A 51,899-nucleotide genomic window follows, 5' to 3' on the forward strand; every position below is an offset into this window, starting at 1 on the left:
GCCTCCAAACAGGACAACCTTTCGACGAACATCAGGCCTTTCCACCTCCGCTCACTGCTGCGGCTTGACTTTTAAGAACCTGAGATGTCTTTCCTGAACAACGCCACGGTCGCAGAGGAAGCGGCCAGGCAGTGTCCGCTACCGCGCGCAATCTGCGAAAGTGCTCAGGTGACCGACGTCGTGCTGCCGCCCCGAATCCGACGCGGAGACCGAGTACGGCTCGTCTCCCCGGCGAGCTGGCCGACCGCCGAGCTGCTCGCGGAATCCGTGCGTACGCTGGAAAACTGGGGCCTGACCGTCGAAGTCGGCAAGCACGCCCTCGACCGGCACGGCTACCTCGCCGGGCGCGACGAGGACCGGCTCGCCGATCTCAACGACGCCTATCGCGATCCCGGCGTGCGCGCGGTCATCGCGACCCGCGGCGGGGCCGGGGCGTACCGGATCGCCGACGGGATCGATTTCGCGGCCGTACGCGCGGATCCCAAGCCGCTCATGGGGTTCAGCGACATCACCAACCTGCACCTCGCGTTGTGGCGGCACTGCCGGATCGCCGGGATCCACGGCTTCCTCGACGGCGCGCGCTCCGCCGAATCGACCCGGCGGCTGCTGTTCGAACCCGAGCCCACGACCCTGCACCGGGACCCGGACTCGCTCACCGCCGCGGTCTCGTTTCCCGGGACCGCCACCGGGAACCTCGTCGGCGGGCATCTCGGCACCGTCATCGGGTTCATCGGGGCCGGACTGCCCAGCCTTGACGGCGCGATCCTCTTCCTCGAAGCCCCGCGCGCGATCGGGCTGGGGCAGGTCGACCGCCAGCTGACGCACCTCATGCGGTCCGGTTCGCTGCGCGGCCTGCGCGGCATCGCGCTCGGCCGGTTCCCCGGGTTCGAGGACTACACCGACCGCGGCTGGACCGTGCTCGACGTGCTGCGCGACCGGCTCGGCGCGCTGGACGTCCCGGTGGCCGGCGGCATCGACGTCGGCCACGGCGACGCACCGCTCTCAGTCCCGCTCGGACCGATCGCGACGCTCGACGCGGATACGCTCACCGTCGGTGCGGCGGTCAGCTAGGCGCCCCAGCTCAGGTGCCGGAAGTGCAGCCCGTTCTTCGACTCCTGCCATTCCCCGACGGTGTCCGGCTCCCGGCCGATCTCCGGCGCGTAGACGTCGCCCTCGAAGGACTCCGCCAGTTCGGTCACCTCGATCCGGTCGGCGAACGGCAGCGACTCCTGGTAAATCCGCGCGCCGCCCATCACCCACACGTCGCCGTCGGCGGCCGCAAACGCTTGCTCCAGGCCGGGGAACGTCTCCGCGCCGTCCTGCGGCGTGCTCGACACCACCAGGTTGCGCCGTCCCGGCAGCGGCCGGAAGCGCTCCGGCAGCGACTCCCACGTGCGCCGGCCCATGAGCACCGTCGCGCCCGCAGTCACCGTGCGGAAGTGCTTCATGTCCTCCGGGATGTGCCACGGCAACGCGTTGTCGCGACCGATCACACGGTTCGCCGATTGCGCCCAGATGAGTCCGATCATCACACTGCCACCGGAGCCTTGATGCCGGGGTGCGGGTCGTAGCCCTCCAGCGCGATGTCCTCGTAGCGGTACTCGAACAGGCTCTCCGCCGGCTTCAGGCTCAGCGACGGAAACGGCCGCGCGTCCCGGGAAAGCTGCTTGCGCACCTGGTCGACGTGGTTGTCGTAGATGTGGCAGTCGCCGCCGGTCCAGACGAAATCGCCGACCCGCAGGCCGACCTGGTCGGCGATCATGTGCGTCAGCAGGGCGTAGCTGGCGATGTTGAACGGCACGCCGAGGAACAGGTCCGCGCTGCGCTGGTACAGCTGGCAGGACAGCTCGCCGTCGGCCACGTAGAACTGGAAGAACGCGTGACACGGCGGCAGCGCCATCCGCGGGATGTCCGCCACGTTCCAGGCCGACACGATGATCCGCCGCGAATCCGGGTTCTCGCGCAGAGTGCGAAGGACCTCGCTGATCTGGTCGATGTGGCCGCCGTCGGGCGTCGGCCAGGAGCGCCACTGCACGCCGTAGACCGGGCCGAGGTCGCCGTCCGGGGCCGCCCATTCGTCCCAGATCGTGACGCCCTGGTCACGCAGCCAGTTGACGTTCGAGTCGCCGCGCAGGAACCACAGCAGTTCGTAGGCGATCGACCGGAAGTGCACCTTTTTCGTGGTGATCAGCGGGAATCCGTCGGCCAGCCGGTAGCGCAGCTGGTGCCCGAAAATCGACCGCGTGCCCGTACCGGTGCGGTCCCCCTTCCCGGCTCCGGTGTCGAGCACGTGCTGAAGCAGGTCTTCGTACTGCGTGTCCGGCATACCCGGATCGTAATCGAGATCGGGGCAGGGCCGTGTCAGCGGGATATCAGCGGCCGCGGTGACGCTGGTCGTACCACCACGAACAAAGGGGAATCCGACGATGACACGCCCGCCCGGCCTGCCGCTCGACCGCGACGCAGGCCCGTTCGCCCCGCCGTCCGCCATCACCCGGCTGCGGGAGGACCGGCCGGTGAGCCCGCTGAAATTCCCGGACGGGCACGACGGCTGGCTGGTCACCGGCTACGACGCGGCCCGCCAGGCGCTGGCCGACCCGCGGTTCAGCTCGCGCCAGGACCTCGGCGCCGTGCACGTGCCCTACGAAACGCCGAGCATGCCGGAGGCACAGGAGGAGTTCGACCCGTCGCCGCAGGTGCCCGGCCTGTTCATCACGATGGACCCGCCGGACCACACCCGGCTGCGCAAGAAGCTCACCGGCGCGTTCACCGTCAACCGGATGAAACGGCTCGAAGAACACATTGTCGAAATCACGCAGCGGCAGCTCGATCACTTGGCCGACTGCGCGCCGCCGGTCGATCTGGTCAAGGAATTCGCGCTTCCGGTCCCGTCGCTGGTGATCTGCGAAATGCTCGGCGTCCCCTTCGCGGACCGGGAGATGTTCCAGAAGAACTCCGCGCAAATGATGCTCCGGGACCAGAGCATCGAAGACAAGACGGCCGCCTGGACGGAGCTGTCGTCGTTTCTCGGCGAACTGGCGGTGCGCAAGCGCGCGGAACCCGGCTCGGACATCCTGTCCGACCTGGCCCGCGACGACGATCTCAGCGTCGAGGAACTCGTCGGGATCGGGTTCCTGCTGCTGCTCGCCGGGCACGAGACGACGGCGAACATGCTCGCGCTCGGCACCTTCGCCCTGCTGGAAAACCCGGAGCAACTGGCCGCGCTGCGCGCCGACCCGGATCTGATCCCCGGCGCGGTCGAGGAATTGCTGCGCTATCTCGCGGTGGTCGACGTCCTGTTCCGCTACGCGTCCGAAGACCTCGAACTCGGCGGCGAAAAGATTCCCAAGGGATCGACTGTTCTCATTTCGATGCTGGCCGCCAATCGCGACCCCTCGCATTTCCGCGAAGGCGACGAACTCGACGTCGAGCGGAAAGCGCGCACACATCTGTCCTTCGGCCACGGCGTGCACCAATGCCTCGGCCAGCAGCTCGCCCGGATCGAAATGCGCGCCGGATTCGCCGGACTGCTGCGCCGCTTCCCGACGCTCGCGCTCGCGGTCCCGCCGGAGGAGGTGCCGCTGCGGACCGCCATGAACATCTACGGCGTCCACGAGCTGCCCGTGACCTGGTGAGACCAACGCGTCAACGGATCAGTTGACGCATGCATCGTCAACCTATACGTTGACGGACATGACCGACTCCGTGCAGGCGATGGCGACCCGGTACTTCCGGCAGCGCGAAAACCCCTTCCTCAGCGAACTGCTGCGCGCGGCGAGGTCCGGGCGCCCACCCGGCGAAGACCTCGGCGCCGAGGACGCGGCGGGGGCGTTGCACCTGGTCCCGGACGTCCGCGCCGACCTGGACCGGGCCGAGGTCACGCTGATCGAATCGGTTCTCGACCGCGGCTGGACCTGGGAACAGCTGGGGGCGGAGTACGGCAACCGGTCCAAACAGGCGATGCAGCAGCACTATCGGCGGCGCGGCGGGACCCGCTCCTGGCCGGCCGGGGAACGCCCGCCGCGCACCGAATCGCCGCACCGGCTGACCGACGAGGACCTGGACCCGGCCGACGTGGCGAACGTGCGCGAGGCGATCAGCGTCCTGCTCGCCACCGCGCACGACGTCGCCGAGACCCACACCGTCGACGGGGTGTGGACCGCGGGCGAACCCGTACTGGAGGAGATCTCGACGATCGGGCTGGATCCGCTGCCCCGCCTGGAAGTCGCGTGCCGCACCGCGGCCGGGGCCATCTCGGACATGGTCGTCGCGGGATGGGAACGCCGCGATCCGGGACGGGAGGCGCGGCGGCGGCAGTCGTGGACGGTGCGGCTCGACGACGAGATGCGGGACCTGGCGTCCTGGCTCGACCGGGAGCCGGAAGGACGGCTCCTCCCCCGCGTCGACCGTCCGCTGACCGTCGGGACGACCACCGCCGTACGGGCGGACGAGGTCGAGATCGCCGCCGAGGACGTCGAGCAGGTGCAGGAGTCGATCAGCCTGGCGCTCGACCGGCTCGAAGCCCACCGCGCCGTGTTCGACCAGGTCATCGACGAGCTGCGACGGCGGCAGGCCGAATTGTCCTGAGCCGTCAGCGAGCCCGGGACCGCAGCCACTTGTCCCACGGCCGTTCCTTGTCCTTCGCGAACGGCACGTCCGACATCAGCCCGCGCGGGATGAGCACCAGCGCTTCGCCCGCGAAGCTGACGCCGATCGCGAGCTGATGCGGTCGCGCCTGTTCGTGCATGCCGAATTTCACTGCCAGCACAGTGAATCCGATCGACACGGCCACGCCGAGCACGAACAGCGCGAGGCTCGACTTCCGGTAGCGCTGCCACAGCTCGCCCTTCTTCGCATAAAGCCGGATCGTCGCCCCGCGCGCCGCGCCGAAGGCGAGACCGACCGCGCAGCTGCCGACGATCCACCACACGTCAGTGCTGGTCAGCCCCGTGAAGCCGACCGCCCCCGCGATGCCGATGGCGATCAGCACCACCGGCGGCGCGACCGTGTCGCGCCAGTTCAACGGCTCCCCGAACATCCGGAACACCAGCATCACCACGACGCCGACGACCAAGCTCACGAGCACCCACCCGCTCATCGCGGACCCCCTACCCCAGACCGACCGGCAACCTTTTTAGCACTGTCATGCTAAATCCATCGTGGCATCATCGTGCTATAAACGCAACCATGCCGAAGATCGTGGTGCCGGAGGACCGGCGGACGGCCGTGAGCGAGGCCGTGGTCCGGGTGGTCCGCCGCACCGGCGTCGAGGGCGCGACGCTCGGCAACGTGGCCAAGGAAGCGGGCCTCGCGATCGGGTCGATCCGGCATTACTTCGCCGACCACGAGGCGATGATGCTTTTCACCATGGACCAGCTCGGCCGCCGGATCGGCGAGCGCGTCGCGGTCCGCGCGGACCGGCTGCTCAAGGCCGACGCCGACCGCCGGACCCTGGTCGAAGACCTGCTCGCCGAGTTCCTCCCGCTCGACGACGACCGCCGGGACGAAGCGGTCGCGTGGCTGGCCTTCACCGTCGCCGCCCGCACCCGTCCGGCGTTCCGCGCGAGCGCCGACGCCCAGCACCAGTACGTGCGCGACCTCATCACCCGGATCCTGCGCGAGGCCGTCGCCCTCGGGCGGCTCCCCGGGGAACTGGACCTGACCGTCGAATCGGTCCGGCTTTCCGCGCTGCTCGACGGGCTGACCATGCAGGCCGTCCTGTACCCGGAATCGACGCCTCCGGAACTGCTCCGCAGCGCGCTGCGGCGAAGCCTGCCGTAACCCCGGGTCCGTTGTGGACCAAGCCCTCCCCAGCGCGGTTCATCGAGTGTGAACGCGTGGTGAATATTGCGAATTACCTGTCACCGCGATGAGCGAAACCGCGACGGTGCTAGTCGTTTCCCCGCACAACCGGCTGTGAACACTCACACCGCGTGCCGGGGCCGTTGCTCTGCGGGAACGGACGAGAACACAGTGATGCTCGGCCGGGTCACCCGGCAAGCTCCCTCTTCCCCGTCTGGCACAAGGAGATTCGATGGATTACCGACCCACCCGGCGGACAGTCCGGATTACGGTGGCGACCGGGGCAGCCGCGCTTGCCGTGGCGCTGCTGCCGGGCACCGCGCTGGCCCAGTCGACCAACGACGCGAATCAGCCGAACGGCCTCATCAAGACCGCCACGCACACCCAGGTGCGCGAAGTCCAGCCGCTCGGCGGGCACCTGAACCGCGCCGCGCTGCCCGCGTCGAAGCAGCTCTCGTACAACCAGCAGGTACAGGAAAACGACCAGTGGTGCTGGGCCGCGGACGGCTCCAGCATCGAGCAGTCGCAGGGCGGCACCGCCTCGCAGGCCGATTTCTGCGCGGCGGGCAAGGGAACCCAGTCCGGGTACTGCCCGAACGAGGGCGGGCAGATCTCGGAGATCGTGCAGGGCTTCATCGGCACCGGATTCTCCGCGGAGAGCGCGAACGGGCCGATCAGCTACGACTCGGTCCAGAACCAGGTCAACTCCGGAATCCTGAACCTGACCGGGATCTACTGGACCTCGGGCGGCGGGCACGCCGAAGTGATCTACGGATACGACAGCGCCAACAACTCGATCATGGTCGGCGACCCGTGGCCCAGCTACGAGCGCTACCAGACCTGGGATTACACCCAGTACCAGAGCAACGCCCAGTTCAACTGGAACGACACCATCGTCAACATCAAGAAGGGCTGACGAGCCGTCATGGGTGAGATCTGCCGGAAGTTCGCCGCCGGCGCGGCGATCGCGGTCGCGGCGCTCCTGTCCGCCGGTCCCGCCGAGGCCGCCGGGGCCTCGTGGGTCGCGCCGCCGTCGGAGCAGGACGTCGCGGCCGCGGTCAAAGCCGCGGAAACGGCACGTGCGATCAGTTTCGCCACGTCGAACTTCCGGCAGGTCGGGCACAGCGATCCAGGCCGGATCACGCTGGCGCACAAGGGAATCCCGGTCTACACGCTCAATCCCGACTTCGTCGCGGCGAAGCCGGGGGCCCCGGCAGGGGTGCTGCGCTCGATCGCGGTGACGGCCACCTCCGCGACCGGGGCGAAAGCCACCCTCCGCGCCGCGCCCGATCACGCCGCGCCGGGCGGCTGGTCGGTCGGGAACGTGTTGTCCGGCAACGACGAGGAGACGCTCAGCGCCCGGCTGCGCCCGGGTTCGGTGCTGCTGAACGAACCGCAGATCAACGGGTGGTACGACCTCGGCCGCGACGGCGTCGTGCTCCTGCAGGCCAGCCTTCCCCAGTCGCCGGTCGGCCAGTTCACGCCGATCGCCGACTACGAGCAGCAGGTGCATTCCCGCTACGCCGACAAGCTGCCCGGCTCGCAGTACCAGCGGGGCGGCGGGATCGGGTTCAAGCAGACCCTCCAGCGCGACACCGGACCGGCCGGTTCGCTGACCGTCGGGCTGATCGTGTTCGGCTCCGCGGTGGCGGCCGCCGGCGCGTTCCTGTTGTGGCGCTGGACGAAACGGCGGATCAGTCCCAAATGAGATCGACCCCGGCGATGCCTACGCCGAGTTCCTCGAAGTAGGCGCTGACCGTGTTCCCCGGCCCGCAGAACAGCGGCTCGCGGACCAGCAGTTCCAGGTCTTCCCTCGGCCGGATGGTCCGCAGGCAGCGCGCGGGCAGCGCGGCCGGGTCGAAGCGCAGCCGCAGCAGGTACGCCGACATGCGGGAGCGCACGACCCGGTGGAAGCTCCCCGGCCGGACCGAGGCGGCGGGACGCAGCGTGAACCCGAACGTATGCGTCTCCCCCTCGGCGAGGCCCCGGTCGAAGAGCACCTCGAACACCATCCCCGCCGACCGCACGCTGCGCCGCACCCGCCCGACCCGGCAGCCGTCGACCGCGATGATCTCCGTCGCCGTGACGTCGCTGCCGTCCTCGTCCTGGTGCGTCACCAGGAAACTGTCCGGACCGGATCTTCGCGCCCGCACCACCATGGTCGACGAGATCTCCTCGGTCCGGCCTTGCGCGCCGAGCGTCAGCACGTCGACCACCGTCGCGACGTCGAGGTCCGCGTTCTCCTCGCTGCCGGGCATCCCGCTCAGCTCGTCGCGCAGCGCGAACGTTTCCGCCCAGCTCTGCTGGAGTTCCGGCAGCGACGGCCTGCGGTCGGCGTCCGCGGTCCGGTGCGGCCCGATCAGCACGACCAGGCTGTCCGGCGGCAGGTTCAGCACCGACTCCAGAGCGCGCACGACGTCGAGCGAACGCGGGGCGGACGGGCTGCGCAGTCCCCGCTGCCAGTAACTCAGCGTGGACTCGGCGACCGAGACCCCGTGCGCGGCGAGATGCGCGCGAAGCCGCGAAAGGGACAGCCCGCGCCGGTCGACGGCCTCGGACAACGCGCGGTGAAACGGGCCGGACCGGACTGTTCGCGACGACCACCGGACCGCCAAGCTCTGCTGCTGCATCTGGCTTCCCCTGCTCGTGCCGAATAGCTGTTCAGCATGAGCAGTTCGTGACCGGGCAACAACCGTCCATGGTCGAGAATCGGACATTTCCCCCGGCTTGGGGAGGCTCAGCCGTCTTCGAGGGTCCGCCAGATGCCCGCCAGAAGGCGCAGCTGTTCGTCGTCCAGCCGGTCGAAGAACAGCGCCCGCAAGTCTTCGTGGTGCCGACGGCGGGCTTTGCGGATCAGCGCGCGGCCCCGCGCGGTCAAAACCGCGTCGAAGCTGCGGGCGTCTACCGCCGATTGGCGGCGTTCGATCAGGCCGCGGCTGACGAGGCGGTCGGCCAGCCGGGTGAAGCCGCCGGTGGACATCAGGCGGCGCTGAGCGAGGTCGGTCATCCGCATGCCCGCGTCGCCGGCTTCGGCCAACAGGGCTAGCACGCTGTACTCCGCCATGCTCACGTTCAGCGGCGCGAGCCCGTCCGCCAGCGCGCGCCACAGCCGCTCGTGCGTGAACAGGAATCCGCTCCACGCCTCCTGTTCCAGGTCCCGCAGACCGTCGCTCGCCATGGCGACACGGTAGCCGGGGCCCGGCAAACGGGTGAGCACGGCCATCGGCGGAAATAGTTGTCTGCGCAGACAGGTTAATTCCGGCAGGCTCGGCCGCGACCGGCGGCCGGGCGCCGGAAAGGAGCACCGACCATGGCTGAACCGCAGACCACTGGCTCCGAGACCACTGGCTCCGAGACCACTGCCGCCCGGACCACGGGGCCGCGGCCGTTCGAAATCGGCATCCTGACCTTCGGAGAACTCACCAAGGACCCGGTTTCCGGGGCGCTCCCCTCGCCGCGGCAGCGGGCGCGCGAAACGATCGAGCAGGCGCAGCTCGCTGACCAGGTCGGATTGGACGTCTTCGGCGTCGGCGAGCACCACCGCACCGACTTCGTCGGGTCCGCGCCCTCGATCCTGCTCGCTGCGGCGGCCGAGCGCACCGAGTGGATCAGGCTGACCAGCGCGGTGACCGTGCTGAGTTCCGAGGACCCGGTGCGGGTGTGGGAGCAGTTCGCGACGATCGACCTGTTGTCCAAGGGACGCGCCGAGATCATCGCGGGCCGCGGGTCGTACACCGAGTCTTTTCCGCTTTTCGGTTACGACCTCGCCGACTACGCCGATCTCTTCCGGGAAAAGCTCGACCTCCTGCTGGCGATCCGCGACCAGAATCCGTTGACCTGGAAGGGAAAGTTCCGCGCGCCGCTGGTCGATGCCGACATCGCGCCGCGCGCGGACGGCCTGCCGATCTGGGTGGGCGTCGGCGGATCCGCGGCTTCGGCGGTCAGCACCGGACGGCGCGGACTGCCGATGGCGTTGCTGTTGGGGCCGTTAACGCAGCACGAGCAGACCGCCGCGATCTACCGGCAAGCGGCGCGGGAAGCCGGGCATGCTCCAGCGGCGATCAGCATCAACGTGCACGGATTTGTCGGGCGCACGAGCCAAGAGGCGCGCGAGACGATGTATCCCTACTTCGCGCAGGGCATGCTGGAGAACAATCATCAGCGCGGCGAAGGCATGTTGCTCTCCCGGTCCGCCTTTGAAGTTCAGGCTTCGCCCGGCTCGGGGCTGCTGGTGGGAAGTTCCGCGGAGCTGATCGAGAAACTGCTTGCCTACCACGAGTTCTACGGGCTGAACCGGGTCCTGGTCCAGCTCGGTTTCGGCGGGATGCCGCAGAAGGAACACCTCGAAGCGATCGAGCGGCTCGGCACCGAGGTCGCGCCGGTCGTGCGACGGGAGGTCGCGGCGTGAGCGGGCTGCGGGTGGCGGTCGTCGACGGGAGCCCGAGCCGGCCGTCCAAAACGGTGGGCCTGGTGGACGTCATCCTGGAAACCCTCGGTGAACTGGTCCCCATTACGCCGACCCGGATCGATGTCTACCGGCTGGGGCTTGCCGGATCGGTCGAGCGCGAGGACGTGCCGCCGGACGTCGAGGCCGCGTTGCGGACCGCCGAAAAAGCCGATCTGCTGATCGCGGCGACCCCGGTGTTCCGCGGCTCGTATCCCGGGATGTTCAAGCAGTTCTTCGATCTTGTCGGCCAGTACGCACTCGTCGACAAACCCGTGTTGCTGGCCGCGACCGGCGGCGGCGACCACCACGCGCTGGTGCTGGAGCACGCGCTGCGGCCGTTGTTCGGGTTCTTCCAGGCCCTGACCCTGCCGGTCGCGATCTTCGCTTCCAGCGGGGACTTCGACGGAACCGTGCTGCTGAATCCTCGCGTGCACGGGAGGATTCAGGTCGCGCTCTCGTCCGCGGTCCGGTGCCTTCCGGTGCCGAAGTAGACCGTGGCGAACTCCGTCAACCGTTGTGCCGCGGCGGAAAGATAGGTGTCCGCACGCCGCACCACCGTCAATGTCCGGTAGCAATCCGGGACATCCAGGCGCAGCCCGACGGCCGTCTCGCCCTTGGCGGCCTGTCGGGCGACCTCCGGTACCAACCCGATCCCCAGGCCGCTCGCGATCAGCTGGCCGGTCGCGCCGGGTTCGTCGCTCTCGCACGAGTAGTGGGGTTCCAGACCGGCTTCGGCGAAGAGGCGGTCGGCCAGGGTGCGCGGCCAGTAGCCGGGCCGGGTGGTCACCATGGGCTCGTTCGCGAGGTCCGCCATCCGCACGCGTTCGCGCCCCGCGAGCCGGTGCGTGCCGGGCACGGCCAGCAGCACCTCCTCGCGCAGCAGCTCCCGCGCCTGCAGGCCGGGCTGCAGCAGCGGTTGCGAAGCGAAGCACAGATCGACCTCGCCCGCGCACAGCTGCTGCGCCATGGTTTCCGCCGACGATTGGTACAGCCGCAGCTCGATGCCGGGGTACTCGGCGCGGAAGGCGCTCATCAGACCGGTGAGCGTGAGCAGGGTTTCCGACGCGACGGCGACCCGGCCGTGGTCAAGGCCGGCCAGATCGACGAGTTCCTGGCGGGCGTCGTCGAGTTCGCGCAGGGCCCGGTCGACGCGGCGCAGGAACGTGGTCCCGAAGTGGTTGAGCCGCAGCCCCCGTCCGGCGCGCTCGAACAGCGGCACGCCGAGATCCGCCTCCAGCCGCGCGATCGCCCGGCTCAGCGACGGTTGCGCGATGTGCAGTTCGGCCGCCGCCTGGCTGAGGTGGCCGCGGTAGGCGACCGCCTGGAAGTAGCGCAGCTGCAGCAGGTCCATCTCATAGCTCCGAGGTCATGAGTATATGCCGAATTTGGTCTTGGACGGCATGAGAAGTTCAGCTTAGCGTCTGTTCGGGGGAAGACTTACGCGCACAAGGGGGAACAGTGGCCGAAGCGGTCCTAACACGCGGGCGGACGTCGCTGGTGGTGCTGCGGGCCTTCGTGACGCTCCACGCCGTCGCGATCCTGGGCCAGCCGGTGTTCGCCGGACGGTATCTGATCGGCGACTACGACATGCTGGCGATGCACGAACTCGGCGCGAACATCGTGTCGACCGTCGCGCTGGCGCAGCTCGTGCCCGCCGCGTTGTACTGGTGGCGGGGCGGCGTCCAGTGGCCGTTCTGGGCGAGCCTGCTGCTGGCCGGCGGCGAGACCGCGCAGTACTTCGCGGGCCAGGCCGGCGCCCTTGACCTGCACATTCCGCTCGGTGTCGCGCTCGTCGCGATCGCGCTCGGGACGTTGTTCGGCATCTGGCGGACCGGGACGCGGCGATGAGCGGGATGTCACGACGCCGGTTTCTGGGCTTGGCGGGCGGTGCTGGAGTAGTGCTCACGGCCGGGTTCGTCACCCCCCGGTTGTTCCGGCCGGCCGCCGCCACTGGCGAACTGCTGATCAGCGAAGTCCCGCTGCCGCAACCATTTCAAATTCCGCTTCCGCTCCCACCGGTGCTGAAGCCGGTATCCCGCGACGGCGGCGTCGACCGGTACGAGGTCGTCCAGCGCGCGAGCACCGCGGAGATCCTGCCCGGAGTGCGCACGCCGATTTGGGGATACCAAGGCACTTTCCCCGGACCGACGATCGAATCCCGCAGCGGCCGGACCACGATTGTCCGGCACCGCAACGAGCTTCCGGTGCCGACCGTCGTGCACCTGCACGGCGGACGCACGCCGCCGGAGTCCGACGGATACGCGACCGACCTCGTCCTGCCCGCTGACGGCCGGTACCTGGCCAGCGCCGGACACGGTCACTCGGGCATGGCCGATCCGGACGCCGTCGTCACCACCGGCACCCGCGAGTACACGTATCCGTTGCGGCAGAAGGCCGCGATGCTCTGGTATCACGACCACCGGATGGATTTCACCGGCCCGGCGGTGTATCGCGGGCTCGCCGGACTGCACATCGTCCGCGACGCCGAGGAAGACGCTCTGCCACTGCCGCGCGGGGAGCGGGAGATCCCGCTGATGATCACCGACCGCGCGTTCGCCGAAGACGGTTCGATGCGATACCCGTCGCTCGATCCTTCGCTGCGAACCGTGCCGGGTGTCGAAGACGCTTATGCCGCAGGGGTTCTCGGTGACGTGTTGCTGGTGAACGGCGCACCGTGGCCGGTCGCGGAAGTGTCGGCGACCCGGTATCGGCTGCGATTCCTCAACGGTTCCAACGCCCGTCGCTACGACCTCGCGCTCAACCCGCCACCGCCGAGCGGGCCCGCGTTCACGCAGATCGGCTCGGATCAGGGCTTGCTCGACGCCCCGCGCGGCCACGAACATCTGCCGATCGCGCCTGCCGAACGGTACGACATGGTGGTCGATTTCGGTGCCTATCCGGTTGGCACCGAAGTGACGCTGGTCAATCGCCTCGGCACCGGAACCACCGCACAGGTAATGCGCTTCCGGGTCGCCCGCCGAGCGAAAGACGACAGCCGCATCCCGGCCAAACTGTCCGAAGTGGAGCGTCTCGACCGAGCGCAGGCGACAGTGACGCGCGAGTTCGCGTTCCGAAGTGGACAGTTCAACGGAAGGCACGGCTGGACCATCGGCGGTGAAGCCTTCACCCCGACCCGGATCGCGGCCCAGCCGAAGCTCGGCGACGTCGAGATCTGGCGGTTCATCGCGGATCTGCACCATCCGATCCACCTGCACCTGGTGCACTTCCAGGTGCTTTCCCGCGGCGGCAAGGAGCCCGCCCCGCACGATGCCGGGCGAAAGGACACTGTGGACCTTCAGCCTGGCGAGGCGGTCGAGGTGATCGCCCGGTTCGACGGGTATCGCGGGCGGTACATGTTCCATTGCCACAACGCCGAGCACGAGGACATGGGGATGATGGCCACGTTCAAGACCGTTTAGGGAGGTGGCGCGGTCACCGCGAGCGTCGATCGTTGGGTGGTCCCGTCACCGTGACCCCGCGCGGCGGCCTTCCTACGCTGACCGCGACGGTTTCCTCTTCGATTCTGGAGGTGCGGCAATGGCGAACTCCACAAGACGGCTGGCCGGGGTGGCACTGGGCCTGTCCGCGGTACTGGCCCTGAGCGGCCAAACAGCCGCGACGGCCTCGCCGAGACCAGCGGCGAACTCGGTGACGTGCAATTCCGGTCCGCTGCAGGTGAAGTTTTCCGAATTCCCCGGCTCCCCGCCGAACGTGTTCTGGTCGCTCGGTGTCTTTTGTTCCGCTCCGGCGCAAATCTCCCTGTCCTCCCGGTTGACGACCGGGTTCGGCACGCTGGCCTTCGGCACCAATCCCAGCGCGTTCACCCAGTTGCTGTTCACCACCTCGCCCGGCAACAAGTCGGTGTCGGTCCCGAAGGGCATCCCGGTGGAGGCGCTGGCCTCAGCCATCATCGCCAACCGCACCGGCGGCGTCGTGACCATCGCCAGTTCCGCGGGCGGGAACTGCGCCCGGAACAATTCCGTGCAGGTGACCTGCGATTACGCCAGCGGTTTCTTCCGACCCTGACCGGGCGGGGACGTCGAGTGCCGACGGCCGCGGCACTCGGCGTTCACTGGCGCGCGGACAGCGCGGCGAGAGCCAGGTGCAGCAAATGCAGCTCGTGATAGCCGCTCACCGACAGCCCGGTGCGCTGCTCGATGTGCCGGAGCCTGCGGTCGAGAGTGTTGGGGTGAATGTGCAACGTGGCAGCCACTCGCCGCCGGTCAGCGTTGCCGAGCACCCAGCCGCGCAAGGTATTCACGAGCACCGGCGAATCGGCCAGCGGCGCGACCATGGCGGACAACCGCGTCGCGAGGTCCGGATCGGCCGACACCAGCCGATCCGCCAGCACCTGCGACAAGTCGTAAAAACCGGCCGGATAGCCGCGACTGCGTACCAACCGCCAAACTGTCACCGCTTCCCGGAAAGCGCCGAGAAGTTCCTGCGTGCGCCCTTTGGCCAGCACCACCTGGACGCCCGGGCCCAGCGCGCCGAGAGCCGGGACCAACGAGTGCTCCGGCACCCGGATTCCCAGCCCGTCGAACCCCGGCAAGGGATGCAGCAAGACGACGAAATGCTTGCGCGCCATCACTAACGCGCCGCCTTCGAGCAGTGTCCGCTCAAGCCGGGCCAGCTTGCCCGCGGTGTCGCCGCGCGAATCCGCCGGGGACACCAAGGCAATCAGATGCGCCGGAGCACGCGAGCCCACCCCGGCGGCCGAGCCGCTCAGCAGGCTGCGGATCACTTGTTCGCGGTACCGCCCGGTTTCCGCCCGTTGCTGGTGCCAGTCGAAAAACGCGCCCAGCTCGGCGTCCTCGACCAGCGGGCCCAGCTGAGCCGACCACATCACCAGCGGCATCAGCGTGGCCCGATCGGTCACGGACGCTTCGGCCAGCGCGATCCGCATCGCGGCGGTGTAGCTCGTGGTGACGCCCAGCCGCAGCGAATCCGCGGAAAACCCTCCGTCGGCCACGACCTGGCCGAACTTTTCGTACGGGGAAAGGGTTTCCGGGTCGACATTCTGGTCGGCCCGCACACAATCGAAGGCGAGATCCGCGCCGAACCGGATGAGTTCGATCGAGCGCGGGATGAGCGCGAGCGCTCCTGGCCCGTGCACCGCCATCGTGGCGTCCAGCTCGTTGCGCACCCCGGTCAGCACCCGGGGCAGCAGCCGTTCCAGGACAGCCCTGGTTTCTCCGCTACGCATGGCGACGATTTCCTGAAGACGAGGTGCGCCCAGCATAGCGCTCGCGCACGCGGTAGCGGACCTACTTCGTCCACAAGCATCGCGCCAGCCAAACAGCAGGTTCCGCACAAAACCTGACTGACCAGGCCGCCCAGCACGCTGATCGACCTGGTGCCGTCTTCCGTCGGCAGATACCTCGTGGTCAGCGACAGCGCGTCCCAGCTGCTGTCCGGCGGGACGGACCGCACGGTGGCCAGCGGCCAGATCAGGAACGCTGTCTCGCGCACGGCCAGCAGCACCGCGAACCCGATCGCGAGCCCTGCCCCAGCCGGTCTCCGCCCAGTCCGCTCCGGCACCAGACCCTCCTCCGCCACCGAGGCGGTCAAGCTAAGCCAGCTTGACGGTCAGGCAGACGCCAGCCGGTACCCGGCACCGGCGACCGTCTCGATCACCGGCGGCAGCCCCAGCTTCCGCCGCAACGTCATCACCGTGACCCGCACCGTGTTCGTGAACGGATCAGCGTGCTCGTCCCACGCCTTCTCCAGCAACTGCTCCGCACTCACCACCGTCCCGCCCGCGCGCATCAGCACCTCCAGCACCGCGAACTCCTTGGGAGACAACGGCAAGAACCGGCCATCACGTGATGCCTGATGCCGCGGCAGGTCCAGCACCAGACCGGCCGCCTCCAGCACCGGCGGCAACGCCGGACGCGCCCGGCGAGCCAGCGCGTGCACCCGGGCGACCAGCTCCGCGAACACGAACGGTTTGGTCAGGTAATCATCCGCACCGAGGTTCAGGCCGTCGATGCGATCGGTGACGTCGGCGGCCGAGGTGAGCATCAAGACCCTGGTCTCGCCGCCGGCGTCGACGATCGCCGCGCAGACCTCGTCGCCGTGCACCGTCGGCAGGTCCCGGTCCAGGACGACGACGTCGTAGGAATGCACGGCGACGCGTTCGAGCGCTTCGCCGCCGTCGTAGCAGACGTCCACCGCGATGGAATAGCGGCGCAGCCCCTCGGCGATCGAATCGGCCAGGAGCGGCTCGTCCTCGACAATCAGTACCCGCATTCGATCATCATGCCCTGAACCGTGATAAAGGCGAGATAAGGATCAGGCGGGCAGCCGCACGTCGACCGTCAGCCCGCCGTTCGGATTGGCCCGCGCCGACACCTCCCCGTCGTGTGCGCGAGCGACAGAACGCACAATCGACAACCCCAGCCCGGAATGGTCCGCCGCACCGGTGCGATCCGGCTTCCCCCGCCGGAACGGCTCGAACAGGCCCGCGACCGCCTCTTCATCCACATTGGACCCGGAATTGCGCACACTCAACGCGGGCGTCGCGCCGATCGTGATCGACACCCAGCCATCCGGGATGTTGTAGCTGATCGCGTTGCTCACCAGGTTCAGCACCAGGCGTTCGAGCAGCACCGCATCGCCGATCACCGTCCGCGCGCGCAGCCGGGTTTCCACCGTGATGCCAGCGTCTTTCGCCTGCGCGGCGGTGAGTTTCACGACCGAACGGACCACTTTGTCCAGTCGTACCGGGGCCCGGGCGCTGAGTCCGCGATCGCTGCGCGCGAGCACCAGCAATCCCTCGATCAGCCGTTCGCTGCGTTCGTTGGTCCGCAACAGATGCGCGCCCAGTTTGGTCAGCACCGGCCCGGCGTCGGGGTTTTCCAACGCGACCTCGATCAGCGTGCGTTGCACCGCGAGTGGCGTACGCAATTCGTGCGAAGCGTTGGCCACAAACCGTTTCTGGCTGTCGAACGAACCGGCGAGACGGTCCAGCATGCTGTCGAAGGTGTCGGCGAGTTCCTTCAGTTCGTCGCGCGGGCCGTCGAGATTGATCCGCTGATCGAGTTTTCCGGCTTCGAGCCGTCGCGCGGTCGAGGTGATGGTGTGCAACGGCCGCAGCGCGCGTCCGGCCATGAACCAGCCGAACAGCAACGCCAGCGCAGCCGTGACCACGAGCGCGATCGCCGAGGCGAGGACCAAAGTGGACATTGTCGAGCTGCGGTAATCGGTGAGCACCGCCGTGGCCACCCGCTCCGCCGAAGCGGAGGCGGCATCCGCCGGGACCGCGCTCCACGACGCCGCCGAAGGCAGCGGTTCGGCGGACATCACCTGGCCGAGTTTCAGCGAGACCCCGTCGCCGAGATACTGCGCGGGCGCCGGCAGTTCGTTGCTGACGACGACGTAGGTCACCACCACCAGCACGATTCCGGCCAGCAGGAAGAACCCGCCGTACAGCGCGGTGAGCCGGGTCCGCACAGACAGCCGCAGCGGCCCCCGGCGCGCGGCGGCGCTCTTCTCGGCCAAGGATCCTCCCAGGTCGTCGCTGCCGAGGAGTCTGTCGGATCCGGGCATAAAGAGAGGATAAACAAGATCGCTTAACGGGCCTGTATCGCCGCGTCGGTACTACTGGGCCACCGGCGGGAACCACCCGCTCGAGCGAAGGAGAATCCGATGCGGAAAGCACGTCTGGCGGCCGTCGGGGCCGGACTGGTGCTGGCGCTGCTCAGCGGGTGCTCGTCCGGGGACACCGCGCCGCAGGTGCCGTCGATCTCCAGCCCGAAGGCCAGTCCGGAACCGGGGGCCGCCGCCGGGAAAGCCGATCCCGCGGCGGACCGGGACGCGATGCGCAACTACGCGAAATGCATGCGCGAGCACGGCGTCGACACGCCGGATCCGGGCGAGAACGAGGCCCCGAGCATCAACTTGTCCAACGACCCCGCAACCACCGCGGCGCTCGAATCCTGCAAGAAGCTGCTGCCCGGCGGCGGAATCCCGAAGAAGCTGACCCCGGAGGAGCTGGACAAGGCGCGCAAGGACGCCAAATGCATGCGCGAGCACGGCGTCGACATGCCGGATCCCGACGCGGACGGCGGCGCGCGGGCGCTTCCGATGAAGGACGACGGAACGAAATTCGAGGAAGCGCTCAAGGCGTGCGGAATGGGAATGGCCGGAAAGTGACCGTAAAACGAGCACGCTGGTTCCTCGCCGCTGGAGCGACTGTCGTCGTGGTCGGCACGACTTCGGCGGTCGTACTGACGCATGTCGCCTCCGGTGGCGAAACGGCCACGGCGGCGAAGCCGGTAGCGACCGCCGAAGTGACCAAATCGGACTTGAAGGAAGAGGAGAACGCGACCGGGAAACTCGGCTACGGCAAGGAATCCATGCTGGGCGGCAAGAAGAACGGCACGGTGACCTGGCTGCCCGCGCGCGGCGACGTGCTCGGGCGCGGCAAGACGGCGTACACAGTGGACGTGAAACCGGTGCCGCTGTTCTACGGAAGCCTGCCGTTCTACCGGGTATTGAACGACGGCGTGGATAAGGGACCGGACGTCAAGGAGCTTGAGGAGAATCTGAAAGCTTTGGGGTACAGCGGTTTCGGCACTCCGGACGAGAAGTTCACCGCAGCGACCGCGACCGCGCTCAAACGCTGGCAGAAGTCGCTCGGCCGGGAACAGACCGGGTCGTTCGATCCGGCCGACGTCGTGCTGGCCCCCGGCGAAATCCGGGTATCGGCGGTGACCGGGCAGCTCGGCGGGCCGGGCGCGGGCGAGATCTTCAAGTACACCGGGACGGCACGCGTCGTGGAAGCCGAACTGGACGCGACCAAGCAGAGCGTCGCGGTCAAGGACGCGAAGGTGTCCGTCTCGCTCGATGGCCGCACGCTGACCGGCACCATCACCGACGTCGGCAACACCGCCGCGGAGGACAAGGAGAACGGCAAGGCCAAGGTCACCGTCCAGATCCGGATGGACGACCCGGCCGCCACCGGCGACGTCATCGACGTTCCGGTCTCTGTGCGGTTCACCAAGCAGGTCCACCGGAACGTGCTGGTGGTCCCCGTCGGCGCGCTGGTCGCGCTCGCCGAAGGCGGGTACGCGGTCGAGGTCGACGAACAGGGCAAGCGGCGGCTGATCGGCGTCGAGACCGGACTGTTCGCTGGTGGCCAGGTCGAGGTCAAGGCGGCCGGTCTGCACGCGGGCCAGCGGGTGGTGACCACGTCATGATCCCTGTGCTGGCCGCGTATCGGGTGTCGCGCACCTACGGCGGGAACGTGCCCGCGCTGCGGAATGTCTCACTGTCCTTTTCGGACGGCGAGATGGTCGCTATCGTCGGGCCCTCCGGATCGGGCAAATCCACGCTGCTGCAACTGATGGGCACGCTCGACCGGCCGACCGAGGGCCGCGTCGAGATCCGCGGGCACGACGTCGCGCAGCTGTCCGACCGCAAACTCGCCGCGCTGCGTTCGCGGTGGATCGGGTTCGTCTTCCAGCAGTTCTTCCTCGACGACGGGGAAACCGCAGTGGGCAACGTGTGCGGCGGCCTGCTGTACAGCGGGGTTCCGAAGCGGAAACGGCGGGCGAGAGCATTGGAGGCACTCGACCGGGTCGGGCTCGGCCATCGCGCCGGTCACCTGCCGGGCGAACTCTCCGGCGGCGAACGGCAGCGGGTCGCGATCGCACGGGCGGTGGTGAACACGCCGCCGATCCTGCTCGCCGACGAACCCACCGGGAACCTCGACACCGGAAACGGCGCGGCAGTGCTGTCCTTGCTCGCGGAGCTCAACGCCACCGGCACCACGGTCGTGCTCATCACGCACGACCGGGAGATCGCCGCCGGAATGCCGCGCCGGATCGAAATCCTCGACGGAGAACTCCGCCTGGATACCGGTGCCGCCGATCTCGCGGGAGCACCGCGATGACCGCGCCCGCGCCGCCCAGCCCGAACCGGCTCGGTCCCGCCGACCTGCTTTCCCTTGGCGCACACGGGATGCGTACCCGACCCCTGCGCGCGATGCTGTCCGCGCTCGGCATCGCCATCGGCGTCGCGGCGATGGTCGCGGTACTCGCCATCCCGGCATCCGCGGACCAAGCGCTGCAAGACAAACTCGCCGCGATGGGCACCAACCTGCTGCGCGCCGAAGCCGGTCAAACGCTCCTGGGCGGATCGGCGAAACTCCCGGACTCGGCCGTCCCGATGGTGCGGCGGATCGCGCCGGTCGAGGGCGCGGTGGAGGTCGGCAAGGTCAACGCGAAGGTGTACCGCAACGACCGGGTCGGCAAGGACGATTCGGCGGGCGTCTCGGTGTTCGCCGCGCGGCCGGATCTGCTGCCGGTGCTCGGCGGGAAGGTCCGGACGGGAACGTTCCTCGGCCCGGCGAACCAGCGGTTCCCGGCGGTCGTGCTCGGCTCGGAAGCGGCGTCGCGGCTGGGGATCGACCACCTCGACCCCGCCCGGCCGCCGCAGATCCTGATCGGCTCGTCGTGGTTCAGCGTCGTCGGGATTCTCGCCCCGACGCCGCTCGCGCCGGAGGTCGAACGTTCGGTGCTGCTCGGCTGGGACGTCGCCAAGCAGGTCTTCGGCTTCGACGGGCACCCCAGCACGGTGTACCTGCGCGCCCGGGAAGCGCAGGTCAACGCGGTCCGTTCGGTGCTCGCCGCGACGATCAACCCGGCCGCGCCGAACGAGGTGGCGGTCGACCGGCCGTCCGACGCGCTCGCCGCGCAGCAGCTGACGAAGAACACCTACGGCGCGCTGTTCCTCGGCCTCGGCGGGGTGGCGCTGCTGGTCGGCGGCGTCGGCGTGGCGAACACGATGGTGATCTCGGTGCTGGAACGCCGTCGTGAGATCGGGCTGCGCCGCGCGCTCGGCGCGACCCGCGGCCAGATCCGCGGGCAGTTCCTCGCCGAATCGGTGCTGCTGTCCGGATTGGGCGGGCTGGTCGGGGTGGTGCTCGGGGTCGGCGCGACGGCGGGCTACGCGCTCAGCCAGGGCTGGCCCGCGGTGCTGCCGCCGGCCGCGCTGGCCGGCGGGGTGGCGGTCTCGGCCGCGGTCGGCGCGATCGCCGGGGCGTATCCGGCGATGCGAGCCACGCGGCTTCCCCCTGCTCAGGCCCTGGCCTGAACCTCGGACGGCCCGGGGCGGACCGGGCCGTCCGAACGCTACCCGGTCGTGCGGGCAAGAATAAACACTGGACTCCCGTCTAGTGCTATGGTGCAACTACGGTTACAAGTACTAACGTTCAATTGAGTTCCTAATCGACTCCGGCCTGCCGAGGTACCGCAGGCACTACCGCGTCCCGGCAGTGCGGGGGATCGATCCCGCGCGCCGGATCGCGGATCCTCGCCTCGAGGCGGAGGAGAAGGACGCGGCGCTGCCGCCGGGAACGACTGGTCTGCGAGCTGACATGAGCGCATTGCCCGAACGAGTGGCGATCATCGCCAACGACCCGATCAGCGGCGAGGGCGCCGCCGCCTACCTGCGCGCCTCGCCCCGCTACGCCGTGATGGCGGCCGGCGAGGTCCCGCGCGCGGACGTCCTGCTCGTGATCGTGCCGGAGGTCCGCGAGAAAACCCTGCTCGACCTGGCGCGGATCCGCCGGGCGGCGCTCGCGCCGGACGTGCGCGCGGTGCTGGTCGCCGACCGGATCGACAAGGCAGAACTGAGCAGGCTCGGCGGCTTCGGCCTGTCCGCCGTGCTGTACCGCGGTTCCGCGACGCGCGAGAAGATCCTGGACGCGCTGGCCGCCCGGGCGCCGGCGGCCGAACCGGAGGAGGTCCGCGCGACCAGGCTGACGAACGAGTTCCGCGCCAGCGAGGGCGAGGCCCGCTATCCGCGGGGCTTCCTCGACCGGCACCGGCTGCAGAGCCGGGAGGTGGAAATCCTCGGCCTGCTCGCGGACGGCTTCGGAACGGTCGAAATCGCCGACCGGATGTCGTATTCGGAGCGGACGATCAAGAACATCATCAGCACCCTGCTGGTGCGGTTCGATCTGCGGAACCGTTCGCACGCGGTCGCGTACGCGCTGCGGACGGGCATCATCTGAACGCTTCAGATCGCGCCGTTCCGGAGCGCGTAGGCGACCGCGTGCGTCCGGTTGCGCAAGTCCAGCCGCTGCGACAGATCGTGGATGACTTTCTTCACCGCGCGCTCGGAGAAGTTGATTTTCTCCGCGGTTTCGGCGGTGTCGAGGCCATCGGCCAGCAGGCGCAGCACGTCGATTTCCCTCTGCGTCAGCCCGGAACTGTGCGTCGGGCACGGCTCCATCGGCCGGCGGAAATGGCTGAGCAGCGTTCCCAACGCCGCCGGGGGAAGGATTCCGCCGCCGCGAGAAGCGGTCAGCACCGCGGCGGCCAGCTGCTCGCTCGACGTGCGCTCGCGGTTCAGCAGGGCGACCACGTTGCACTCCACCGCCGTCAGCACCGCCGCGCCCGCGGTCTCCTCGTCGACGAGCAGGACGACCGGAGCGTCCACAGTGGCCTTCAGCCCGCGCAACGCCGACGTCGCCTCCACCGACAACAGTTCGGCGGCGACGATGATCACGTCCACCTCGTCGGCGACGACGGAAAATTCCGGTCTCGCCTGCAGCCAGCTCCGGATCCCAGTGTCGGTAAGGGGATCCGAAGCTTGAATCAGCACCCGGACCGCTTCCTCGTGCACCGCCGCCCCGTTCATCCCACTCCCCCCGCCGCCGGTCCTCCCGGATTGCCGAATCTAGGGCCCCGGCGGGACGACCGGCGATCCCGCGCGGGGTAAAGATCAGGTACAGCCAGCTGTACCGCCCATGGTCCCGCGATACTGGGGAGGACGAAAGGACGCCGATGGCACGGACGGGACGCCGCCCCGGGCAGACCGAAACGCGGGAGGCCATTCTGGCCGCCGCGCGGGACCTGTTCGGCCGGAACGGGTACGAGGGCGCGACGATCCGCGCGATCGCCGCCGAGGCGGGCGTGAATCCCGCGCTCGTGCACCATTTCTTCGGCAGCAAAGACCAGGTGTTCGCGACCGCGCTGCACCTTCCGGCCGACCCCGGCGTCGTGGTCGCCGCGATCCTCGACGGCCCGCGCGCCGAGGTCGGCGAACGGCTCGTGCGGCTGTTCCTGACGCTCTGGGAAACCCCGGACTCGCGCGACGCGTTCTTCGGCGTGCTGCGTTCGGTCTCCACCACCGAACAGGCCGCGGACATGCTGCGCGGTTTCATCCAGGGCGCGCTGCTGGACAAGATCGCCGACGCCCTCGACATCCCGCCCCTGCGGGTCACCGGCATCGCCGCCCAGCTCGTCGGGCTCGCCCTGGTCCGCTACGTCATCCAGGTCGACCCCCTCGCCCGGGCCAGTCACGACGAGGTCCTCGCGTTGATCGCGCCCGCCGTGCAGCAGTACGTCGACCGGCCCTGACCTGCGTCTCCGCTTGACAGGGAAATTCCGCGCGCGCAGAATTAAACGCATGACTAATTCCGCGCTGGTCATCGACGGCCTGCGGGTCGTCCGGGGTGGCCGGGAAGTGCTGCGCGACGTGAGCTTCCGCGTCGAGGCCGGTTCGGTCACCGGGCTGCTCGGGCCGAGCGGCTGCGGGAAGACCACGCTGATGCGCGCGGTCGTCGGCGTTCAGCTGACGCACGGCGGCACGGTCACGGTGCTCGGCGAACCGGCCGGAAGCCGCCTGCTGCGCAAGCGGATCGGGTACTCCACGCAGGCGCCGGCCGTCTACGCAGACCTCACGGTCACCGAATCCCTGCGCTACTTCGCCTCGGTGCTGGGCGCACCGTCCCGGTCGGTCAAAGACGCGATCGAACAGGTCGGCCTCGGTTCGCACGCCGACGCGCTGGTCGGCAGGCTCTCCGGCGGCCAGCGCAGCCGGGCCAGCCTCGCCGTCGCGCTGCTCGGCAAACCCGAACTGCTCGTGCTCGACGAGCCGACCGTCGGCCTGGATCCGTTGCTGCGCGAGCATTTGTGGCACCTTTTCCATCGGCTCGCCGCGGACGGCACCACGCTTCTCGTGTCGAGCCACGTCATGGACGAAGCGGCCCGCTGCACCCGATTGCTGTTGCTGCGCGACGGCGCGCTGCTCGCCGACGATTCGCCGGACGCCCTGCGCGCGGCCACCGGTGAACAAGACCTCGAACGCGCGTTCCTGCACCTGGTGAAGGCTCAGCGATGACTGTCTCGATCACTCTCGCCACCACCCGCCGGATTCTCGCCCAGCTGCGGCACGATCCACGCACCGTCGTCATGCTCATTCTCGTGCCGACACTGCTGATGGTGTTGCTGCGCTTCGTGTTCAACTCGGCCGAGGTGTTCAGCCGGATCGCGCCCGCGCTGCTCGGCGTGTTCCCGTTCGTGATCATGTTCCTGATCGCCTCGATCACCACCCTGCGCGAGCGCACCGCGGGCACCCTGGAACGGCTGATGACCATGCCGCTGGGGAAATTCGACCTGCTCGCCGGGTACGCGCTGGCCTTCGGGCTGGTCGCGGTGCTGCAGGTGGCGGTCGCGGCGGCGGTCAGCCTGTGGTGGCTCGGGCTGTCGGTGGCCGGTTCGGTGTGGTCGCTGCTGCTGATCACCGCGCTCGACGCGTTGCTGGGCATGGCGCTGGGCCTGTTCGTGAGCGCGTTCGCGACGAGCGAGTTCCAGGCCGTGCAGTTCATGCCGCTGTTCGTGCTGCCGCAAACGTTGCTGTGCGGGCTTTTCCAGCCACGCGACGAGATGGGCTGGGTGCTGCACTGGCTGTCGGACGTGATGCCGCTGTCCTACGCCGTCGAAGCGCTGACTCAGGTGACGCACAGCGCGGAGTGGACGATGACGTTGACCCGCAACATTCTTATCGTGCTGGGATGCGCGGTGCTGGCGTTGGGCCTTGGGGCGGCGACGCTGCGCCGTCGTACGCCTTAGAGTCGCCTCGCCGCCACCTCGTAAGCCGCACGGTTGCGGTTGAGCCATTTCGCGAAGTACTGGTCTGACTGCGCGTAGACATATCCGGGCGGGACAAACAAAACGGCGAAGACCGCGAAGGTGCCAAGCCCGAAGATCGCCAGCTTCAGCACGGCGTCCGGCGGGTTGCTGGACATAAAGGACAGTCCACATACGACTGCGGCAAGAAGGCCCATTCCCGCTGCGGCAAAGAAAGCCCCGCGCACATTCCCCGGGGTACGCCCAGCGGGCGGGTGCGAACCCGGTTTCAACGCGCGTTCGGTCGCAGGCCTGCTGCGCCAGATCAGCGTTCCGCCGAGCCACAGGACCGCGAAGAAGACTCCACCGCCCGCCAGGCTGAACCCGCCTGCGGCGGAGTGGGCCAGCACTCCGACCAGAAGCCCGCTGACACCGAAGAGCCCGGCGAGGCTGGCCGTCATCACCCGGTAGACCCGGCGAGTGGTGACGATCGCCTGCAGCCGGACGGTGTAGTCGCGCAGCCGTTGTTCGGGAGTGTCCGCGACCGCGCGGACCTGGTACCCGCTCACGGCTTCCGGACGAAACCGGCCGCGCGAAGCCGCTCGGTCTCGCGGATGTCGAGGTGCGTGCGCACCCCGTTCCCGACGGTGGTGTCTCCGTTCAGCACACCGAGCGCGATGATCACGAACCCGAGCGTGCGGATCAGCATCGCCCAGCCCGCCTTGCCGAGCCCGATCCGGCCGCCGTCGCGGAGCCGGACGAGGCGGATGCCGTTGAACAGCGCGCCGAGGCCGCGGCCGTTGCCGTAGAACCAGCCGTACAGCAGCGGCACCACGATCAGCCCCGCCACCCCGATCACGCTCGCCCCGACCGCGGCGTCGAAGGCGTTCGACTTGAAGTAGTACGCCGCCGCCGCGGCCGCGGAGACGCCGGTGACCAGGAGGAAGTCGACCAGCCAAGCCCAGAGCGTGGAAGCGGTGCGTGCCTCGACGTACAGCTCGCCGTTCTCGAACGCACGGATCCGCGCCGCCGCGCCCTTGCCGAGGACGGGTTCGGCCTGCGTGCGGAGGCGGGCCATGGCGTCTTGCTCAGTCTTCACGCCATTCTCGACGCCGCGCGCGAGCCACGGGTTCCCCAGGCGGGCGTAAATCACCCTCGGCTCAGGCGAAGCTGTAATCCTCCAGCGGGAACCGCGCCGCCTCCCGGTGCGCGCTGATCGTCGACGTCGGACGCAGCAGGGTCGCCTCGCCGTGCTGGTTGAAGTAGTAGCTGTTGGCGGTCGCGCACTGGCCGAGCGCGAACACCGAGTGCCCGACCTTGTGTTTCATCCGGCCGAGGAACTCGTCGTTCGCCCGCTGGGTCACCTCGAACACGTCCGAGCCGCGTGCGCGCATCCCCTTGAACAGCCGGTCGAGGTGCTTCATCTGGCATTCGATGGTCGTGAAGTACGACAGCCCGCTGTAGGAATACGGGCTGTTGAGCGACACCAGGTTCGGGAACCCGGGCACGGTCACGCCCTCGTAGGCCTGGAACCGGTTGTCCCGCCACCATTTCCCGAGGTTCTTGCCATCCTTCCCGATGATCTCGATCGCCGGGAAGTTCACGTCCCACAGGTTGAAGCCGGTGGCCAGCACGAGCGTGTCGACCTCGGTGCGTTTGCCGTCCGCCGTGACGATCCCGGTCTCGTCGATCCGCTCGATGCCGGTGGTTTCGAGGTGCACGTGCGGGCGGGTGAAGGCCGGGAAGTAGTCGTTGGAGAACGTCGGCCGTTTGCAGCCGAAGGAGTAGTCCGGGGTGAGCTTGCGGCGCAGTTCGGGGTCACGGACCTGGCGGTACAGGTGCGCGCGGCACCAACGTTCGGCGATCCGGTTGGCGCCGCGGAACTGCTTGTACTGCACGACGCCGGAGATCATCATCAGCTCCAGCACGGAACTGCCCGCCAGCCGCACCGCGCGCTGCACCAGCGGCAGCTTCGCGAACGCCTGCTGCAGCGGTTTCGGCACGGCGTAGTCCGGCTTCGGGCTGACCCAGATCGGCGTGCGCTGGTAGACGGTCAGTTCCGCGGCGACCTTGGCGATCTCCGGGATGAGCTGGACGGCCGTCGCGCCGGTGCCGATCACCGCGGCGCGTTTGCCGGCGAGGTCGTAGCTGTCGTCCCACGCGGTGGTGTGGATGACCTTGCCCGCGAACCGGTCGATGCCCTCGATGTCCGGCATCTTCGGCTGCGACAGGAACCCGGTGGCGGTGAGCAGGTACTTCGCGGTGACCGTCTCGCCGCCTTCGATGCTGACCCGCCAGTTCGAGCCGTCCCAGGTCGCGCCGGTCACCACCGTGCCGAACCGCATCGAGCCGCGCAGGCCGTACTTGTCCGCGACGTGCTCGGCGTACTTCTTCAGCTCCGCGCCCGGCGCGAACAGCCGTGACCAGTACGGATTGGGTTCGAACGAGTACGAGTAGGTGGACGACGGGATGTCGACGGCCAGCCCCGGGTACCGGTTGACGTGCCAGGTCCCGCCGAGATCGTCCTCGCGGTCGAGAATCAGCAGGTCGCGGTAGCCGAGACGGCGGAGCTGGATGGCCGCTCCCATGCCGCCGAAGCCCGCGCCGACGATGACCGCGTCGTACTGCGCGTCCATGTCCGACCTCTCGTCCGGAATTACTTGTCAGTAACGGAACGGTATGTCACTTCGGCGGGCATGGCAATACACTGCAGTGCGTGACAGCCCAGGAGAGCGCCCGCACCACCCGAGCCGAGCGCAAGAAACAGGAACTGCGCCGCGAGATCATCGACGCGGCGTTCGACTGCTTCGCCGACCTCGGCTACCACGCCACCGGCATCTCCGACATCGCCACGAAGCTCGGCATCGGGCACGGCACCTTCTACCGCTACTTCCAGAACAAGCGCGACATCGTCGACCACGTCATCGACGACCTGGTCGCTCGCATCGTCACCGCGCTCACCGCGGAGAACGCGCCGGACGCGGTGTCTACTTTGGACGCTTACCGTGAGCAGACCGCCCGGATCGGCGACGCGCTCGCGCAGATCTTCGGCGAGGACCCGCGCGTGCCTCGGCTGCTGCTGTTCGAAGCGGCCGGTATCGACAAAGCGATGGCGGCCCGGGTGCTGGACTTCTTCGAGCTGGCCACCGAGCTGACCGCGGCGTACCTGTCGCACGGCGTGGAACTCGGCTACCTGCGCGCGGACCTCGACGTCGACAACAGCGCGCGGGCGATCAACGGGATGATCCTGGCGTCGGCGATCGCCTCGCTGCGCAACCCGGATCCCGACGAGCAGCGCCGGCTGAGCGAGGCCGTGCGGCGGATGATGTACGACGGGATCGCGGCTAGACGAGAGTGACGCCGGTCAGCTTGTCGGGGTTGCGCACGAAGCACAGCGTCGACACGCCCGTTTCGCTCGCGCGGACGGTGACGGTGGTCGTCGCCTTGCCGTCCTGCAGGAAAACCGCGCCGGCGCCGCCGTTGATGATGGCCGGCACGATCGTCACGTCCTCCATAGTGGAGATTCCGATGAGGAACTGCGCGATCCGGTCCGGGCCGAACAACGGTTTGCGCGCGGCCAGTACCTTGCCGCCGCCGTCGGAGTACAGGACCGCGTCCGGCGCGATCAGTGCGGCGACCTTGTCGATCTCGCCGGACAGCACCGCGTCGGCGAGCTTCGCCAGTGCCTCGGCATCGCGATTTCCCTGATCTGGCAAGGAATCGCCGATCGCCGACGTCACCGCCCGTTGCGCGCGCGAGACGAGCTGCCGGGCCGCCGCGGGCGTGGTCTCCAGCACCTCGGCGACGGACGGGTAGTCGACGTCGAGCACCTTGCGCAGGACGTACGCCGCCGCTTGCTCCGGGCTCAACGTGCTGAGCACGAAATCGAGCGCCTGGCCCAAACCGTCGCGATGCAGCATCTCCCATTCCGGCGAATCCCCTGCGACCACCGGGTCCGGCAGCCAGGGACCGGGATAGTCCTCGCGTCGGCGCCGCTGCGCGCGGACCGCGTTGAGCGCCAGCCGCGAAACCATCACCGACAGAAACGCGTGCGGGGTGCGGACCGTGTCGAGGTCCACGCGGGACCAGGTCTCCCACGCGTCCTGCACGACGTCCTCCGCGTCGTAGCGCGATCCGGTGATGTGGAAGGCGGCGGCGAGCATCGTCGACCGATGCGCGGTGAAGACGGCACCGTGATCCATAACGGTCAAGTCTAAGCACCCGCCGGCCACGAGTAGCGGCCCGCGCGATCCCGCTCCTGCGTCAGCCATCGCACGGTCATCCGGCAGATCGTCTCCTTGACGAGCCCGCCTGCCCGCCCGTCGATCGCGAGGGCGCGCTCGGTGTCGTCCGGGTGCAGGAACTGGACCCGGCCGCGTCCGCTGCCGAGATCCGTGCACTGGAGCACGTAGCCCATCCGGAACGGTTTCCCGGCCCGTCCTTCGCGGCGCGCGGAGATGACGTCGGCGACATGCGCGCCCATCGGCAACGCCGTCGCGCACGCGGCGCGGAAGGAGCTGTGCACGGCGTCGCCCGCGCCGAGGATGTTCGGATGCCCGGGCACGGTCAGCTGCTCGTCCACCAGCAACCGGCCGAACTCGTCCACCGGCAGTCCAGAATCGGCGGCGAGGTCCGGCATGGTGAATCCGGTGGTCTCCACGACGAGGCCGTCGAGCTCGGCCGGGTCTACGCGGCCGACCTGGAGCTCGACCCCTTGTTTGGCGAGAAACCGCAGGTGCGCCTGGATCGCGCGCCGGTCCGGGACGGTGGAGACCAGCTTGACCGCACGCCCAGCCTCGCGGAGCGCCCCGGCCAGTTCGACCCCGGTCAGGCCCGCGCCGACGATGGTGACCGGAGCGTCCGGTGCTTCGGCGAGGGCGGTGCGGAGCCGCTCGGTTTCGTGCTCGGAGACGATCCGGTAGGTGCCGTTTTGGTGGCTGGCCCCGGATCCGACCGCGTAGACGAGGGTGTCGTACGGCAAGTTCTCGCCGGAGGCTAGCTGGACCTTGTCGTCACCGATCTTGATCGCAGTGTCCTGGATGACCTCGACGGCGGGGTTCAGGACGGTCCCGAGGCCGAGCCGGGCGTTTTCCCGGAGGCCGGTCGCCACGCGGTGGAGCCGGATTCGCTCGACAAACCACGGGTCCGGGGTGACCAGCACCACTTCCTCGCCGCGTCCGGCGAGCCGGTTCGCTGCCATGACCCCGGCGTATCCCGCGCCGAGCACTGTCGTGGGCATGCTGTCCTCCTCCGCTTGGACGTCTTTCAGCGGATGGACACCGGTCGCGGAAAATCTGTGACAGCTTCAGATGAGACGGGACAGATAGGTGCTGTTCGGGTCGTCCCGGTAGCTTCCGAAGGGCGCGCAAGGGGTGAAGCCCGCTCGCGTGTACAAGGCGCGGGCCGGGGCGAAGAAGTCCATGCTGCCGGTCTCCAGGGAGATCCGTTCGATGCCGCGGTTTTTCGCGTCTTGGAGCAGATAGTCCAGCAGGGATCGGGCGATGCCTTGCCCGCGCCGGGCGGGGTCGGTGCGCATGCTTTTCAGCTCCTCGTGCCGTGGCTCCAGCGTCGCCAGTGCGGCGGTGCCGACGAGGTGCCGGTCGTCCCGGACAGTCCAGAGCCGGACGTGGGGACGCTGGAGCGCGGCCAGGTCGAGGGCATGCCTGCTCTCGGCTGGGGAGGTGGGCGCGAGGTCGTCCAAGTGTGCCTGCAAGAACCGCCGGAGCTGCGGGTCCGCGAAGTCAGCACGCTCGATCAGCAGAGACATGGCCCCAGACTGCCCTGCGGATGTTTCACCGCTGTTACCTCGCGTACCTCGCGGGCTTGCGCGGTTCGTGAGGGCCACCCTGAGGGAATCAGAGTCCCTCAGGGTGGCCCTCACGGAAGGTTGCCGGAGGGTGAGCGACCTAGAGCGCCAACCGCGGCCAGGAAGCCGTGTCGCGCAACAACTGCCGGTCGTGTGTGGCCACCACCACCGCGGCGGGAGTCGACTGCAGAGCAGCGGTCAGCTCGTCGACCAGCGTCGCCGACAGATGGTTCGTCGGCTCGTCCAGCAGCAGGACCTGCGGGCGCGCGGCCAGCACCAGCGCCAGATCCAGCCGCCGCCTGGCTCCAGTCGACAGCTCGGCGATCGGACGGTGCCGGTCGTAGCCGCTGAGCAAGCCCGGGTCGGCCGAGCCCGGGAACCGTTGTTCGAGCAGTTCGGCGGCGGTGCGCCTGCCCGGGAGATCGGATTCCTGGCCCAGCCAGCCGATCCGTACCGACCGTCCACTCGCGACGGTGCCCGACGTCGGCTCCAGCGCCCCGGCCAGAACCGCCAGCAACGTCGACTTCCCAGCCCCGTTCGGGCCGGTGACGACGAGCCGGTCCGCGCCGCCGAGGGTCAGGTCGACCGGGTGGTCCAGCCGTCCGGCGACGGTCACCCCGGCGGCCCGCAGCGCGACTGTTCCTTGGTGCTGAGGCAGTTCCGGCATGACGAACCGCGCCGGTGGCGGCGGAACAGCCACCACGTGCGCGCTCAGATCCTCCTGCCGACGGTGCACAGCTCGGACCAAGCCGGGTGCCCGAGTCGCGCGGGTGTGCTTGCCGTGGCCCTTTTCCGGACGCCAGTTGTCGCGCAATCGGTTCTGTGCGGCGGAAAGGTCGTCCGCGAGACGCTGCCGTTCCGCGAGTTGCTCGGCGTGCAGCGCCTCCCATCGGGCCCGTTCGGCCTGCCTGGCCTCGACGTACGCCGAATAGCCGCCGCCATAGCCGCGCGGACGGCCGTCGCTCGACGGGTCGAGGTCCAGCACCGACGTGGCGACGTCGGCGAGCAACGCACGGTCGTGGCTCACCAGCACGACCACGCCCGGGTAAGCGCGCAGCCGTTCGGTGAGGTGCGCCAGACCGGACGCGTCGAGGTGGTTGGTCGGTTCGTCCAGCAGCAGCACGGAATGTCCCGCGCCGAGCAGGCACGCCAGCCGAACCCGATGCCGCTGCCCGACCGACAACGTGCCGAGCGGGCGGCTTCGATCGTCGACCGCGTTCAGCGCGGCCAGCGAAACCTCGACCCGCCGGTCCGCGTCCCAGGCGTCGAGGGCTTCGGCGTCCGAGAGCGCGGCGGCGAACGCGTCGTCCGCGCCGGGCCGCCCTTCGGCGAGCGCGGTCGTCGCAGCGTCCAAACAGGACAATGCGTTTCGTACCGCGGCCAGTTCGAGGTCGATCAGGTCACCGACGGTTTCCTGGTCTCCCAAGGGAAGCTGCTGGTCGGCGACGCCGATCGTGCCCGCGCGGCGGACCTCGCCGCGGTCGACCGGCTGGGTCCCGGCCAGCACGCGCAACAGGGTGGTCTTGCCGCGCCCGTTCTCGCCGACGATGGCGACCCGGTCGCCGGCCGCCGCGACCAGCTCGACCCCGGCGAGCACCGGAGCGCCGCCGAAGGCGACGTGGACGTCGGACAGCCGGACGTGCGCCGTGCGCACGAGCGCAGGCGAAAGCGGAGATGTCATGAGGGAAATGCCTCCGAAGAAACGTGATGAACAGCAAGGACGAGGGCCGGTGCCGCGAACGCGCGCGGTACCGGTGGAGGCGGTGCTCCCTCAGAGGTAGAGCTGGTGCTGTATCACGATCGCCAGGATAAGGATCTTCCCGGCGGTGCGCATCCGAATTTCACGCCGCGAGCGACGGGAGTTTCGCGGCGGTGCCGGGATCGGCGGGCAAGCAGGCGAACAGCTTCCGGCCGGTGTCGTCCATCGTGGACAGCTTGACGTAGTCGAAGGCGAGCAACCCGGCCCGCGGATGGTCGAACACGCGCCGGTTCCCGGTGAACGGCGCGACGTCGTGGGCGGCCCACCACTCGCCGAACTCCGGGCTCGCCTCGCGCAGCGCCCGCGTCAGCTCGGCCGCACGCGAATCCTCGGCCCGGTTGGCGGCGTCGGCGCGGTACTGCGCGAGGAGATTCCGGGCTTGGCCGGGCCAGTCGACCAGCAGCGTGCGGATCCGCGGCACGGTGAACACCAGCCACAGCAGGTTCCGTTCGGCATCGGGCAACAACGCCGGATCGCCGATCAACGCGGCCTCGGCGCGGTTCCACGCCACGAAGTCCCAATGCGCGTCGAGCACGTACGCCGGATTCGGGTCCAGTGCGTCGACCATGCCCTGCAGCGTCTGCGGAGAGGACTCCGGCACGCGGTCCGGCGGTTCCTCGGCGAGGGCGAAGAGATGCTGCCGCTCCGTCTCGGAAAGCCGCAGTTCCCGGGCAAGACTCGCCAGCACCTGCCTGCTGACAGTGATGTCCCGCGCCTGTTCGAGCCACGTGTACCAGGTGACGCTGACCCCGGCCAGCTGCGCGAGTTCCTCCCGGCGCAGTCCCGGCGCGCGCCGCCGCGGCCCGGCCGGGAGACCGACCTCGGCCGGGGTGAGCCGGTCGCGCCGCGAACGCAGGAAGTCCGCGAGAGCGCGTCGGCGTGCCGCGGATGACATGCGTTCCTCTCCGGTCCGGGTAGTGGTGATACCAGCATATTCGCCCGCTACCCCCGCGCCCGGCCCGCTGCCGACGATCAGGACATGCACACCGTTGTTCCCCGTACCCCGTGGCGCACGCTCGCGATCCTGCTCATCGGCGTCTTCATGGCGGTCTTGGACACGTTCATCGTGTTCGTGGCCGCACCCGCGATCCGAGCCGACCTCGGCGCCTCGCCCGCCGAACTCCAGTTGCTGCTCGCCGGTTACCAGCTCGCGTACGCCGTCGCGCTGATCACCTTCGCGCGGCTCGGCGATCTCCGCGGCCGCAAACCGGTGTTCCTGGCCGGGCTGTTGCTGTTCACCGCCGCCTCAGCCGCGTGCGCCGCCGCGCCGGGAGCGGGTTGGCTGGTCGCCGCGCGGTTCGTGCAGGGGCTCGGAGCCGCGGCGATGTTCCCGCAGGTGCTCGCGATGATCCACGTCGTGGTCCCCGGCCCGCAGCGGCCGCGGGCGTTCGCGGTGCTCGGCGCGGTCATCGGACTGTCCGGTGTCACCGGCCAGCTGCTGGGCGGGGTGCTCGTGACCGCGAATCTCTTCGGCAGCCCGTGGCGGCCGATCTTCTGGGTCAACGTCCCGGTCGGGCTGAGCGCCCTCGTGCTCGCCGCCCGGTTCCTGCCGCGGACCCCGCCGAACCGCACCGCCAGGCTGGACCTGCGCGGCACCGCGGTGCTGACCGTCGCCCTCACGCTGCTCGTCGTGCCGCTCATCACCGGACGGGAAGCGGGCTGGCCGCTGTGGTCCTGGTGCAGCATCGCCGGAGGCAGCCTCGCGATGGCGGTTTTCGCTGCGGTCGAACGCCGGGCACCCGCGCCGCTGGTTCGCCCGGGGTTGGTGCGGCAGCGCGAATTCAGCCTCGGCATGGGCCTCGTGCTGCTCACCTACGCCGGGATCAACTCGTTCTTCCTCGTGCTTTCCCTTGCCCTGCAAGACGGTCTGGGCCTCAGCCCGCTCGGTGCCGCGCTGACGTACCTGCCCTTCGCCGCCGCCTTCCTCGCGATGAGCCTCCTCGGCGACCGCGTGCCCCGAGCGCCGCTGACCGGCGCGGCGACCGCCGGGGTCGGCTACGCCGTCCTGATCACGCTGTCGGCCACCCTCGGCACCGGCTGGTCGTTCGTCCCCGCGCTGGCGCTCATCGGCGCAGGTCAGGGCCTGCTCGTGCCGCCGCTGCTGAACCACGTCCTGGCCGCCGTCCCACACGCCGACGCCGGGATGGCCTCCGGCGTACTCGCGACCGGCCAGCAAATCGGCGGAGCAGTGGGCGTAGCGGTGATCGGCGCGATTTACTACTCCACGCTCGACGGAGCACCGCTGCACGCGCTCGCGCTCGCCTGCGGCGGAATTCTGGCTCTCACCACCGGCGCGATAGTGGTTCTTCGGCTGCTGCCGCGCCGGTGAACGCTCGGACCGCCAGCACGATCGGGAGCGGAGTGCCGGTCTCGGCGAACCGGTCGAGCGTCAGCCCGGCGTCGAGGAACCCGTTCACCAGCTCCGGCAGCGGCCAGTGCGTCGCACCGACTTTGTCGCGAATTCCCCGATCGGTCCACGATTCCTTGGTCCAGTGCCGGTCGAGATAGCCAGGGCGGACGACCACCGCGGCCGGATCGCCGCGGTCGGCGAACCCTCCGCAGAAGCAGGGATGGACGCCGACGTGCACGAACACCCCACCCGGCCGCAGCACCCTGGCCACCTCGCGCAGCACGGCGAAATACGCGGGCATGTCGGTGTGCACCAGCACCGCGACGACCGCATCGACGCTGCTGTCCCGCACCGGCAACCGCGTGGCGTCGGCCTGGGCGATCGGCAGCCTGGCGCGGGCGTGCCGCAGCATCCCGCCGGACAGGTCGACTCCGACTGGCGTCCAGCCCAGCTCCCGCACCAGGCCCGCGTGCACACCGGTGCCGCAGCCGAGCTCCAGGCACACACCGCTGCCGTTGCCGAGAAGATCCCGCAACGCGTCGGCACCGGGGTTCACCGGCTGGGCGCGCAGAAACTCCTCCTCGTACCAATCCGCGATCTCGTCATAGGCCGCCACCGCTCCAGTGCACTACCGAACCGCCCGTGGCCGCCACTGATTACGCGTTAGGCGAAGAAATCTTGCGAGCGCAGAGAATCGTGTCGTGCAATTCCCCGCCGGGAACCTTCCGCGTGCGGTTCTCGGCGACGGTGATCACCCACTGTCCGGCATCCAGGCCGACGTCGTGCACGGTGATCGTCGACTCCGGCGGATGCAGTTCCCCGTGGTGATGCCCGACCACCAGCAACGTCCCGCCCGGCGCGACCCACTCCGCGAGCCGCTCGAACAGCGGGCCAGCGGCGTGCACGTAGTGGGTGGCGATCAGGTCGAACTGCCCGTCCGGGGTCCATTTCAGCAGGTCAGCGCACACCCACTCGACCGCGCTCGACCGTTCGCGCGCGTGGCGCAGCACTTCCTCCGACAGGTCGACCGCCGTCACCCGCCATCCGTTCCCGGCGAGCCAGACCGCTTCGGTGCCCTCCCCGCAGCCGGCGTCCAGCGCGCGTCCGGGCGGGAGTTTCCCCGCCTGCTCGACCAGCTGCGGATGCGGTTCGAGCTGCGCGTGCCCGGCCGCGCCTGCCCAGTGCTCGTCCCAATAGGACTGATCGAATGTGTGCGGCACAAGAAGTTCCTTTCCCGATTCCCGTTCCAGCTTGCGAACCCTCCGGCACGACTGGCAAGCAACCTTGCCAATCTGTCAAACTCGGAAGATGGACGACGACCGTGCCCTGGACGCAGTCGGCCCCCGGCTGCGCGAACTGCGCCGGAAGCGGGAGGTCACGCTCGCCGAACTGGCCGCGCGAACCGGCATCGCGGCCAGCACGCTGTCCCGGCTGGAATCCGGCAACCGGCGGCCCACCCTGGAACAGCTGCTGCCCTTGGCCCGCGCGCACGGCGTGACCCTCGACGAACTGGTCGACGCCCCGCAGACCGGCGACCCGCGCATCCACCTCCGCCCGATCAGCGGCGCCGACGGGATGACGATCCTTCCGCTGACGCGCCGTCCGGGCGGGATCCAGGCGTACAAATTCATCCTGCCCGGACGACGGAAACAGCGGGAACCCGATCCCAAAACGCACGAGGGCTACGAATGGACTTATGTCCTCAATGGACAGTTAAGGCTGGTGCTCGGCGAACACGACATGACGCTTTCCCCCGGTGAGGCAGCGGAGTTCGACACCCGGGTACCGCACTGGTTCGGCGCGGCTTCGGCGGAACCGGTCGAGTATTTGTGCTTGATCGGGCGGCAGGGACAACGTGCGCATGTGCGGGCAGCGCCCAAGGCATGACCGAGGCGGGCAATCCGAAGGCGGGAAGTGCTCCGGACGTAGCGCGGAGCGACTGTCGCCAAGTGCGGGCGGGGACGTACCGAGACGGTCCGGCAGGCGCGAGCCGGGGCAGAGTTCACCGAGGTCACCGACGATTCTGCCGTATCCAGCCGGTCTCACCTGGCAACCACTACCGAGGAGACCTGGAATGACCACCACCTGGCCGCAGATCCACACCGAACGCGCCGCGCTGGCCGACGACCTCGCCGGACTGTCCGACGCCCGATGGAGCACGCTTTCGCTGTGCGACGGGCTCTCCGTCCGAGAGGTGCTGGCCCACCTCACCGCGGGCGCGTCGCTCACGCCGTTGCGCTGGATGGCCGGCGTGCTGCGCTGCCGTTTCGACTTCGATCGGCAGGTCGCGATGCGATTAGCCGAGCATCTCGGCGACCGCCCGGCCGACGCGTTGGCCCGCTTCCGCCGGGTCATCGCCAGCACGACCAAACCGCCGTTGCCGGTCGTCGCGATGCTGGGCGAGATCGTCGTGCACGGCGAGGACATCCGCCGCCCGCTCGAGATCCGTCGCGAGCATCCGGTCGACACACTCACCACGGTGGCCCGCTACTACTTCGGCTCCGATCTCGTCGTGCTCGCCAAGGGGCGCGTCCAAGGCCTCCGTCTCGCGGCGACCGACAGTGACTTCTCCGGCGGCTCGGGACCACTCGTGTCCGGCCCGACAATCGCGCTGATCATGGCGATGACCGGCCGTTCCCGGTACCTCGACGAACTGGACGGCGACGGCGTCGAGACCCTGCGGCAGCGCTGACGGGGCTTGCACTCCGCCGCCAAGAGTTCTATAACAGTGGAGACAGTTATAGAACTCTAAGGAGATGTCCATGCGCACCCCGACCCAGAAAGGACGCTTCGGGGAGTACGGCGGGCGCTGGGTGCCGGAATCCCTGGTGCCCGCCTGCCTCGAAGTCGCCGACGCGTTCGAGAAAGCCTGGGCCGACCCCGGCTTCCGCGAGCAGCTCCAGACGATGCTCGCCCGGCACGTCGGCCGGCCCACGCCGCTGACGCCCGCCGAGCGGTTGTCCGCCGAACTCGGCGTGACCGTCGCACTGAAGCGGGAAGACCTCACGCACACCGGATCGCACAAGATCAACAACGCGGTCGGCCAGGCACTGCTCGCGCGGCGGATGGGCAAGCGGCGGCTGATCGCCGAGACCGGGGCCGGGATGCACGGCGTCGCGACGGCCACCGCGGGCGCTCTGCTCGACCTGCCGGTCACGGTGTTCATGGGCGAGCAGGACGTCGAACGCCAGTCGCACAACGTGTTCCGCATGCGCTACCTCGGCGCGGAGGTCGTCCCGGTCCGCGGCGGCAGCCGCACGCTCAAGGACGCGACCAGCGAGGCGATGCGGCACTGGGTCAGCTCGACCGAGGAGGCGCACTACTGTCTCGGCTCGGTCGTCGGGCCGCATCCGTATCCGTGGATGGTGCGGGAATTCCAGCGCGTGATCGGCGAGGAGGCTCGCGAGCAGTACGCGGCGACCCCGGATTTCGTCGTCGCGTGCGTCGGCGGCGGGTCCAACGCGGCGGGCACCTTCGCGGGATTCGCCGACACCAGCGCGCGGCTGGTCGGAGTGGAAGCGATCGGCGGATCGGGCGCGACGTCCGGCCAAGCCGGCGTGCTGCACGGTTCACGGTCGCTGTTCCTGCAGGACAAGCACGGGCAAATCCTCGAAGCCCACTCGATCGCGGCCGGGCTCGACTATCCCGGTGTCGGACCGGAACACGCGCACCTGCGCGACCTCGGCCGGGCACGATACGTCGCGGTCAATGACGAAGCAGCGGTCGCCGCGGCGGCGCAATTGGCTCGCACCGAAGGAATCATCCCGGCCCTCGAATCCGCGCACGCGCTCGCCTGGGTGGCCGAAGCCGCTGGCACGCCAGACCTTCCGGCGGGCTCGACGGTCTTGCTCACCCTGTCCGGCCGCGGCGACAAGGACATCGCCACGCTCATCGCCCGCTCCGAGGAGTCCCGCGCATGAAAACCGACCGCAAAGTCTTGATGCCGTACCTCACCGGCGGAATCAATCCACAGTGGACGGACTATCTTCCGGCATTGGTCGAAGCCGGTGCGGACGCGATCGAAGTCGGCATCCCCTTCTCCGACCCGACGCTGGACGGCGCGACCATCCAGGAGGCGTCCACCGTCTCGCTCACCAACGGAACCACTCCGCAGAGCGTCCTCAATGAACTGCGTGAGACCACAGTGGACGTTCCGATCATCGTGAGCACCTACGCCAACTTGGCTGTCCGCAAGGGCTTCTGCGCACAGTTGAAAGACGCCGGGGTGCAAGGCCTGATCGTGCCGGATCTCCCGCTGGAAGAAGTTCCCGCGATCGAAGACGGAATCGAGCTGGCACTGCTGGTCTCCCCCGCGACACCAACCGACCGCGCACACGAGATCGCCGCACGGAGCCGGGGTTTCGTCTACGCCGTCTCGGCCATGAGCACCACCGGCGAACGCGACCACCTGCCCGCCTCCGCGATCGAACTGGCCACCCGGCTGAAGAACGCCACCGACCAGCCGGTCCTGATCGGCTTCGGCATCTCCCAGCCGGCGCACGCCGCCGAGGCCGCCCGGGTGGCCGACGGCGTGATCGTGGGCGCGGCGATCATGCGGCGGGTGCTCGACGGCGCTGGTCCGGCGCGGGTAGGCGAGTACGTCGCGACCCTGCGAGCCGCGCTGGACTAGAATCCGCTGGTCAAGGCAGAACTGGACCAGAACGGACGCGCATGGCCCGATACCGAGCGATCGCCGCGGATCTCGCCGCGAAGATCCGTGCCGGGGAGTACGCGCCCGGCGAGGCCCTGCCGCCGCAGCGGGAGCTCAGCGCGTCCTATGGCGTCACGCTCATGACGCTCCGCCAGGCGCTGCGCGAACTCAGCGACGAAGCCCTGATCGTGCAACAACCCGGCCGCGGCACCTTCGTGGCGCCGACGCCGGCCTCGTACCAGCTGGGCTCCTTGCGCAGCTTCACCGAGGACCTGCGCGATCAGGGTTACGTCGTGCGCACCGAGGTCGTCAGCCAGTCAGTACGGCGGCTGCCCGCTCGCGTCGCCGCGCGGCTGCAGGCTCGGGCCACCGATTCCGGCCTGCGGCTGGAGCGAGTACGCGAATTCGGCGGCCGACGAGCGATCCATCAGGTGTCCTGGATCGCTCCCCCGCACGGAGAACGCTTGCGGGACAAAGATTTCACCGAGGTATCGCTCTACACCGCACTGTCCGAACTGGATGCCGTGGTGGACCGGGCCGCCGAAACCATCCGCCCGGACGCCCTCGACGACAAACTCGCCCGTCTCCTCGACGAACCCGTCGGCACCCCGGTCCTGGTCAGCGAACGCACCACCAGCGCCCCGGACGGCACGATCGTCGTCATCGACCGCGCGACCATTCTCGGCAGCATGATGCACATCAGCACCGAACGCGCCGCCAACCAGCTCTCCCTACGCTGGGGCGCCGGAAGCTGAACCACGGTGGCCGTGCGCCAAAACGGCCAGGTGCAACGAAAGCCGAGTGTCCGGATCGGACAATTCCACTCCAAGCAGCCGCTCGATCGTCGCCAACCGCGAATAAGCCGCCGGACGGCTCAGGTTCAGCGCCTTCGCGAACTCCGTCATCGAATAACCCGACTCGACAAACGCCCGCAACGTGGCGAACGCCCGGCTGGCCCGCGGTTCCGGCAACGTCAGCAACGGCCGCAGCTGAGCCTCGGTGAACTCGTGCAGCCGCGGATGTTCCCGCAACCACCACAACAATCCGCGCACCCCCAAGTCGCCAGCGCGCCGAAGTCCAGGCGCGCCAGGCGATTCGACGTCCGCGACATGCACCGCCTCCTGCAGCGCCGCCGGCAGTTCGCCGAGCCGCCGTACCGGTCCCGCCGCCCCAAACGCCGCCGCCAACCCGGCCGGAACACCGGCGACCACGCGCTCCAGCAACGCTTTCTCCGCAGCCGCCGAGGAACACGGGAACACCGCCGCCACCCGGCCTTCAGCCAGCACTCCGCCGATTCCGTCACTGGTCAGCACCGCGTCCAGCAGCGCCCGCTCCTGCCCAGTTTGGGCCGGACGGCACACGAGCACCGCGTAGTACGCCGCCGACGCCAGCCCCAACGCCCGGGCCCGCGCGCGGACCGAACCCTCGTCCGCGCCGTGCAGCAGATCCCGCAGCAAATCGCCCTGGGCTTCGATTTCCACCGACAGCGGCGAGCGTTCCAGCAACTTTCCGACGGTCAACGCCTCAGCCGCGCGTTCGAGCACCATCCACGCCGCCACCTGCTCCGCCGACCGAGCGGGCACGACCAGCCGACCCCAGCGTTCGCGCGGCGGCCCGACCGGGGTGCACAGCCACCCCTCCGGCCCACCCACCTCGGTCGCGGCGCGAAACGGGACTCGCCGGGACCGGGCGGGCCAATCGCGCAGCAGCGATTCCGCCGAACCGGCACCGGCGAACGCGAGCGCCCGATGCGTCCGGTCCTCCAGCACCACCGGCAGCCCGATCAAGTCCGCCGCGTGCGCGAGGACCGCGTCCGGTGCCTGCGAAGCCGACCCGACGGTGCTGAACGCCTCGTGCGCGCGCTCGGCCAGCCGCAACCGCTCGTAATGCGCGTTGACGATCCGCGCGTGCACGATCTCGGTCACCTCGATGAAGCGGACCGTGCTGCGCAGCTCCACCAGTGGAAACCGCGCCGCCCGAGCGGCCTGCACCAACCCGCTGGGCAACGCCTTCGGCCGCTCCCACGGGTCCACGACCAGCCCGATGGCACCCGCGTCGCGCAACGACCGCACATACGCCACTGGGTCGAAGCCCGGCTCGGTGAACGCCCGCCCGATGGAGAGCACCAGAACGTCGCTGGTCAGCGTCCCGGCGACGTCGCTCAGCTCGCTCACGTGCACCGATCGCACCGGCACGTCGACCGCGTCCGCCGCCGAGCGCACGACCGGGGAGCCGGCGGCCATCACGGGCAGCTCGAGGACGTCTCGCAGGGTCAGGTCCACGACCGCAGCATAACCCGACGAAATGTAAAGCCAGTGGTCGACAATGTGACGATTCGTCGGTTACCCGCGCCCCGTCCGAGAGGGACCCTCAGAGGGCGAATACCAGGAAGAAAGGTGGCTCGATGAGCGATTCCGTGCCGACGCTGTCCCAGTGGATCGCCGGCGGTGCCGTACCAGGCGCGCCGGACGGCTACGGGGACGTCACGAACCCGGCGACCGGGAAGGTCGCCGCGCGCGTGCCGCTCGGTTCGGCCGCGGACGCCGAGGCCGCGATCGCCGCCGCGAAAGCCGCGTTCCCCGCTTGGCGCAAGACTTCCCTGGCGAAGCGCAGCCGGATGCTGTTCCGGTTCCGCGAACTGCTCGACGCGCGCGCGTCCGAGCTCGCGGAGATCATCACCGCCGAGCACGGCAAGGTGCTGTCCGACGCGGCCGGCGAGGTCGCGCGCGGCCTGGAGGTCGTCGAGTTCGCCTGCGGAATCCCGCAGCTGCTCAAGGGCGCGGCGACGGCCAACGCGTCGACCGACATCGACGTCACCTCGCTGCGCGAGCCGCTCGGCCCGGTCGCGATCATCTCGCCGTTCAACTTCCCCGCCATGGTCCCGATGTGGTTCTTCCCGATCGCGATCGCGGCCGGGAACACCGTGGTGCTGAAGCCTTCGGAGAAGGTGCCGACCGCGGCGAACTGGCTCGCCGAACTGTGGCGCGAAGCGGGTCTGCCCGAAGGCGTGTTCAACGTGTTGCACGGCAACAAAACCGCGGTCGACGCGCTGCTGCACAGCCCGGACATCGAGGCGGTGTCGTTCGTCGGCTCGACCCCGATCGCGCAGTACGTCTACGAGACCGGCACCGCGAACGGCAAGCGCGTCCAGGCGCTCGGCGGCGCGAAGAACCACATGGTGGTGCTGCCCGACGCCGACCTCGACCTAGTCGCCGACCAGGCAGTCAGCGCCGGTTTCGGATCCGCGGGCGAACGCTGCATGGCGGTGTCGGTGGTGGTCGCGGTGGGCGAAGTCGCCGACGCGCTCGTGCCGCGGATCGCCGACCGCGCGAAGACGCTGGTGACCGGCGACGGCACCCGTGGCTGCGACATGGGACCGCTAGTCACCGAAGCAGCGAAGGACCGGGTGTCCGGCTATATCGCCGCCGGCGCCGAAGCTGGCGCGACGCTGGTGCTGGACGGCCGCGAAGGCAAGTTCGACGCGGACGGCAACGGGTTCTTCGTCGGCCCCACAGTGTTCGACCACGTCCGCCCGGACATGCCGATCTACACCGACGAGATCTTCGGCCCGGTGCTTTCGGTGGTGCGCGTGGAGACGTTCGCCGACGCGATCGAGCTGATCAACGCGGGACCGTACGGCAACGGCGCGGCGATCTTCACCAACGACGGCGGCGCGGCCCGCCGGTTCTCCGCCGACGTCGAGGCGGGCATGGTCGGCGTGAACGTCCCGGTGCCGGTCCCGGTGGCCTACCACTCGTTCGGCGGCCGGAAGAACTCGCTGTTCGGCGACACCCACGCGCACGGCGGCGAGGGCGTGCACTTCTTCACCCGCGCCAAGGTCGTCACCACCCGCTGGCCGGGCCCCGAACAGGGCGGCCTCGACCTCGGTTTCCCGCAGAACGTCTGAGAGGGATCTGCAATGGACACTCAGTCGGCAGCAGCCCGGCACCTGTGGATGCACTTCTCCCGCATGGGAAATTACCAGGACTCGCCGGTCCCGGTGATCACCCGCGGCGAGGGCGTGCACGTGTGGGACGACCGCGGCCGCCGCATCCTCGACGGGCTGGCCGGGCTCTTCGTCGTGCAGGCCGGGCACGGCCGCCGGGAACTCGTGGAAGTCGCCGCACAGCAGGCGAACGAGCTGGCGTACTTCCCGATTTGGGGCTATGCCACGAAACCCGCGGCGGAACTGGCCGAACGGCTCGCGCACCTCGCGCCGGGCGACCTCAACCGCGTCTTCTTCACCACCGGCGGCGGCGAAGCGGTCGAATCCGCGTGGAAGGTCGCGAAGCAGTACTTCAAGCTGACCGGAAAACCCGGCAAGCACAAGGTGATCAGCCGAGCGGTGGCCTACCACGGCACCCCGCACGGCGCGCTCGCGATCACCGGGCTGCCCGCGATGAAGAAGGACTTCGAGCCGCTCGCGCCGGGCGGCTTCCGCGTGCCGAACACCAACCTGTACCGGCATCCGGAATTCGCCGACGATCTCGAAGCGTTCGGCCGCTGGGCCGCGGACCGGATCGAGGAAACGATCCTGTTCGAGGGCGCGGACACGGTCGCCGCCGTCGTGCTCGAACCGGTGCAGAACTCCGGCGGCTGCCTCACCCCGCCGCCCGGGTACTTCGAACGGGTGCGGGAGATCTGCGACCGGCACGACGTGCTCCTGGTCGCCGACGAGGTGATCTGCGCGTTCGGCAGGCACGGCAAGACGTTCGCCAGCGAGAAGTTCGGCCTCCAGCCGGACCTGCTGACCTGCGCCAAGGGCCTGAGCTCCGGCTACAGCCCGATCGCCGCGCTGATCGCGTCGGACCGCGTGATGGAGCCGTTCCTCCGCGAAGGAGTCGGCTTCCCGCACGGCTACACCTTCGGCGGGCACCCGGTGTCGGCCGCGGTCGCGCTGGCGAACCTCGACCTGATGGAGCGGGAAGGACTCAACCAGCGCGTACTGGACAATCAGGACGCGTTCGGATCGACCCTCGGCAAGCTGCTGGACCTGCCGATCGTCGGCGACGTCCGCGGCGACGGCTATTTCTGGGCCGTCGAACTGGTCAAGGACAAGGCGACCCGCGAGACGTTCGACGCCGACGAGCGGGAACGCCTCGTCCGCGGCTTCCTGCCGGGGGCGTTGTTCGACCGGGGCCTCTACTGCCGTCCGGACGACCGGGGTGACGTGGTCGTCCAGTTCGCTCCGCCGCTGATCGCCGGGCAGGCGGAGTTCGACGAGATGGAACAGATCCTGCGGGACGCGCTGCTCGAGGCGCAAAAACTCGTCTGAGCCAGCTGGCGAGGGAGGAGGCCGGGACCGGCTGGTCCCGGCCTTCTTCCGTGCCGTCGCTTATCATGAGCGGCAGGAGTCCTAACCGCGAGGCGGCGCGCATGCCCGAGCACGAACCCGGCCTCGACCGGCGGCTGGCCGACGCCATCGAGCGGCTCGGGAACGGCTTGCGGGCGCTTTCTCAACGCAGCGCCCGCACACAAGGTCTTTCGCCGCTGCAACAACAGGCGGTGCTGTCCTTGTCCCGCCACCCCGCGCCGCGCCGCGAGGTGAACGCACTGGCCGCGGAATTCGACGTGACCACCCCGACGATGTCCGACGCGGTCAGCGCCCTGGAACGCAAGGAACTCCTCACCCGCTCACCCGGCTCGGACGGCCGACGCCGCCTGCTCACCCTGACCGACCGCGGCTTCGAGGTCGCCGCCGAGTTGTCGGCGTGGGATCAGCAGCTGGTGAGCTCGCTGGCCGCGACGCCGGAGCCGGACCGGGCCACGACCCTGCACACGCTGCTGCGGGTGATCGCGGATCTGCAGCGCGGCGGCGCGATCAGCGTGGCGCGGGTGTGCACGACGTGCCGGTTCTTCGGGCGCGACGAGCATCCCGACCCGAGGGCTCCGCACCACTGTCATTTGATGCGGAAACCGTTGGCGCTGAACGAATTGCGCACTGACTGCCCAGAACACGAACAATCACCAGCCTGACCCGTGCCGAAACCTCAAGCCACGCGTCCGTGAGGGGAACCCTGAGGGAATCAGATTCCCTCAGGGTTCCCCTCACGGACAGCCGGTCACAACGCCCCGAACTCCTCGCACGCCTTCCGCACACCCGCGCCGTAAGCCGGGTCCGCCTTGGCACAGTTGTCGATATGCCGCTCGACCGTCTCCCTGCGCGCGCCCTTGGTCCCCCGTGCCGTGTTCTCGAAAAGCCGCTGCCGCGCACCCTCGTCCAGCAGCCAGAACAGGTTTCCGGGCTGCTCGAAATAATTGTCGTCGTCCTCGCGGTAATCGAACCGGTCCGCGACCGCGCCGGCGGCACCCGCGGGCTCGGCGTACTGCGGCTGCTCCGCCCACCGCCCGAAGAGGTTCGGCTGCACCCCCGGCACCCCGCCCTGATTGCCGTCCACTCGCATCGCGCCGTCGCGGTGGTAGGTGTTCACCAGAGTCGCCCGCGCGGACAGTTGACCGGGATCTGGTGGTGGTTCACGCCGAGCCGGTAGCGGGACGCGTCGCCGTAGGAGAAAAGCCTGCCGTGCAACATCTTGTCCGGGCTGACCGAGATCCCCGGCACCAGATTGGCCGGGGTGAACGCGGCCTGTTCGACGTCGGCGAAGTAGTTCTCCGGATTGCGGTTCAGCTCCAGTTCGCCGACCTCGACGAGCGGGTAGTCCTTCTTGCTCCACACCTTCGTGAGGTCGAACGGGTGGAACCGGTAGGTCACCGCGTCCGCCTCGGGCATGAGCTGCACATACAGCGTCCACTTAGGATAGTCGCCGCGTTCGATGGCCTCGTACAGGTCTCGCTGGTGCGATTCGCGATCCTCGCCGATGAGGGCGTCCGCCTCCCTGTCCGTCAGGTTCTCGATGCCCTGCACGATGGTGATCCGGTGCAGCGCCTCGGGCAGATTCGTCCGCGAATCGCGCTTCACCGCGTGGTTCAGGTCCGGGAACTTCAGCGGGTCCCGGCGGAAGAAGACCGGCGCGTTGTTGCCGACTAGGTCCCAGTTGTCCTGGGAGGTGTAGAAGCGGACGGCGAACCCGCGGATGTCGCGCTCGACGTCCGCCGCGCCGCGTTCCCCGGCGACGGTGGAGAACCGCACGAACGTCTCGACCTCGTTGCCGACTTTGCTGAACAACGCCGCCCTCGTGTAGCGGCTGATGTCGTGAGTGACGGTGAACTTGCCGCGGTCGTCAACGGGTCGGTGTTGTCAGCGAAATTCATTGCTCCTCTTTCGTCGACGGTGCGGACAGACAGGACGGGCAGGTGCCCCAATACGCCACCTCGGCCGCGTCGACGCGGTAGCGTTTTCCACCGCGGGCGGGAGATCGACGCGCTCGACGTCCGCCACTGCGCCGCACTCCCGGCACGCGACGTGGTCGTGGTCGTCGGTGCGCAATTCGAACCGGGCGCGCGAGCCGGGCAGTTCGAGCAGCGCGGCCAGCACGACGGCTTCCTCCCGACCCGGGAAACAGCCAGGCAACTAGTTAGGACTCCTAGTAATAGGCGTGGCAGGCCGCCCGCCGCGACACAAGAAGATTCCGGATTGATTCCAGAAAAGCCCGCGCGAAAGCAGACTTTGGCGTCAAGATGGTGCTGACGCGCGAATATGCTTCACTGCGACAAACGGCGTAAATTGCCGATCAGCTATCCCCCTCAAGCCAATGAGCGTTTCTGATTCGCATTTCGTTGCCTAATGCGTGCTCATTTCCGAATACGTGCACCGAAGCTGCCGGAAGCCAAGGTTTTCCAGTCACTCCTCGCTGTCGCGCACCACCAACGCGATCTGCACCCGGTTCACCACGCCCAGCTTCGCGAACAGGCTGCTCGTATGCGCCTTCACCGTCGCCACGCTGATGTGCAGCCGCGCCCCCACCTCGGCGTTCGACAGCCCCTCCGCGATCGCCCGCGCGGTGTCCCGTTCGCGCTCGGTCAACGCGGCCAGCCGCGCCTGCGCCGCTTCCCGCGCGGCACGCCGGGTCCCGGACGACTGCGGGCCCATCGCCGCGGTGATCAACCGGCTGGTGGCCGCCGGGGACAGCGCGGGATTCCCGGCGGCGACCGAGCGCACGGCGGCCACGATGTCCGGCGGCGGGGTGTCCTTGAGCACGAACCCGAGCGCACCGGCCCGCAGCGCGCCGAGCACCATCTCGTCGGAGTCGAAGGTGGTCAGCACCAGGATCCGCGGCGGATCCGGCCAGCTGAGGATCGCTTCGGTCGCGCTCAGGCCGTCGCGGCCGGGCATCCGCACGTCCATCAGCACGACGTCCGGCCGCAGCCGGCGGACCTCGGTGATCGCGGCGTCGCCGTCCGCGGCCTCGCCGGCGACCTCCAGGTCGGCCTCTCCGTCGAGCATGAGCCGCAACGACATCCGCACCAGTTGATCGTCGTCGACGAGCACGACCCGCACCCGGTCCACTCACTCGCTCCCTTCGCCGCGGGCAGGCCACGGCAGCCACGCGGTCAGCACGAACCCGCCGCCCGGGTCCGCGTGATGGTCAAGTTCACCACCGGCGAGCTCGACCCGCTCGGCCAGGCCCAGCAACCCGAACCCAGCCGACGGCGGCGGCTTCTCGCCCCTCGCCGCGCCGGAATCCCGCACGGTCACGCGCAGGCCGTCGCCTTCCCCTCCCTCCACGGTGACACACACTTCCGCGCCAGGTGCGTGTTTTCCGGCATTGGTCAGTCCTTCTTGGACGATCCGGTACACCGTGCGCGCGAGCAGATCCGGCGGCTGCCCGATGGATTCCGGGGTGTAACCGACGTCGACCCCCAGCGCGCGAGCGTCCGCGACCAACGCGGGCAGGTTCGCGAGCGACGGCTGCGGCGGCTCAAGTCCGCCCGGACTGGCCCGCAACACCCCGAGCACGTCCCGCAATTCCTCCAGCGCCTGATGCGCGCCGTCAGCGATTCCCTTAGCCAGCAGCGAAACCTGCTCGGGAGGCAGGTCCGCGCGATGCCCCAGCACCCCGGCTTGCATGGCGACGAGCGAAACCCGATGCGCGAGGACGTCGTGCATCTCGCGCGCGATCCGGTGCCGCTCGACGATCCGCGCCTCGGCCGCCCGCGCGACCTGCTCGCGTTCGGCGCTCTCCGCGCGTTCCCGCAGCGACCGCAGTTCCTCGCGGCGCGCCCCGACCGCCGCCCCGATCGCCACGACGATGCCGGTGATGAGCGTCGTCAGCGCAATGGACAGCCACCACGGATCGGGATCGGCACCGCGCGGGTAAAGCCCTTCGGTCACCGCACCGGTCAGGACGCAGCCGATCCCGATCACCGTGGTCTCGACCGGCCTGCGCCGGGTGGCGAGCGAGCCGAGCACGAGCAACGCGGCACCGCCGGCGGAGGTGGAAACCGCCGAAACGATCACCACCCCGGTGGCGATCGCGAGCGGATGCCGCCGCCGCCACAGGCTCGCGACCAGGCAGCCGACCCCGATCACCGGGTCGCCGAAGATCAACCACCCGATCCGCGGGTCCTCGGACCCCTCCGGCAGCTGCGCGGCGACCGCCACCCAGGCGAGCAGGCCGACCAGCGCGGCCAGGAGCAGCCGCCACCCCTGCTGCCACGGTTTGAGCCTGGCCTGCGCGACGATCACCCCGCCATCCTCGCCGATCCGCCCCGGCCGTGCAGCAGCCCCGGGCACAGCGCGCACCTAGACCAAAGTCTTAATCGGACCCACGCCTCGACTTTGGTCGGCCGCGATCCGCGCCCCAGGCCCGATGCGCGGCGCGGCGCCCGCCCCCAGACTGAACTCACCAACGAACAGGGGAGAACAGATGAGCAAGGGCGGCTACGGAGCCGTACAGGCGGTCGGCATGGTGCTCACGATCGTCTGCGCACAGGCCATCATCCGCAGCTTCTTCGACCACGAGACCCACCAGCTGTGGAGCGCGTTCACCTGGGTTCCCGGCGGCTGGACCGGACAGCTGATCTCCCTGCTGGTGCTGGTCGCCGCCGGGCTGACGCTCGCCGGATGGGCGAACAACCGGGCCAAGGCGAAGGACCAGGCCGACTGACCGCGCGGCGGGTTATGGCCGGTCCGACCGCTGTCACGGGCCACGGCCAGCCCGCCGCGAACCGATTCCGCTCCGCTCGACGCGCTTGATTCGATCCATCTGCACGGCGGCGGGCTGATCATCGTCCGCGCCGCCGACGAGTACCGGCACCAGGCCGGGGAAGAATCCCGCACCTCGTCGAGCGGCCTGGCGCACCTGTGGATCGGCGGAGCCGAACAGCGCACCCTCGAAGCTGGTGAACTCACGCTGCTGGCCGCAGGGTCGCGCACCAGCTTCACGCACCCGAGGACGGCGCATGCGGATGACGCGGCCTCCGTCGATTACGGACTGCCGGAAACTTGGCTGAATTAGTGCACCTCCGGCCCCAGTGCCGCATACGTCTCCGGGCGCCTCCGTCGCAGGTAACCCGCCATGGCCAACCCCGCGACGATCAGGATCGGCAACAACCACGGCAGCAACCCAATCCACGCCGCGTCGGACCCAGCCATCGTCGGAAAGTTCAGCACGGCCAGCACGATCACCCCGATCAGCCCCGCCCCGCCGAGCCCCGGCGCGACAAACGTGCTCCACCAATGCGGATCACGCCGCTGCCGGAAGAACACCACCACCGCGATCGACGCCATCGCCTGCAACACGAGGATCGCCAACGTCCCGAACCCAGTCATGGAGGAGGTCAGGAACGCGACCGGATCGAGCCCGAGCACCGCGAAGATCGCCGCCACCACAGTAGCGAACCCGATCTGCGCCGCACTCGCATTGCGCGGCGTACCAGAAACCGTGTGCCCCAACGCCTTCGGCAGCACACCGTCCCTCGCGAGCGCGTAGATGTAACGACTCGCGGAGTTATGCAACGCCAGCAACGCGGCGAACAGACTCACCACGAGCAGCAGTTGCATAACATCGGTAAGCACGGTCCCGAGAACATCCTGCGAGGTAGCGAGCAACAGATCGCCCGCCGCAAGATGGTCCTGTGCGACGGATTTCGCGTTCCCCACCCCGATCGCACTCACCAGCGCGAGCGACGTGATCGCCGCGAAGACCCCGATCGAAATCACCGCGATGTAGGTAGCGCGCGGCACCGACTTGTTCGCGTCCCGAGCCTCCTCGCTGAACAACGCGGTCGCCTCGAACCCGATGAAACACGTGGCAGCAAACAACAACCCGAGCCCGACCGACCCAGACGTCACGACGGCAGGCGACAACGCACTGAACGAATACCCGGATTTCACGAGCACCGCGACGTCGAACACGACCAGAATGCTGACCTCGAGGATCAACGACACCGCAAGCACCTTCGCCGAAACGTCCACCCCGCGCCGACTCAGCAAAAAAACGGCGACGACGGACAGCGCCGCCCAAAACTCCCACGGCAAGTCAAGATGAAAGACCCGGTTGACGACCCCGCCGGTTAGCGCCCCAGAGGTCCCCACCGCTCCCGCGACGAAACAGTTGTACCCAGCCAACGCAACAAACGCCCCGGAAAGCCCAGCCGGTCGCCCGAGGGAAGCGGTAAGATAAGCGTAGAAACCACCCGCGTTGGACACGTACCGGCTCATCCGCGCATACCCGACGCCGAACAACAGCAACACGATCCCCGCGATCAGGAACGACGCAGGCATCCCGCCGCCATTGCCGAGCGCGATCCCGAGCCCCGCGATCACCACCATCCCGGTCAACGGCGCGACAGCGGCGAGCACGAGAAACGCGATCCCGCCAGTACCAAGCGCATTAGCGCGAAGCTGCCCTCCGACGGCCTCCGATGTCGACTGCTGTTGCATCCGGCCCTCCCGATCCGCTCCAGGGCGCCCTCTGCCCCGCAGCGTCCCAGTTTGCTTGCTAAGCGGCCGAACTCCTTGTCGTCGCAGGCAGAGGTCTTGCCAATCCGCGCACCCCCACCCCGCACGACCTCCGTCAGGGGAACCCTCAGAGACTCTGATTCCCTCAGGCCCCCCTCACGACCAGCGCGAGTCCGTGAGGGGCCCCTTCACGGACTTAGATTCCCCCAGGGCCCCCCTCACGGCCCCCCCACCCCACCCCACCGCACCCGCGACCCCAACGCACCCACCCACCCAAACCCCCGCGCCCCACCCACCCAACCGCAGCCAACGCACCCAGCTCACCATGCACCCACACCACCCCCGCACCCCGATACGAAGCCAAAAACACGGCGCGGAGGTGCTTGTCAAGGCATCTTTCCCGCCTTGACAAGCACC

At 69.1% G+C, this 51,899-nt stretch carries 59 protein-coding genes; 30 read left to right on the top strand and 29 right to left on the bottom strand.

The window, feature by feature from the left end; all coding sequences use genetic code 11:
- Positions 1-168 precede the first annotated feature (168 nt).
- Positions 169-1,071 carry a S66 peptidase family protein gene (locus ACZ7SW_RS44175; protein ID WP_470236351.1) on the top strand — a complete coding sequence of 301 codons (903 nt, stop codon included), beginning with the start codon at positions 169-171 and terminating at the stop codon, positions 1,069-1,071.
- Here the strand turns inward: ACZ7SW_RS44175 and ACZ7SW_RS44180 are convergent.
- Both ACZ7SW_RS44180 and ACZ7SW_RS44185 read right to left on the bottom strand, forming a co-directional pair.
- Positions 1,068-1,529, bottom strand: a complete 462-nt coding sequence (locus ACZ7SW_RS44180; RefSeq protein ID WP_470236352.1) for a dihydrofolate reductase — start codon at positions 1,527-1,529, stop codon at positions 1,068-1,070. The genes ACZ7SW_RS44175 and ACZ7SW_RS44180 overlap by 4 nt on opposite strands.
- On the bottom strand, positions 1,529-2,326 hold the full coding sequence (locus ACZ7SW_RS44185; protein WP_470236353.1) for a thymidylate synthase: 798 nt from the start codon (positions 2,324-2,326) through the stop codon (positions 1,529-1,531). The genes ACZ7SW_RS44180 and ACZ7SW_RS44185 overlap by 1 nt, the downstream gene beginning before the upstream one ends.
- Before the next feature lie 100 nt (positions 2,327-2,426).
- On the opposite strand from ACZ7SW_RS44185, the gene ACZ7SW_RS44190 reads away from it, so the two are divergent.
- A complete protein-coding gene (locus ACZ7SW_RS44190) occupies positions 2,427-3,635 on the top strand; it encodes a cytochrome P450 (protein ID WP_470236354.1) in 1,209 nt (402 codons plus the stop codon).
- Positions 3,636-3,693: 58 nt separating this feature from the next.
- Complete coding sequence (locus tag ACZ7SW_RS44195) at positions 3,694-4,587, top strand: hypothetical protein (RefSeq protein ID WP_470236355.1); 894 nt, start codon at positions 3,694-3,696, stop codon at positions 4,585-4,587.
- Positions 4,588-4,591: 4 nt separating this feature from the next.
- On the opposite strand, the gene ACZ7SW_RS44200 is transcribed toward ACZ7SW_RS44195, so the two are convergent.
- On the bottom strand, positions 4,592-5,098 hold the full coding sequence (locus ACZ7SW_RS44200) for a DUF1453 domain-containing protein (protein WP_470236356.1): 507 nt from the start codon (positions 5,096-5,098) through the stop codon (positions 4,592-4,594).
- Positions 5,099-5,187: 89 nt separating this feature from the next.
- On the opposite strand from ACZ7SW_RS44200, the gene ACZ7SW_RS44205 reads away from it, so the two are divergent.
- The 3 genes from ACZ7SW_RS44205 (at position 5,188) to ACZ7SW_RS44215 (ending at position 7,510) form a co-directional block, all read left to right on the top strand.
- Entirely contained in the window at positions 5,188-5,781 is a 594-nt protein-coding gene (locus tag ACZ7SW_RS44205) for a TetR/AcrR family transcriptional regulator (RefSeq protein WP_470236357.1), read from the top strand.
- A gap of 253 nt (positions 5,782-6,034) precedes the next feature.
- Positions 6,035-6,718: a papain-like cysteine protease family protein gene (locus tag ACZ7SW_RS44210; protein ID WP_470236358.1), complete on the top strand. Its 684-nt coding sequence runs from the start codon at positions 6,035-6,037 to the stop codon at positions 6,716-6,718.
- A gap of 9 nt (positions 6,719-6,727) precedes the next feature.
- Positions 6,728-7,510: a hypothetical protein gene (locus ACZ7SW_RS44215; protein WP_470236359.1), complete on the top strand. Its 783-nt coding sequence runs from the start codon at positions 6,728-6,730 to the stop codon at positions 7,508-7,510.
- On the opposite strand, the gene ACZ7SW_RS44220 is transcribed toward ACZ7SW_RS44215, so the two are convergent.
- Both ACZ7SW_RS44220 and ACZ7SW_RS44225 read right to left on the bottom strand, forming a co-directional pair.
- Complete coding sequence (locus ACZ7SW_RS44220) at positions 7,497-8,432, bottom strand: helix-turn-helix domain-containing protein (RefSeq protein WP_470236360.1); 936 nt, start codon at positions 8,430-8,432, stop codon at positions 7,497-7,499. The genes ACZ7SW_RS44215 and ACZ7SW_RS44220 overlap by 14 nt on opposite strands.
- A gap of 107 nt (positions 8,433-8,539) precedes the next feature.
- On the bottom strand, positions 8,540-8,980 hold the full coding sequence (locus ACZ7SW_RS44225; RefSeq protein ID WP_470236361.1) for a MarR family winged helix-turn-helix transcriptional regulator: 441 nt from the start codon (positions 8,978-8,980) through the stop codon (positions 8,540-8,542).
- Between the two features lie 132 nt (positions 8,981-9,112).
- On the opposite strand from ACZ7SW_RS44225, the gene ACZ7SW_RS44230 reads away from it, so the two are divergent.
- Positions 9,113-10,210, top strand: a complete 1,098-nt coding sequence (locus ACZ7SW_RS44230; RefSeq protein ID WP_470236362.1) for an LLM class flavin-dependent oxidoreductase — start codon at positions 9,113-9,115, stop codon at positions 10,208-10,210.
- A complete protein-coding gene (locus tag ACZ7SW_RS44235) occupies positions 10,207-10,740 on the top strand; it encodes an NAD(P)H-dependent oxidoreductase (RefSeq protein ID WP_470236363.1) in 534 nt (177 codons plus the stop codon). Before ACZ7SW_RS44230 ends, ACZ7SW_RS44235 begins: the two co-directional genes overlap by 4 nt.
- Here ACZ7SW_RS44235 and ACZ7SW_RS44240 read toward each other — a convergent pair.
- On the bottom strand, positions 10,692-11,600 hold the full coding sequence (locus ACZ7SW_RS44240; protein ID WP_470236364.1) for a LysR family transcriptional regulator: 909 nt from the start codon (positions 11,598-11,600) through the stop codon (positions 10,692-10,694). The two genes, ACZ7SW_RS44235 and ACZ7SW_RS44240, sit on opposite strands and share 49 nt — an antisense overlap.
- A gap of 107 nt (positions 11,601-11,707) precedes the next feature.
- Between ACZ7SW_RS44240 and ACZ7SW_RS44245 the strand changes: the two genes are divergently transcribed.
- The 3 genes from ACZ7SW_RS44245 (at position 11,708) to ACZ7SW_RS44255 (ending at position 14,275) form a co-directional block, all read left to right on the top strand.
- A complete protein-coding gene (locus ACZ7SW_RS44245) occupies positions 11,708-12,097 on the top strand; it encodes a hypothetical protein (RefSeq protein ID WP_470236365.1) in 390 nt (129 codons plus the stop codon).
- Positions 12,094-13,668 carry a multicopper oxidase family protein gene (locus ACZ7SW_RS44250; RefSeq protein ID WP_470236366.1) on the top strand — a complete coding sequence of 525 codons (1,575 nt, stop codon included), beginning with the start codon at positions 12,094-12,096 and terminating at the stop codon, positions 13,666-13,668. The genes ACZ7SW_RS44245 and ACZ7SW_RS44250 overlap by 4 nt, the downstream gene beginning before the upstream one ends.
- Positions 13,669-13,786: 118 nt before the next feature.
- On the top strand, positions 13,787-14,275 hold the full coding sequence (locus ACZ7SW_RS44255) for a hypothetical protein (RefSeq protein ID WP_470236367.1): 489 nt from the start codon (positions 13,787-13,789) through the stop codon (positions 14,273-14,275).
- A gap of 43 nt (positions 14,276-14,318) precedes the next feature.
- Here the strand turns inward: ACZ7SW_RS44255 and ACZ7SW_RS44260 are convergent, their stop codons facing one another.
- The 4 genes from ACZ7SW_RS44260 to ACZ7SW_RS44275 are packed head-to-tail and all read right to left on the bottom strand — an operon-like array spanning position 14,319 to position 17,800.
- The gene (locus ACZ7SW_RS44260; RefSeq protein ID WP_470236368.1) at positions 14,319-15,455 is read right to left on the bottom strand and encodes a PucR family transcriptional regulator; all 1,137 of its coding nucleotides are present in this window, start codon (positions 15,453-15,455) and stop codon (positions 14,319-14,321) included.
- Positions 15,401-15,790: a hypothetical protein gene (locus tag ACZ7SW_RS44265; RefSeq protein ID WP_470236369.1), complete on the bottom strand. Its 390-nt coding sequence runs from the start codon at positions 15,788-15,790 to the stop codon at positions 15,401-15,403. Before ACZ7SW_RS44265 ends, ACZ7SW_RS44260 begins: the two co-directional genes overlap by 55 nt.
- 48 nt (positions 15,791-15,838) lie before the next feature.
- Entirely contained in the window at positions 15,839-16,501 is a 663-nt protein-coding gene (locus ACZ7SW_RS44270) for a response regulator transcription factor (RefSeq protein ID WP_470236370.1), read from the bottom strand.
- A gap of 42 nt (positions 16,502-16,543) precedes the next feature.
- Positions 16,544-17,800: a sensor histidine kinase gene (locus ACZ7SW_RS44275; RefSeq protein ID WP_470236371.1), complete on the bottom strand. Its 1,257-nt coding sequence runs from the start codon at positions 17,798-17,800 to the stop codon at positions 16,544-16,546.
- Between the two features lie 99 nt (positions 17,801-17,899).
- On the opposite strand from ACZ7SW_RS44275, the gene ACZ7SW_RS44280 reads away from it, so the two are divergent.
- From ACZ7SW_RS44280 to ACZ7SW_RS44300, 5 genes are all read left to right on the top strand, one after another.
- The gene (locus ACZ7SW_RS44280; RefSeq protein ID WP_470236372.1) at positions 17,900-18,406 is read left to right on the top strand and encodes a hypothetical protein; all 507 of its coding nucleotides are present in this window, start codon (positions 17,900-17,902) and stop codon (positions 18,404-18,406) included.
- Entirely contained in the window at positions 18,403-19,452 is a 1,050-nt protein-coding gene (locus ACZ7SW_RS44285) for a peptidoglycan-binding protein (protein ID WP_470236373.1), read from the top strand. Before ACZ7SW_RS44280 ends, ACZ7SW_RS44285 begins: the two co-directional genes overlap by 4 nt.
- On the top strand, positions 19,449-20,147 hold the full coding sequence (locus ACZ7SW_RS44290; protein WP_470236374.1) for an ABC transporter ATP-binding protein: 699 nt from the start codon (positions 19,449-19,451) through the stop codon (positions 20,145-20,147). Before ACZ7SW_RS44285 ends, ACZ7SW_RS44290 begins: the two co-directional genes overlap by 4 nt.
- The gene (locus ACZ7SW_RS44295) at positions 20,144-21,349 is read left to right on the top strand and encodes an ABC transporter permease (protein ID WP_470236375.1); all 1,206 of its coding nucleotides are present in this window, start codon (positions 20,144-20,146) and stop codon (positions 21,347-21,349) included. The genes ACZ7SW_RS44290 and ACZ7SW_RS44295 overlap by 4 nt, the downstream gene beginning before the upstream one ends.
- Positions 21,350-21,530: 181 nt before the next feature.
- Positions 21,531-22,271, top strand: coding sequence for a helix-turn-helix transcriptional regulator (locus ACZ7SW_RS44300; RefSeq protein WP_470236376.1), 741 nt, complete (start codon positions 21,531-21,533; stop codon positions 22,269-22,271).
- A 5-nt stretch (positions 22,272-22,276) separates the two neighbouring features.
- Here ACZ7SW_RS44300 and ACZ7SW_RS44305 read toward each other — a convergent pair whose 3' ends face one another.
- Positions 22,277-22,900: a response regulator transcription factor gene (locus ACZ7SW_RS44305; protein WP_470236377.1), complete on the bottom strand. Its 624-nt coding sequence runs from the start codon at positions 22,898-22,900 to the stop codon at positions 22,277-22,279.
- A gap of 146 nt (positions 22,901-23,046) precedes the next feature.
- On the opposite strand from ACZ7SW_RS44305, the gene ACZ7SW_RS44310 reads away from it, so the two are divergent.
- The 3 genes from ACZ7SW_RS44310 to ACZ7SW_RS44320 are packed head-to-tail and all read left to right on the top strand — an operon-like array spanning position 23,047 to position 25,116.
- On the top strand, positions 23,047-23,622 hold the full coding sequence (locus ACZ7SW_RS44310; protein WP_470236378.1) for a TetR/AcrR family transcriptional regulator: 576 nt from the start codon (positions 23,047-23,049) through the stop codon (positions 23,620-23,622).
- Between the two features lie 49 nt (positions 23,623-23,671).
- A complete protein-coding gene (locus ACZ7SW_RS44315; protein WP_470236379.1) occupies positions 23,672-24,385 on the top strand; it encodes an ABC transporter ATP-binding protein in 714 nt (237 codons plus the stop codon).
- On the top strand, positions 24,382-25,116 hold the full coding sequence (locus ACZ7SW_RS44320; protein ID WP_470236380.1) for an ABC transporter permease: 735 nt from the start codon (positions 24,382-24,384) through the stop codon (positions 25,114-25,116). Before ACZ7SW_RS44315 ends, ACZ7SW_RS44320 begins: the two co-directional genes overlap by 4 nt.
- Here ACZ7SW_RS44320 and ACZ7SW_RS44325 read toward each other — a convergent pair.
- The 3 genes from ACZ7SW_RS44325 to ACZ7SW_RS44335 form a co-directional block, all read right to left on the bottom strand.
- Positions 25,113-25,682 carry a hypothetical protein gene (locus ACZ7SW_RS44325; RefSeq protein WP_470236381.1) on the bottom strand — a complete coding sequence of 190 codons (570 nt, stop codon included), beginning with the start codon at positions 25,680-25,682 and terminating at the stop codon, positions 25,113-25,115. The genes ACZ7SW_RS44320 and ACZ7SW_RS44325 overlap by 4 nt on opposite strands.
- Complete coding sequence (locus tag ACZ7SW_RS44330) at positions 25,679-26,212, bottom strand: RDD family protein (protein WP_470236382.1); 534 nt, start codon at positions 26,210-26,212, stop codon at positions 25,679-25,681. The genes ACZ7SW_RS44325 and ACZ7SW_RS44330 overlap by 4 nt, the downstream gene beginning before the upstream one ends.
- A gap of 61 nt (positions 26,213-26,273) precedes the next feature.
- A complete protein-coding gene (locus ACZ7SW_RS44335; RefSeq protein WP_470236383.1) occupies positions 26,274-27,749 on the bottom strand; it encodes a flavin-containing monooxygenase in 1,476 nt (491 codons plus the stop codon).
- A gap of 80 nt (positions 27,750-27,829) precedes the next feature.
- Here ACZ7SW_RS44335 and ACZ7SW_RS44340 point away from each other — a divergent pair, with 80 nt between their 5' ends.
- A complete protein-coding gene (locus ACZ7SW_RS44340) occupies positions 27,830-28,471 on the top strand; it encodes a TetR/AcrR family transcriptional regulator (protein WP_116201039.1) in 642 nt (213 codons plus the stop codon).
- On the opposite strand, the gene ACZ7SW_RS44345 is transcribed toward ACZ7SW_RS44340, so the two are convergent.
- From ACZ7SW_RS44345 to ACZ7SW_RS44365, 5 genes are all read right to left on the bottom strand, one after another.
- Positions 28,458-29,315, bottom strand: a complete 858-nt coding sequence (locus ACZ7SW_RS44345) for a sigma factor (RefSeq protein ID WP_470236384.1) — start codon at positions 29,313-29,315, stop codon at positions 28,458-28,460. The two genes, ACZ7SW_RS44340 and ACZ7SW_RS44345, sit on opposite strands and share 14 nt — an antisense overlap.
- 11 nt (positions 29,316-29,326) lie before the next feature.
- On the bottom strand, positions 29,327-30,352 hold the full coding sequence (locus ACZ7SW_RS44350) for an NAD(P)/FAD-dependent oxidoreductase (RefSeq protein WP_470236385.1): 1,026 nt from the start codon (positions 30,350-30,352) through the stop codon (positions 29,327-29,329).
- A gap of 66 nt (positions 30,353-30,418) precedes the next feature.
- Positions 30,419-30,880 carry a GNAT family N-acetyltransferase gene (locus tag ACZ7SW_RS44355; protein WP_470236386.1) on the bottom strand — a complete coding sequence of 154 codons (462 nt, stop codon included), beginning with the start codon at positions 30,878-30,880 and terminating at the stop codon, positions 30,419-30,421.
- Between the two features lie 139 nt (positions 30,881-31,019).
- Positions 31,020-32,600, bottom strand: coding sequence for an ABC-F family ATP-binding cassette domain-containing protein (locus ACZ7SW_RS44360; RefSeq protein WP_470236387.1), 1,581 nt, complete (start codon positions 32,598-32,600; stop codon positions 31,020-31,022).
- Positions 32,601-32,760: 160 nt separating this feature from the next.
- Complete coding sequence (locus tag ACZ7SW_RS44365) at positions 32,761-33,573, bottom strand: helix-turn-helix transcriptional regulator (RefSeq protein ID WP_470236388.1); 813 nt, start codon at positions 33,571-33,573, stop codon at positions 32,761-32,763.
- 84 nt (positions 33,574-33,657) lie between these two features.
- Between ACZ7SW_RS44365 and ACZ7SW_RS44370 the strand changes: the two genes are divergently transcribed.
- A complete protein-coding gene (locus ACZ7SW_RS44370; protein ID WP_470236389.1) occupies positions 33,658-35,007 on the top strand; it encodes an MFS transporter in 1,350 nt (449 codons plus the stop codon).
- On the opposite strand, the gene ACZ7SW_RS44375 is transcribed toward ACZ7SW_RS44370, so the two are convergent.
- The gene (locus ACZ7SW_RS44375) at positions 34,961-35,644 is read right to left on the bottom strand and encodes a class I SAM-dependent methyltransferase (protein WP_470236390.1); all 684 of its coding nucleotides are present in this window, start codon (positions 35,642-35,644) and stop codon (positions 34,961-34,963) included. The two genes, ACZ7SW_RS44370 and ACZ7SW_RS44375, sit on opposite strands and share 47 nt — an antisense overlap.
- 40 nt (positions 35,645-35,684) lie before the next feature.
- Entirely contained in the window at positions 35,685-36,248 is a 564-nt protein-coding gene (locus ACZ7SW_RS44380; protein WP_470236391.1) for a class I SAM-dependent methyltransferase, read from the bottom strand.
- Positions 36,249-36,336: 88 nt separating this feature from the next.
- On the opposite strand from ACZ7SW_RS44380, the gene ACZ7SW_RS44385 reads away from it, so the two are divergent.
- From ACZ7SW_RS44385 to ACZ7SW_RS44405, 5 genes are all read left to right on the top strand, one after another.
- Positions 36,337-36,915, top strand: a complete 579-nt coding sequence (locus ACZ7SW_RS44385; RefSeq protein WP_470236392.1) for a helix-turn-helix domain-containing protein — start codon at positions 36,337-36,339, stop codon at positions 36,913-36,915.
- Positions 36,916-37,102: 187 nt separating this feature from the next.
- Positions 37,103-37,720: a maleylpyruvate isomerase family mycothiol-dependent enzyme gene (locus ACZ7SW_RS44390; RefSeq protein WP_470236393.1), complete on the top strand. Its 618-nt coding sequence runs from the start codon at positions 37,103-37,105 to the stop codon at positions 37,718-37,720.
- A gap of 70 nt (positions 37,721-37,790) precedes the next feature.
- Positions 37,791-38,948, top strand: a complete 1,158-nt coding sequence (gene trpB / locus ACZ7SW_RS44395) for a tryptophan synthase subunit beta (RefSeq protein WP_470236394.1) — start codon at positions 37,791-37,793, stop codon at positions 38,946-38,948.
- Complete coding sequence (gene trpA / locus ACZ7SW_RS44400; protein ID WP_470236395.1) at positions 38,945-39,658, top strand: tryptophan synthase subunit alpha; 714 nt, start codon at positions 38,945-38,947, stop codon at positions 39,656-39,658. Before trpB ends, trpA begins: the two co-directional genes overlap by 4 nt.
- 41 nt (positions 39,659-39,699) lie before the next feature.
- The gene (locus ACZ7SW_RS44405; RefSeq protein ID WP_470236396.1) at positions 39,700-40,434 is read left to right on the top strand and encodes a GntR family transcriptional regulator; all 735 of its coding nucleotides are present in this window, start codon (positions 39,700-39,702) and stop codon (positions 40,432-40,434) included.
- Here ACZ7SW_RS44405 and ACZ7SW_RS44410 read toward each other — a convergent pair.
- Entirely contained in the window at positions 40,411-41,961 is a 1,551-nt protein-coding gene (locus tag ACZ7SW_RS44410; RefSeq protein WP_470236397.1) for a PucR family transcriptional regulator, read from the bottom strand. The two genes, ACZ7SW_RS44405 and ACZ7SW_RS44410, sit on opposite strands and share 24 nt — an antisense overlap.
- Before the next feature lie 122 nt (positions 41,962-42,083).
- Between ACZ7SW_RS44410 and ACZ7SW_RS44415 the strand changes: the two genes are divergently transcribed.
- The 3 genes from ACZ7SW_RS44415 (at position 42,084) to ACZ7SW_RS44425 (ending at position 45,655) form a co-directional block, all read left to right on the top strand.
- Positions 42,084-43,586: a CoA-acylating methylmalonate-semialdehyde dehydrogenase gene (locus ACZ7SW_RS44415; RefSeq protein WP_470236398.1), complete on the top strand. Its 1,503-nt coding sequence runs from the start codon at positions 42,084-42,086 to the stop codon at positions 43,584-43,586.
- A gap of 12 nt (positions 43,587-43,598) precedes the next feature.
- Complete coding sequence (locus ACZ7SW_RS44420; RefSeq protein WP_470236399.1) at positions 43,599-44,954, top strand: aspartate aminotransferase family protein; 1,356 nt, start codon at positions 43,599-43,601, stop codon at positions 44,952-44,954.
- Positions 44,955-45,055: 101 nt separating this feature from the next.
- On the top strand, positions 45,056-45,655 hold the full coding sequence (locus ACZ7SW_RS44425; protein WP_470236400.1) for a MarR family winged helix-turn-helix transcriptional regulator: 600 nt from the start codon (positions 45,056-45,058) through the stop codon (positions 45,653-45,655).
- 86 nt (positions 45,656-45,741) lie between these two features.
- On the opposite strand, the gene ACZ7SW_RS44430 is transcribed toward ACZ7SW_RS44425, so the two are convergent.
- The 5 genes from ACZ7SW_RS44430 to ACZ7SW_RS44450 form a co-directional block, all read right to left on the bottom strand.
- Positions 45,742-46,110 (bottom strand): catalase-related domain-containing protein, encoded by a 369-nt coding sequence (locus ACZ7SW_RS44430; RefSeq protein WP_470236401.1) that lies wholly within the window; start codon positions 46,108-46,110, stop codon positions 45,742-45,744.
- A complete protein-coding gene (locus tag ACZ7SW_RS44435) occupies positions 46,107-46,805 on the bottom strand; it encodes a catalase (protein WP_470236402.1) in 699 nt (232 codons plus the stop codon). The genes ACZ7SW_RS44430 and ACZ7SW_RS44435 overlap by 4 nt, the downstream gene beginning before the upstream one ends.
- Positions 46,806-46,877: 72 nt before the next feature.
- A complete protein-coding gene (locus ACZ7SW_RS44440; RefSeq protein WP_470236403.1) occupies positions 46,878-47,114 on the bottom strand; it encodes a transcriptional repressor in 237 nt (78 codons plus the stop codon).
- Between the two features lie 306 nt (positions 47,115-47,420).
- On the bottom strand, positions 47,421-48,086 hold the full coding sequence (locus ACZ7SW_RS44445; RefSeq protein ID WP_470236404.1) for a response regulator transcription factor: 666 nt from the start codon (positions 48,084-48,086) through the stop codon (positions 47,421-47,423).
- Complete coding sequence (locus ACZ7SW_RS44450; protein ID WP_470236405.1) at positions 48,087-49,322, bottom strand: sensor histidine kinase; 1,236 nt, start codon at positions 49,320-49,322, stop codon at positions 48,087-48,089.
- A 124-nt stretch (positions 49,323-49,446) separates the two neighbouring features.
- Between ACZ7SW_RS44450 and ACZ7SW_RS44455 the strand changes: the two genes are divergently transcribed.
- Positions 49,447-49,686: a hypothetical protein gene (locus tag ACZ7SW_RS44455; RefSeq protein ID WP_470236406.1), complete on the top strand. Its 240-nt coding sequence runs from the start codon at positions 49,447-49,449 to the stop codon at positions 49,684-49,686.
- 33 nt (positions 49,687-49,719) lie between these two features.
- Here ACZ7SW_RS44455 and ACZ7SW_RS44460 read toward each other — a convergent pair whose 3' ends face one another.
- On the bottom strand, positions 49,720-49,968 hold the full coding sequence (locus tag ACZ7SW_RS44460; protein ID WP_470236407.1) for a hypothetical protein: 249 nt from the start codon (positions 49,966-49,968) through the stop codon (positions 49,720-49,722).
- A gap of 65 nt (positions 49,969-50,033) precedes the next feature.
- Positions 50,034-51,464, bottom strand: coding sequence for an APC family permease (locus ACZ7SW_RS44465; protein ID WP_470236408.1), 1,431 nt, complete (start codon positions 51,462-51,464; stop codon positions 50,034-50,036).
- Positions 51,465-51,899 lie beyond the last annotated feature (435 nt).

The organism is Amycolatopsis sp. NPDC114484 (assembly GCF_055633755.1).

Coding starts and splice junctions, on each gene's coding strand:
- ACZ7SW_RS44180 (WP_470236352.1), bottom strand. CDS start 1,529: ATGATCGGACTCATCTGGGCGCAATCGGCGAACCGTGTGATCGGTCGC.
- ACZ7SW_RS44185 (WP_470236353.1), bottom strand. CDS start 2,326: ATGCCGGACACGCAGTACGAAGACCTGCTTCAGCACGTGCTCGACACC.
- ACZ7SW_RS44190 (WP_470236354.1), top strand. CDS start 2,427: ATGACACGCCCGCCCGGCCTGCCGCTCGACCGCGACGCAGGCCCGTTC.
- ACZ7SW_RS44195 (WP_470236355.1), top strand. CDS start 3,694: ATGACCGACTCCGTGCAGGCGATGGCGACCCGGTACTTCCGGCAGCGC.
- ACZ7SW_RS44200 (WP_470236356.1), bottom strand. CDS start 5,098: ATGAGCGGGTGGGTGCTCGTGAGCTTGGTCGTCGGCGTCGTGGTGATG.
- ACZ7SW_RS44205 (WP_470236357.1), top strand. CDS start 5,188: ATGCCGAAGATCGTGGTGCCGGAGGACCGGCGGACGGCCGTGAGCGAG.
- ACZ7SW_RS44210 (WP_470236358.1), top strand. CDS start 6,035: ATGGATTACCGACCCACCCGGCGGACAGTCCGGATTACGGTGGCGACC.
- ACZ7SW_RS44215 (WP_470236359.1), top strand. CDS start 6,728: ATGGGTGAGATCTGCCGGAAGTTCGCCGCCGGCGCGGCGATCGCGGTC.
- ACZ7SW_RS44220 (WP_470236360.1), bottom strand. CDS start 8,432: ATGCAGCAGCAGAGCTTGGCGGTCCGGTGGTCGTCGCGAACAGTCCGG.
- ACZ7SW_RS44225 (WP_470236361.1), bottom strand. CDS start 8,980: ATGGCGAGCGACGGTCTGCGGGACCTGGAACAGGAGGCGTGGAGCGGA.
- ACZ7SW_RS44230 (WP_470236362.1), top strand. CDS start 9,113: ATGGCTGAACCGCAGACCACTGGCTCCGAGACCACTGGCTCCGAGACC.
- ACZ7SW_RS44240 (WP_470236364.1), bottom strand. CDS start 11,600: ATGGACCTGCTGCAGCTGCGCTACTTCCAGGCGGTCGCCTACCGCGGC.
- ACZ7SW_RS44250 (WP_470236366.1), top strand. CDS start 12,094: ATGAGCGGGATGTCACGACGCCGGTTTCTGGGCTTGGCGGGCGGTGCT.
- ACZ7SW_RS44255 (WP_470236367.1), top strand. CDS start 13,787: ATGGCGAACTCCACAAGACGGCTGGCCGGGGTGGCACTGGGCCTGTCC.
- ACZ7SW_RS44260 (WP_470236368.1), bottom strand. CDS start 15,455: ATGCGTAGCGGAGAAACCAGGGCTGTCCTGGAACGGCTGCTGCCCCGG.
- ACZ7SW_RS44270 (WP_470236370.1), bottom strand. CDS start 16,501: ATGCGGGTACTGATTGTCGAGGACGAGCCGCTCCTGGCCGATTCGATC.
- ACZ7SW_RS44275 (WP_470236371.1), bottom strand. CDS start 17,800: ATGCCCGGATCCGACAGACTCCTCGGCAGCGACGACCTGGGAGGATCC.
- ACZ7SW_RS44280 (WP_470236372.1), top strand. CDS start 17,900: ATGCGGAAAGCACGTCTGGCGGCCGTCGGGGCCGGACTGGTGCTGGCG.
- ACZ7SW_RS44290 (WP_470236374.1), top strand. CDS start 19,449: ATGATCCCTGTGCTGGCCGCGTATCGGGTGTCGCGCACCTACGGCGGG.
- ACZ7SW_RS44295 (WP_470236375.1), top strand. CDS start 20,144: ATGACCGCGCCCGCGCCGCCCAGCCCGAACCGGCTCGGTCCCGCCGAC.
- ACZ7SW_RS44305 (WP_470236377.1), bottom strand. CDS start 22,900: ATGAACGGGGCGGCGGTGCACGAGGAAGCGGTCCGGGTGCTGATTCAA.
- ACZ7SW_RS44310 (WP_470236378.1), top strand. CDS start 23,047: ATGGCACGGACGGGACGCCGCCCCGGGCAGACCGAAACGCGGGAGGCC.
- ACZ7SW_RS44315 (WP_470236379.1), top strand. CDS start 23,672: ATGACTAATTCCGCGCTGGTCATCGACGGCCTGCGGGTCGTCCGGGGT.
- ACZ7SW_RS44320 (WP_470236380.1), top strand. CDS start 24,382: ATGACTGTCTCGATCACTCTCGCCACCACCCGCCGGATTCTCGCCCAG.
- ACZ7SW_RS44335 (WP_470236383.1), bottom strand. CDS start 27,749: ATGGACGCGCAGTACGACGCGGTCATCGTCGGCGCGGGCTTCGGCGGC.
- ACZ7SW_RS44345 (WP_470236384.1), bottom strand. CDS start 29,315: ATGGATCACGGTGCCGTCTTCACCGCGCATCGGTCGACGATGCTCGCC.
- ACZ7SW_RS44350 (WP_470236385.1), bottom strand. CDS start 30,352: ATGCCCACGACAGTGCTCGGCGCGGGATACGCCGGGGTCATGGCAGCG.
- ACZ7SW_RS44355 (WP_470236386.1), bottom strand. CDS start 30,880: ATGTCTCTGCTGATCGAGCGTGCTGACTTCGCGGACCCGCAGCTCCGG.
- ACZ7SW_RS44360 (WP_470236387.1), bottom strand. CDS start 32,600: ATGACATCTCCGCTTTCGCCTGCGCTCGTGCGCACGGCGCACGTCCGG.
- ACZ7SW_RS44365 (WP_470236388.1), bottom strand. CDS start 33,573: ATGTCATCCGCGGCACGCCGACGCGCTCTCGCGGACTTCCTGCGTTCG.
- ACZ7SW_RS44370 (WP_470236389.1), top strand. CDS start 33,658: ATGCACACCGTTGTTCCCCGTACCCCGTGGCGCACGCTCGCGATCCTG.
- ACZ7SW_RS44385 (WP_470236392.1), top strand. CDS start 36,337: ATGGACGACGACCGTGCCCTGGACGCAGTCGGCCCCCGGCTGCGCGAA.
- ACZ7SW_RS44390 (WP_470236393.1), top strand. CDS start 37,103: ATGACCACCACCTGGCCGCAGATCCACACCGAACGCGCCGCGCTGGCC.
- trpB (WP_470236394.1), top strand. CDS start 37,791: ATGCGCACCCCGACCCAGAAAGGACGCTTCGGGGAGTACGGCGGGCGC.
- trpA (WP_470236395.1), top strand. CDS start 38,945: ATGAAAACCGACCGCAAAGTCTTGATGCCGTACCTCACCGGCGGAATC.
- ACZ7SW_RS44405 (WP_470236396.1), top strand. CDS start 39,700: ATGGCCCGATACCGAGCGATCGCCGCGGATCTCGCCGCGAAGATCCGT.
- ACZ7SW_RS44415 (WP_470236398.1), top strand. CDS start 42,084: ATGAGCGATTCCGTGCCGACGCTGTCCCAGTGGATCGCCGGCGGTGCC.
- ACZ7SW_RS44420 (WP_470236399.1), top strand. CDS start 43,599: ATGGACACTCAGTCGGCAGCAGCCCGGCACCTGTGGATGCACTTCTCC.
- ACZ7SW_RS44425 (WP_470236400.1), top strand. CDS start 45,056: ATGCCCGAGCACGAACCCGGCCTCGACCGGCGGCTGGCCGACGCCATC.
- ACZ7SW_RS44455 (WP_470236406.1), top strand. CDS start 49,447: ATGAGCAAGGGCGGCTACGGAGCCGTACAGGCGGTCGGCATGGTGCTC.
- ACZ7SW_RS44465 (WP_470236408.1), bottom strand. CDS start 51,464: ATGCAACAGCAGTCGACATCGGAGGCCGTCGGAGGGCAGCTTCGCGCT.